39 protein-coding genes, 4 tRNA genes, 2 pseudogenes and 1 riboswitch (2 of these 46 only partly in view) are annotated in these 46,671 nt (G+C 60.5%); of the genes and pseudogenes, 18 read left to right on the plus strand and 27 right to left on the minus strand.

The genetic code is table 11. The features are described 5' to 3' along the window. The 10 genes from ACTG2T_RS09525 to ACTG2T_RS09570 all read right to left on the minus strand — a co-directional run. Positions 1 to 87, minus strand: partial view of a response regulator gene (locus ACTG2T_RS09525; protein WP_005357169.1) — the start only. It extends 597 nt beyond the left edge of the window; the window shows 87 of its 684 coding nt (coding positions 1-87); the start codon lies at positions 85 to 87; the stop codon falls past the left edge of the window. A gap of 58 nt (positions 88 to 145) precedes the next feature. Continuing rightward, positions 146 to 2,734, minus strand: coding sequence for a sensor histidine kinase KdpD (locus ACTG2T_RS09530; protein WP_330125593.1), 2,589 nt, complete (start codon positions 2,732 to 2,734; stop codon positions 146 to 148). Between the two features lie 126 nt (positions 2,735 to 2,860). Beyond that, positions 2,861 to 3,388 (minus strand): potassium-transporting ATPase subunit C, encoded by a 528-nt coding sequence (locus tag ACTG2T_RS09535; protein ID WP_330125592.1) that lies wholly within the window; start codon positions 3,386 to 3,388, stop codon positions 2,861 to 2,863. Positions 3,389 to 3,450: 62 nt separating this feature from the next. Beyond that, positions 3,451 to 5,508, minus strand: coding sequence for a potassium-transporting ATPase subunit KdpB (gene kdpB, locus ACTG2T_RS09540; protein ID WP_330125591.1), 2,058 nt, complete (start codon positions 5,506 to 5,508; stop codon positions 3,451 to 3,453). 67 nt (positions 5,509 to 5,575) lie between these two features. After that, a complete protein-coding gene (gene kdpA, locus ACTG2T_RS09545) occupies positions 5,576 to 7,270 on the minus strand; it encodes a potassium-transporting ATPase subunit KdpA (RefSeq protein ID WP_330125590.1) in 1,695 nt (564 codons plus the stop codon). A gap of 562 nt (positions 7,271 to 7,832) precedes the next feature. Further along, entirely contained in the window at positions 7,833 to 9,182 is a 1,350-nt protein-coding gene (gene gorA, locus ACTG2T_RS09550) for a glutathione-disulfide reductase (RefSeq protein WP_330125589.1), read from the minus strand. A gap of 76 nt (positions 9,183 to 9,258) precedes the next feature. After that, the gene (locus ACTG2T_RS09555) at positions 9,259 to 11,226 is read right to left on the minus strand and encodes an ATP-binding protein (RefSeq protein WP_159162640.1); all 1,968 of its coding nucleotides are present in this window, start codon (positions 11,224 to 11,226) and stop codon (positions 9,259 to 9,261) included. A gap of 118 nt (positions 11,227 to 11,344) precedes the next feature. After that, positions 11,345 to 14,425 carry a multidrug efflux RND transporter permease subunit gene (locus tag ACTG2T_RS09560; protein ID WP_330125588.1) on the minus strand — a complete coding sequence of 1,027 codons (3,081 nt, stop codon included), beginning with the start codon at positions 14,423 to 14,425 and terminating at the stop codon, positions 11,345 to 11,347. Between the two features lie 15 nt (positions 14,426 to 14,440). Beyond that, positions 14,441 to 15,574 (minus strand): efflux RND transporter periplasmic adaptor subunit, encoded by a 1,134-nt coding sequence (locus tag ACTG2T_RS09565; RefSeq protein ID WP_330125587.1) that lies wholly within the window; start codon positions 15,572 to 15,574, stop codon positions 14,441 to 14,443. Continuing rightward, positions 15,571 to 16,167, minus strand: coding sequence for a TetR/AcrR family transcriptional regulator (locus ACTG2T_RS09570; RefSeq protein WP_005339267.1), 597 nt, complete (start codon positions 16,165 to 16,167; stop codon positions 15,571 to 15,573). The genes ACTG2T_RS09565 and ACTG2T_RS09570 overlap by 4 nt, the downstream gene beginning before the upstream one ends. A 232-nt stretch (positions 16,168 to 16,399) precedes the next feature. Between ACTG2T_RS09570 and ACTG2T_RS09575 the strand changes: the two genes are divergently transcribed. The 5 genes from ACTG2T_RS09575 (at position 16,400) to ACTG2T_RS09595 (ending at position 17,556) form a co-directional block, all read left to right on the plus strand. Beyond that, positions 16,400 to 16,476 (plus strand) — tRNA-Arg (locus tag ACTG2T_RS09575). A gap of 51 nt (positions 16,477 to 16,527) precedes the next feature. After that, positions 16,528 to 16,603: transfer RNA gene (locus ACTG2T_RS09580), tRNA-His, on the plus strand. 20 nt (positions 16,604 to 16,623) lie between these two features. Continuing rightward, a tRNA-Leu gene (locus ACTG2T_RS09585) sits at positions 16,624 to 16,709 on the plus strand. Positions 16,710 to 16,785: 76 nt separating this feature from the next. Continuing rightward, positions 16,786 to 16,862: transfer RNA gene (locus ACTG2T_RS09590), tRNA-Pro, on the plus strand. 178 nt (positions 16,863 to 17,040) lie between these two features. Then, complete coding sequence (locus tag ACTG2T_RS09595; RefSeq protein ID WP_005339265.1) at positions 17,041 to 17,556, plus strand: ricin-type beta-trefoil lectin domain protein; 516 nt, start codon at positions 17,041 to 17,043, stop codon at positions 17,554 to 17,556. A gap of 34 nt (positions 17,557 to 17,590) precedes the next feature. Here ACTG2T_RS09595 and ACTG2T_RS09600 read toward each other — a convergent pair whose 3' ends face one another. The 8 genes from ACTG2T_RS09600 to ACTG2T_RS09635 form a co-directional block, all read right to left on the minus strand. Then, positions 17,591 to 18,406: a Cof-type HAD-IIB family hydrolase gene (locus tag ACTG2T_RS09600; RefSeq protein ID WP_005339262.1), complete on the minus strand. Its 816-nt coding sequence runs from the start codon at positions 18,404 to 18,406 to the stop codon at positions 17,591 to 17,593. 89 nt (positions 18,407 to 18,495) lie between these two features. After that, positions 18,496 to 19,536: an alpha/beta fold hydrolase gene (locus tag ACTG2T_RS09605; RefSeq protein ID WP_330125586.1), complete on the minus strand. Its 1,041-nt coding sequence runs from the start codon at positions 19,534 to 19,536 to the stop codon at positions 18,496 to 18,498. After that, positions 19,536 to 20,195 carry a CatB-related O-acetyltransferase gene (locus ACTG2T_RS09610; RefSeq protein ID WP_113740710.1) on the minus strand — a complete coding sequence of 220 codons (660 nt, stop codon included), beginning with the start codon at positions 20,193 to 20,195 and terminating at the stop codon, positions 19,536 to 19,538. The genes ACTG2T_RS09605 and ACTG2T_RS09610 overlap by 1 nt, the downstream gene beginning before the upstream one ends. Beyond that, on the minus strand, positions 20,195 to 20,926 hold the full coding sequence (gene trmH / locus ACTG2T_RS09615) for a tRNA (guanosine(18)-2'-O)-methyltransferase TrmH (RefSeq protein ID WP_042063570.1): 732 nt from the start codon (positions 20,924 to 20,926) through the stop codon (positions 20,195 to 20,197). Before trmH ends, ACTG2T_RS09610 begins: the two co-directional genes overlap by 1 nt. A 44-nt stretch (positions 20,927 to 20,970) precedes the next feature. Next, positions 20,971 to 23,088 (minus strand): bifunctional GTP diphosphokinase/guanosine-3',5'-bis pyrophosphate 3'-pyrophosphohydrolase, encoded by a 2,118-nt coding sequence (gene spoT / locus ACTG2T_RS09620; RefSeq protein WP_005339255.1) that lies wholly within the window; start codon positions 23,086 to 23,088, stop codon positions 20,971 to 20,973. Between the two features lie 131 nt (positions 23,089 to 23,219). Then, positions 23,220 to 23,495, minus strand: a complete 276-nt coding sequence (gene rpoZ, locus ACTG2T_RS09625) for a DNA-directed RNA polymerase subunit omega (protein WP_005307060.1) — start codon at positions 23,493 to 23,495, stop codon at positions 23,220 to 23,222. A gap of 79 nt (positions 23,496 to 23,574) precedes the next feature. Beyond that, positions 23,575 to 24,201, minus strand: coding sequence for a guanylate kinase (gene gmk, locus ACTG2T_RS09630; RefSeq protein ID WP_005357125.1), 627 nt, complete (start codon positions 24,199 to 24,201; stop codon positions 23,575 to 23,577). A gap of 303 nt (positions 24,202 to 24,504) precedes the next feature. Continuing rightward, entirely contained in the window at positions 24,505 to 25,557 is a 1,053-nt protein-coding gene (locus ACTG2T_RS09635) for a glycosyltransferase family 9 protein (RefSeq protein ID WP_330125585.1), read from the minus strand. 222 nt (positions 25,558 to 25,779) lie between these two features. Here ACTG2T_RS09635 and ACTG2T_RS09640 point away from each other — a divergent pair, with 222 nt between their 5' ends. Both ACTG2T_RS09640 and ACTG2T_RS09645 read left to right on the plus strand, forming a co-directional pair. Next, positions 25,780 to 26,493 carry a 3-deoxy-D-manno-octulosonic acid kinase gene (locus tag ACTG2T_RS09640; RefSeq protein ID WP_042082212.1) on the plus strand — a complete coding sequence of 238 codons (714 nt, stop codon included), beginning with the start codon at positions 25,780 to 25,782 and terminating at the stop codon, positions 26,491 to 26,493. 70 nt (positions 26,494 to 26,563) lie between these two features. Next, positions 26,564 to 27,427 (plus strand): GGDEF domain-containing protein, encoded by an 864-nt coding sequence (locus ACTG2T_RS09645; protein ID WP_040069586.1) that lies wholly within the window; start codon positions 26,564 to 26,566, stop codon positions 27,425 to 27,427. Positions 27,428 to 27,433: 6 nt separating this feature from the next. On the opposite strand, the gene ACTG2T_RS09650 is transcribed toward ACTG2T_RS09645, so the two are convergent. Next, positions 27,434 to 28,288, minus strand: a complete 855-nt coding sequence (locus ACTG2T_RS09650; RefSeq protein ID WP_330125584.1) for a carboxylate/amino acid/amine transporter — start codon at positions 28,286 to 28,288, stop codon at positions 27,434 to 27,436. A gap of 40 nt (positions 28,289 to 28,328) precedes the next feature. Here ACTG2T_RS09650 and ACTG2T_RS09655 point away from each other — a divergent pair, with 40 nt between their 5' ends. After that, positions 28,329 to 28,790, plus strand: a complete 462-nt coding sequence (locus tag ACTG2T_RS09655) for a DUF6314 family protein (protein ID WP_330125583.1) — start codon at positions 28,329 to 28,331, stop codon at positions 28,788 to 28,790. 124 nt (positions 28,791 to 28,914) lie between these two features. Here ACTG2T_RS09655 and ACTG2T_RS09660 read toward each other — a convergent pair whose 3' ends face one another. Both ACTG2T_RS09660 and ACTG2T_RS09665 read right to left on the minus strand, forming a co-directional pair. Then, positions 28,915 to 29,076 carry a hypothetical protein gene (locus ACTG2T_RS09660; RefSeq protein ID WP_005339236.1) on the minus strand — a complete coding sequence of 54 codons (162 nt, stop codon included), beginning with the start codon at positions 29,074 to 29,076 and terminating at the stop codon, positions 28,915 to 28,917. Then, positions 29,061 to 29,960 (minus strand): DMT family transporter, encoded by a 900-nt coding sequence (locus tag ACTG2T_RS09665; protein ID WP_005357113.1) that lies wholly within the window; start codon positions 29,958 to 29,960, stop codon positions 29,061 to 29,063. Before ACTG2T_RS09665 ends, ACTG2T_RS09660 begins: the two co-directional genes overlap by 16 nt. A 91-nt stretch (positions 29,961 to 30,051) precedes the next feature. Between ACTG2T_RS09665 and ACTG2T_RS09670 the strand changes: the two genes are divergently transcribed. Next, on the plus strand, positions 30,052 to 31,011 hold the full coding sequence (locus tag ACTG2T_RS09670; protein ID WP_042656845.1) for a LysR family transcriptional regulator: 960 nt from the start codon (positions 30,052 to 30,054) through the stop codon (positions 31,009 to 31,011). Here ACTG2T_RS09670 and trpS read toward each other — a convergent pair. Both trpS and ACTG2T_RS09680 read right to left on the minus strand, forming a co-directional pair. Next, the gene (gene trpS, locus ACTG2T_RS09675) at positions 30,990 to 32,003 is read right to left on the minus strand and encodes a tryptophan--tRNA ligase (protein WP_213388098.1); all 1,014 of its coding nucleotides are present in this window, start codon (positions 32,001 to 32,003) and stop codon (positions 30,990 to 30,992) included. The genes ACTG2T_RS09670 and trpS overlap by 22 nt on opposite strands. Positions 32,004 to 32,195: 192 nt before the next feature. Continuing rightward, a pseudogene (locus tag ACTG2T_RS09680) lies at positions 32,196 to 32,632 on the minus strand (universal stress protein). 402 nt (positions 32,633 to 33,034) lie between these two features. On the opposite strand from ACTG2T_RS09680, the gene fabV reads away from it, so the two are divergent. The 6 genes from fabV to ACTG2T_RS09710 all read left to right on the plus strand — a co-directional run bounded on the left by fabV (position 33,035) and on the right by ACTG2T_RS09710 (position 40,090). Continuing rightward, entirely contained in the window at positions 33,035 to 34,222 is a 1,188-nt protein-coding gene (gene fabV / locus ACTG2T_RS09685; protein ID WP_330125582.1) for an enoyl-ACP reductase FabV, read from the plus strand. Between the two features lie 92 nt (positions 34,223 to 34,314). After that, complete coding sequence (gene ftnA / locus ACTG2T_RS09690) at positions 34,315 to 34,839, plus strand: non-heme ferritin (RefSeq protein WP_005339225.1); 525 nt, start codon at positions 34,315 to 34,317, stop codon at positions 34,837 to 34,839. Positions 34,840 to 34,989: 150 nt separating this feature from the next. After that, on the plus strand, positions 34,990 to 36,174 hold the full coding sequence (locus ACTG2T_RS09695) for an NAD(P)/FAD-dependent oxidoreductase (RefSeq protein WP_330125609.1): 1,185 nt from the start codon (positions 34,990 to 34,992) through the stop codon (positions 36,172 to 36,174). A gap of 81 nt (positions 36,175 to 36,255) precedes the next feature. After that, positions 36,256 to 37,929: a sensor histidine kinase gene (locus ACTG2T_RS09700; protein WP_330125581.1), complete on the plus strand. Its 1,674-nt coding sequence runs from the start codon at positions 36,256 to 36,258 to the stop codon at positions 37,927 to 37,929. A gap of 129 nt (positions 37,930 to 38,058) precedes the next feature. After that, positions 38,059 to 38,790 (plus strand): LytR/AlgR family response regulator transcription factor, encoded by a 732-nt coding sequence (locus tag ACTG2T_RS09705; RefSeq protein ID WP_279624472.1) that lies wholly within the window; start codon positions 38,059 to 38,061, stop codon positions 38,788 to 38,790. A 109-nt stretch (positions 38,791 to 38,899) separates the two neighbouring features. Then, complete coding sequence (locus ACTG2T_RS09710; RefSeq protein WP_279624025.1) at positions 38,900 to 40,090, plus strand: L-lactate MFS transporter; 1,191 nt, start codon at positions 38,900 to 38,902, stop codon at positions 40,088 to 40,090. Between the two features lie 73 nt (positions 40,091 to 40,163). Here ACTG2T_RS09710 and ACTG2T_RS09715 read toward each other — a convergent pair whose 3' ends face one another. The 4 genes and pseudogenes from ACTG2T_RS09715 to ACTG2T_RS09730 form a co-directional block, all read right to left on the minus strand. Next, on the minus strand, positions 40,164 to 41,288 hold the full coding sequence (locus ACTG2T_RS09715; RefSeq protein ID WP_279624026.1) for a 5-(carboxyamino)imidazole ribonucleotide synthase: 1,125 nt from the start codon (positions 41,286 to 41,288) through the stop codon (positions 40,164 to 40,166). Then, positions 41,285 to 41,794, minus strand: a complete 510-nt coding sequence (purE, locus tag ACTG2T_RS09720) for a 5-(carboxyamino)imidazole ribonucleotide mutase (protein ID WP_139732797.1) — start codon at positions 41,792 to 41,794, stop codon at positions 41,285 to 41,287. Before purE ends, ACTG2T_RS09715 begins: the two co-directional genes overlap by 4 nt. A gap of 63 nt (positions 41,795 to 41,857) precedes the next feature. Next, positions 41,858 to 42,159, minus strand: a pseudogene (locus ACTG2T_RS09725) (P-II family nitrogen regulator). A gap of 4 nt (positions 42,160 to 42,163) precedes the next feature. After that, entirely contained in the window at positions 42,164 to 43,090 is a 927-nt protein-coding gene (locus ACTG2T_RS09730; protein ID WP_151286407.1) for a sodium-dependent bicarbonate transport family permease, read from the minus strand. 109 nt (positions 43,091 to 43,199) lie between these two features. Between ACTG2T_RS09730 and ACTG2T_RS09735 the strand changes: the two genes are divergently transcribed. The 3 genes from ACTG2T_RS09735 to murI all read left to right on the plus strand — a co-directional run. Next, positions 43,200 to 44,102: a LysR family transcriptional regulator gene (locus ACTG2T_RS09735; RefSeq protein ID WP_330125580.1), complete on the plus strand. Its 903-nt coding sequence runs from the start codon at positions 43,200 to 43,202 to the stop codon at positions 44,100 to 44,102. Between the two features lie 35 nt (positions 44,103 to 44,137). Beyond that, positions 44,138 to 44,315, plus strand: a riboswitch (cobalamin riboswitch). Positions 44,316 to 44,367: 52 nt separating this feature from the next. Beyond that, the gene (locus tag ACTG2T_RS09740; RefSeq protein WP_330125579.1) at positions 44,368 to 46,218 is read left to right on the plus strand and encodes a TonB-dependent receptor domain-containing protein; all 1,851 of its coding nucleotides are present in this window, start codon (positions 44,368 to 44,370) and stop codon (positions 46,216 to 46,218) included. 108 nt (positions 46,219 to 46,326) lie between these two features. Further along, positions 46,327 to 46,671, plus strand: the start of a protein-coding gene (gene murI / locus ACTG2T_RS09745; RefSeq protein WP_103252018.1) for a glutamate racemase. It continues 459 nt past the right edge of the window; the window shows 345 of its 804 coding nt (coding positions 1-345); the start codon lies at positions 46,327 to 46,329; its stop codon lies off the right edge, out of view.

The following is a 46,671-nucleotide window of genomic DNA, read 5'->3' on the forward strand; positions in this document are numbered from 1 at the left end:
ACTCACCTGATGCCCCTCGGCAATCAGGCTGATCCGCAGAAAGCGACGGATCGCCGCTTCATCATCTATGACTAGAATGTGCGCCATCGAACCTCCAGAGGCGAATGGTGGGAGGAGCTGAGTGACTCGAGCAGGCTTTCAGCCATCAAACCTCCGGTGAATTGAGTGCGAGCGGCAGGGAGATGCGCATGCAGGTGCCGTTGCCATTGGGGCCGGAGAAGGCCCAAATCTTGCCGCCGTGGGCCTCTATCATAGCGCGGGAAATGGCGAGGCCAAGCCCGGTGCCACGGCTGCCGCAATCGCCCACCGGCTGGGTGTAGAAGAGGTTGAAGATCTTCTCCCGATCCGACTCGGCGATACCGACCCCGATATCGATGATGTCGATGATGAGGTCGGGTTCGGCCACCATCACCTTGAACTCGATGGGGGTGCCTGCCGGCGAGTAGCGGGAGGCGTTGTCGAGGATGTTGACCAGCACCTGCTCGATCAGGGCGCCGTGGACATAGAGCTGGGGCACATGCTGATCGAAATGGACCAGCAGCTTGTGCTGGCGCCAGGAGGAGTCGAGCCGCTTGCGGGCGCTCTCCACCAGATCCGCCAGATCGACCCAGTCCCGTTTCAGCTGGAAGTCGGGGGAGCCGATGCGGGTCATATCCAGCAGATTCTGCACATAGCTGTGCAGGCGGCGCGCCTCCTCCTGCACCGAGTGGAGCAGTTCGTCACGGTCTTCGGCGGGGATCCGGTCACCATATTCCAGCAGGGTGCTGCCAGCCCCCATGATGGTGGCCAGCGGCGTTTTCAAATCGTGGGAGACCGAGGAGAGCAGGGCTGCGCGCATCCGGTCGGTCTCCGCCTGTAGCTGGCTGTCGGCCAGCCGCTCGTTGAGGTCGATCCGCGCCAGTGCGGCGCGAATATCGGTGAGCAGCGCCTGCAGCTGATGCTCGGCAGAGGAGGAGAGCGGATTGGCCAGCGTTATACCGATCACCAGGTCATCGCTGAGATGGTGATACTGGGCCTCGGCAGCATTGAGGGTGGCGGTGTGGGCTCCGGCGCTCTGCTTCTGGGCCAGACACCAGTCGATGGCCGCCTTGTCGGTCTGGCCGGGCCTGTGCTTCTCGTTGCCGAGCCTGTCGTTGAATTCCTTGTCGATCACCACGGTCGGCTGGCCGAGCGCCAGTGAAATGGCCTGGGCACCTTGTCTGAGCACCTCCTCCGGGCTGCTGGCGGTGGCCAGCCCCTGACTGAGGGAGAGCAATGCATTGCCCAGCTGCTGGGTCTCGCGCAGACCGATCAGCTGTTGCCGCTGGCGGGAGGCGAGCCGCCCCGCGGTCATGCCGACGATAAGCAGCACAAACAGGGTGAGCAGGTCGCTGTGGTTGGCGACGCTCAGGGAGAAGTAGGGGGCGGTGAAGAGCAGATTGTGGGCGATAAAGCCCAGCACCGCTGCCAGCGTGGCGGGCACCAGACTGGTGGTGAGGGCAGTCGCCAGTACCCCCAGCACGAAGATGAGCGGCAACGCTGCGGGGGGCAGCCAGTAGGAGAGCCCCCAGGAGGCGGCCGAGGTGATCCCCATGATGGTCACTGCCAGCAGGCTGTGGTGTATATCCTTCGGGGTCGGGACGCGCATTCCCACTTCGGGCTTCTGCTTCTCGGTATCGACCAGCGTGATTTCGAGCCCCTGCGCCTGTTTGAGCAGGTGTTGCACCAGTGAGCGGCGCCACGGCGCCTTGTGAGGTTTGCCGAGCAGCAGCTGGGAGACCTGCTGCTGTTCGGCGGTCTCCAGCAGGGTGTTGGCGACCGCCGGACTGGAGAGGGTCAGCACCTTGGCACCGAGGTGGGAGGCGAGCGCCAGCGCCTGCTCCACATCGGCCGAGCGGCGGCCATTGCTGTCGACATGCACCACCAGCCACGGGAGCTGACGGCGCTGGGCAAAGCGGTGGCCGTAGCGCACCAGCGCCGAGCCGTGCAGGTCACCGAGGCAAACCATCAGCTTGCCCCGCAGCGGCAAGGTGCTCTTGCCTGCTGCTTGCCACTGCAATTGCAGATCGCCCTCCACATGGCTGGCGGCGGTCTGCATCGCCAGTTCCCGCAATGCGGTGAGGTTGTTGAGGGAGAAGAAGGATTGCAGTGCCGCCTTGGCCTGATGGGGCACATAGACCTTGCCCTCCTTGAGGCGGCCAAGCAGCTCCTTGGGGGGCAGGTCGATCAGCACCAGACTGTCGGCTTCCAGCAGCACCTGATCGGGCAGAGTCTCTTTCACTCTGACCCCGGTCAGCTGCCACACCAGATCGTTGAGACTCTCCAGATGCTGCACGTTGAGGGTGGTGTAGACGTCGATCCCGGCGTTGAGCAGCTCCTCCACATCCTGCCAGCGCTTCTCGTGGCGGCTGCCGGGGGCGTTGCTGTGGGCCAGCTCGTCCACCACGGCGATGGCCGGTTTGCGGGCGAGCAGGCCGTCGAGATCCATCTCCTCCAGTCGCTGCTGGCGGTGCATGTGGATTTTGCGCGGCATGATGGCGAGCTTGTCGAGCAGAGCCAGGGTCTCCTGACGGCCGTGGGTCTCCACCACGCCGATCAGGATGTCGACCCCCTCCTTGGCCTGTTCCCGCACCGCCTGCAGCATGGCGTAGGTCTTGCCGACGCCGGGAGCGGCCCCGAGAAACACCTTCAGCTTGCCCTTGTGCTCCTGTTCCAGGCTCGCCAGCAGGGCGTCGGCCCTTACCTCATCACGCATCCCCATGCTCCTGTATCAGACTCGTCAGCAGGGCGTCAGCGCTTGCTACATCAGCCATTGTTATCCCTATCGAGCCAACCGCCCGTTTCGAAAATCGAGGTCATCACCAAACCGAAATGGGCGCCATCAGGCGCCCTTTTTATGATCCAGTTGCAGGTTCAGCTGGAGAATGTTGACCACCTGCGGGCCAAGGATACCAGCTTGTGTGGCCGACTTGACCTGCTCCGTCAGTTGGGCGGGATCCAGTCCACGTTCTTTGGCGACGCGGTCGACCTGAGCCAGCACCGCATCCAGCGGCAGGTGGGGATCGAGGCCGGAGGCGGAGCGGGTCAGCATGGCGGGGGTGCTGGTTGCAGGCTGTGCCTTGGCGGCCTGTTCGGCGAATTCTGCCCGCAGCGGCGAGCTCATCCCCAGATTGCTGGCGCTGCCGCCTATGGTGTTGAAATCGCTGGCGGAGGGACGGGGATGGAAGTAGTCAGCCCGCTCGAATTTCTGCCCCAGCAGGGCGCTACCGATCAGTTGCTGCTTGCTGTCGGTCAGCTGGCTGCCGTTGGCCTGCCAGGGGAACAGCAGTTGGGCCAGCCCGGTCACCGCCAGCGGATAACCCACTCCCAGCAGTAGGGTCAGGGTCAACAGGGTTCTGATTGCTATCATGATTCGCTTGCTCCAAAAGGATGGCTGGGGATGCGGGTCTGACCCGCATCCCGGTTATGTCGTTACACCAGACCCAGGCCGGTAATGACCAGATCAATCAGCTTGATGCCGATAAACGGCACCAGCAGGCCGCCGACACCGTAGATCAGCAGGTTGCGGCGCAGCAGGCTGGCGGCCGAGCCTTTCAGGTCGACACCACGCAGCGCCAGCGGCACCAGCGCTACGATGATCAGGGCGTTGAAGATGATGGCCGACAGGATGGCGCTCTGCGGGCTGCCCAGCTGCATCAGGTTCAGCGCCCCCAGTTGCGGGTAGGCGGCGATGAACAGGGCCGGCAGGATGGCGAAGTACTTGGCCACGTCATTGGCGATGGAGAAGGTGGTCAGGGCGCCACGGGTCACCAGCAGCTGTTTGCCGACCAGCACCACGTCCAGCAGCTTGGTGGGGTTGGAGTCGAGATCCACCAGATTGCCCGCCTCCTTGGCGGCCTGGGTACCCTCGTTCATGGCCAGCCCCACATCAGCCTGCGCCAGCGCGGGCGCATCGTTGGCGCCGTCACCGCACATGGCGACCAGACGACCATCGGCCTGCTCCTGCCGGATATAGGCCAGCTTCTTCTCCGGCGTCGCTTCGGCGATGAAGTCATCCACCCCGGCTTCGGCGGCGATGGCGGCGGCGGTTTTCGGGTTGTCGCCGGTGATCATCACGGTGCGGATCCCCATATGGCGCAGGATCTGGAAGCGAGCTTTGATACCGGGCTTGATGATGTCCTTGAGGTAGACCACCCCCAGCAGTTTCTCCTGAGTGCAGACCAGCAGCGGAGTCCCACCCTGACGGGCGATGCTGTCCACTGACTTGAGCACCAGCTCAGGCACCGCCTTGCGGTCGAGGCTGAGGTAGTTCAACACGGCATCCACCGCACCCTTACGATATTGATGACCGTTGCGATCCAGTCCGCTCAGCCGGGTCTCGGCGCTGAAGGGGATCACCTTGTCGCTCTCCAGCTGGCTCGGCTTGGCCATGCTCTTGCTGGCCAGAGTCAGGATGGATTTGCCCTCCGGGGTGTTGTCACCCAGCGAGGCCAGCATGGCCGCTTGTGCCAGCAGGGCAGGGTCGACGCCGGGGGCCGGGATCAGCTCATCCGCCATCCGGTTGCCGAAGGTGATGGTGCCGGTCTTGTCCAGCAGCAGGGTGCGCACGTCACCGGCCGCTTCCACGGCACGGCCAGACTTGGCGATGACGTTCAGCTTCACCAGTCGATCCATACCGGCAATACCGATGGCGGAGAGCAGGCCGCCGATGGTGGTCGGGATCAGAGTGATAAAGAGAGCGATCAGGTAGAGACGCGGGACCTGGGTGCCGTTGTAGTCGAGGAACCAGGGCAGGGTGGCGACCACCAGCAGGAAGATCAGGGTCAGGCCCACCAGCAGGGCGTCGAGCGCCATCTCGTTGGGGGTCTTCTGGCGCTTGGCCCCTTCCACCAGTGCGATCATCCGATCCAGCGTACTTTCGCCCGGATTGTTGCTGACGCGCACCCAGATCTCGTCGGAGACGACCGTCGTGTTGCCGGTCACGCCGCTGCGGTCGGTACCCGACTCGCGGATGACGGGGGCGGATTCGCCGGTGATGGCCGCCTCGTTGACCGAGGCGATGCCGGCGATCACTTCGCCGTCGGCCGGGATCATCTCGCCGCTGCGTACCAGCACCAGATCACCCTTCATCAGGCTGGTGGCGGGTACCCATTCGCCCTGACCATCTTTGGCATTCGCCACCCGGCGGGCCTTGAGCTGGCTCATGCCCGCCTTCAGGCTGTCGGCGCGGGCCTTGCCGCGCCCCTCGGCCAGGGTTTCCGCGAAGTTGGCAAACCAGAGGGTCAGCCAGAGCCAGGCGGTCAGCTGCCAGGCCAGCGAGGGGGCGACGCCGGAGAAAGGCTGCCCCAGCAGGGACTCCACGGTCGCCATGACTGCGGCCAGCCAGAGGGTGAACAGGATGGGGCTGCCAAACAGCGCCTTGGGATTGAAGCGATAGAGGGCCTCAACCATTGCCTGGATGATCTGTGATTTCTGTTTCTTGCCCTTCACCTGCATGGTGTCGGTGCTCATTGCAGTGGACTTGCTCATTGGAAAGCTCCCAGCATCAGATAGTTGGCCATTGGCATCCGGATGGTGATCGACAGGGTCAGGTTCATCAGAATGCACCTCCGATCAGACTCAGATGTTCAGCCACCGGGCCCAGTGCCAGCACCGGCAGGAAGGAGAGGCCACCTATCAGCAGGACGGTGATGATCAGCAGGATAACGAACAGCGGGCCGCTGATGGGGAAGTCCCCTTCGCTCGTCTCCTGACGGGGCGCGCGGGCCAGCTGACCGGCGATGGCCAGTACCGGAATGATGTAGCCGAAGCGACCGAGCAGCATGGCCAGACCGATGGCGATGCACTGCCAGTTGTCACCGGCGGCAAAACCGGCGAAGGCGGAGCCGTTGTTGCCGGCAGCCGAGGCGTAGGCATAGATGAGACGCGACAGACCGTGGGGGCCATCATGGCCGATGATGGTGCTGGCATCCGGCATCAGCAGGGTGACACCCCCGATCACCAAAACACCCACCGGCATTACCAGCATGCTGGCGACGACCCACTTCATTTCGGTGATGCCGAGGCGTTTGCCCAGATAGGTCGGGGTACGTCCTACCATCAGGCCGCACAGGAACACGGTCAGCAACACGAACAGCATCATGCCGTAGATACCGGAGCCGACCCCGCCGAAGATGACCTCACCCAGCAGCATGTTGATCATGCCCACCATGCCGCCGAGCGGAGTAAAGCTGTCGTGCATGGCGTTGACGGCACCGTTGGAGGCGGCAGTAGTCGCCACTTCCCAGATGCTGGAGAGCACAGGGCCGAAGCGGCTCTCCTTGCCTTCCCAGTTGCCAGTCATGTTGCTGGCGTCAGTGGTGAGCTGGGCGAGGGCGGGATCCGGTTTCAGCTCCTGGGAGAGGGAGACGAAGAGCCCCAGCACCAGCATGAGGGTCATGGCGCCGAGAATGGCGCGGCTGTGGGCCATGTCTTTAACATAGCGGCCCAGAGTAAAGACCATGGCGGCGGCGATGGTGAGCAGGGCGACCATCTCCAGCCAGTTGGAGAGGGCGGTCGGGTTCTCGAACGGGTGGGCGGAGTTGATGCCGAAGAAGCCACCGCCGTTGGAGCCAAGCTGCTTGATGGCGATCTGCGAGGCCGCCGGGCCGAGCGGCAGCAGCTGCTCCTGACCTTCCACACCGTGGAACGGCAGATAGGCGGAGAGGCTTTGCGGCACCCCTTGCCATACCAGCACCAGCGCCATGATCAGCGCGATGGGCAGCAGCACATAGAGGCAGAAACGCACCAGATCCTGCCAGAAATTGCCAAGGTTGATAGTCTGCTGGCGGGCGATACCGCGGAACAGGGCAATGGCGACGGCGGCGCCCGTCCCTGCGGAGACGAAGTTCTGGGTGGTCAGGCCCACCATCTGGCTGAAGTAGGAGAGGCTGGCCTCACCGGAATAGGCTTGCCAGTTGGTGTTGGTCATAAAGCTGACCGCGGTGTTGAAGGCGAGTTGCCAGCTCAGACCCGGCAGTTGTTGCGGGTTGAGGGGCAGCAACCCCTGCGCCATCAGGATCAGGAACAGCAGACCGAAACCGGCGCCGTTGAAGGCCAGCAGGCTGAGGGCGTAGGACTTCCAGTCCTGCTCCCGTCCATCGGTGCCACAGCAAGCCAGCGTGGCGCGCTCGACCGGTGCCAGCCAGTGGATTTTGCCTTCAAATACCCGGTAGATGTAGTTGCCCAGCAGCGGTGCCGGCAGTAGAACCAGCAGCACGAAGGCCACCGGATAGATTATTTCTTGCCACATGTTCTAGTTCCTCACTCGTGGTCACGGTGCGTCAGGGCACGCATTGGATTGCTCACGAGGCTCGGCAGTTTGCTGGCCACCGGGTAGATAATTTCTTGCTGCATATAGGTAGTCCCTCACTCGTGACTGCGCGTGAGTGCGCGCATCAGATAGGCCATCAAGGCGAGGACGAGCAGCAGATATAGCCAATTCATATCGACTCCATTGAGATAATTAGCTGCGAGAGCCGATGTAAGACCATATCGACTCTGTTGGTGTCATTGACGCTGAAAAGGGTATGTAAAACAGGCGTAAAGGCGCCATAAAGCGCCATGTGGCAGGCGTAAAATCGGCGTAAAGAACGACGGATCTGCGAGAGAAATGGCGAGGAGGGATCAAAAAACCCGGCCTGAGCCGGGTTTGGATGAAGGGATTACATGGCTGTAGAAGCAGGCTGCTCGTGACAGGCCAACTTCATCTGTCCTTAGCGCATAGTGACGAACTCTTCAGCACTGGTCGGATGAGGCGTAGGAACGCAGTTGTTGAAGTTGGCCTGATAATGACAGGCCAACTTCAAACGTACCTATCGCATTGTCACGAACTCTTCTGCACTGGTCGGATGGATAGCCACGCAGTTGTCGAAATCTGCCTTGGTGGCGCCCATCTTCATGGCGACGCCGAAGCCTTGCAGGATCTCGTCCATCGCAAAGCCGATGCCATGCAGACCGACCACCTTCTCTTCCGGGCCGACGCAGACCAGCTTCATCCGGGTGGGCTGGCGATGCTGGGTCAGTGCCGAGTACATGGCGGTGAACTGGCTGCGGTAGATCTTCACCTGGTCCTCGCCGTATTCGGCGATGGCTTCCGGTTCGGTCAGGCCGATGGTGCCGATGGGCGGGTGGCTGAACACCACGGTCGGCACCAGATCGTAGTTGAGGTGCTCGTTCGGCTTGTTGTTGAACAGCCGTTCGGAGAGGCGACGGCCCGCAGCGACGGCCACCGGGGTGAGCTGGATGCGACCCGTGTTGTCACCCACCGCATAGATGTTGGCGACGGAAGTGTTCTGGAACTTGTCGGTCGGGATAAAGCCCTTCTCGTCCAGCGCGATGCCTGCGGCGGCCAGATTCAGGTTGTCGGTAGCCGGTAGCCGGCCGATGGCCCAGATCAGGCAGTCGACGGTGAGGTGGCGACCATCTTCCAGTTGCAGGGTCAGGCTGTTGTCAGCGTTTTTGAGCACGGCTTTGGGAATGGCGTGGGTGTGCAGCTTGGGCCCTTCCTGCGTCATGATTTCGACCAATGTCTCGTGGATCATGGGGTCGAAGTTGCGCAGCGGCGCGTGCTTGCGCACCACCAGATGGGTCTCTGAGCCGAGCGCCTGCATCACCCCTGCGATCTCGACTGCGATGTAGCCCGCACCCACTACGGCAACCCGCTTGGGTTGGCTTTGCAGGTCAAAGAAACCGTCGGAGTCGATACCCAGCTCGGCACCCGGGATCGCCGGAATTTCCGGGCGGCCACCGGTAGCGATCAGGATATGATCGGCCGTGTAGTGCTCGCCATTAACCTCGATGGTGTTGCTGCTGACGAAGCGGGCGAAGCCCTTGATGACGGTGATCTGGTTCTTGCCCAGCACGTTCTGATAGGACTGGTGAATGCGGCCGATGTAGGCCTGGCGGGACTCGACCAGCTTGGCCCAGTTGAAGTGGTTGAGGGTGGTGTCAAAGCCGTAGTCGGCGCCATATTTCAGGGCATCGGCGATCTGGCCGGCATACCACATGGCCTTCTTCGGTACGCAGCCTACGTTGACGCAGGTTCCACCCAACTCTTTGGCTTCAATCAGGGCAACTTTCTTACCGTACATGGCAGCCCGGTTGGCAGACGCAATACCGCCGCTGCCGCCGCCGATGGCGATATAGTCAAAATGCTGTGCCATTGCGAGGTTCTCCGCTCATTAAGAATGCAATCACAGCATGATGGGGATAAAGCGGCTGGCTCACAAGAGCCAGCGCTCAGTTATGTTGGATCGGCAGGCGAATATGGAACTGGGCTCCCTGGCCCGGTTCGCTGGCACAACTGATACGGCCTTTCAGCAGTTGCACCACCAGGTTGTAGATGATGTGAGTGCCCAGACCGCTGCCGCCCTGACCCCGCTTGGAGGTGACGAAGGGATCGAAGATGCGCGGCAAGATTTCTGGCGGGATGCCGCGGCCGTTGTCCGAATAGTCGATAAACAGCTCTTCTCCCTGCTGTTCCACCTTGATGGTGATCTTCTTCGGTTTGTCCCAGCTGTCGAACCCGTGGTTGATGGAGTTGAGGATCAGGTTCGAGTAGATCTGGGTAAAACTGCCCGGGAAGGAGAAGATCGACAGCTTGGGATCGCACTGGATATCCACTTCGCACTGGCTCTTCTTCAGTTTGTGGCCAAGCGAGACCACTACCTGATGGAGGTTGTCGGCGAGGCTGAAGTTGTAGCGTGCTTCCGATGACTGGTCGACAGCCACCTGTTTGAAGCTGGCAATCAGCTCGGAGGCGCGCCGCAGGTTGCTCTGCAGCAGCTGCATCGACTCGTCGAGGTTGACGGTGAACTCGTTGAGATAGGAGCGCGACAGCTGCTTGGAGTCGATATGGGACTTGAAGTCGGCGACCCGCTCCTGCAGGTAGGAGGAGGCGGTCACGCTGATGCCGATCGGGGTATTGATCTCGTGTGCCACCCCGGCTACCAGCGAGCCGAGGGAGGCCATCTTCTCCGACTCCACCAGGGTTTGCTGGGCCTGTTTCAGGTCGTCGTAAGCCTTGCCGAGCTGGTTGTTGGCTTCGCTCAGGCTGCGGGTACGTTCCACCACCTTGCCTTCCAGCTGTTCGTTGAGCTGGATAATCTCCCGCTCGACCTTTTTCAGCTGGGTGATGTCGTAGCCAAACCCGATCTGGTACTTGAGGTTGGGACCATCGTAGAAGGGGACGAAGGTCCATTGCAGTACCAGCTCATGGGCCTGCTGGTCATGCATGATGACCTCTTTGTCGGCCAGTGAACCTTCTGCCGCCAGAATATCGTTCAGCTCTTCCCGTTGCGCCGGGCTGACAAAGAGATCCAGCCAGTTGTGTTGCAACAGCTCCTGCTGGTGGTAGCCGGTCAGCAGTATGGCTGCCGGGTTGATGCTGGCGATGGTCAAATCCGGCTCCATGCAGCAGATGACCATGTTGGCGGAGTTGATCAGAGTGGCAGAGAAGTCCCGCTCCTTTTGCAGTTGTTCGACCGCCTGATGGCGGGCAACCAGCTCGTCACGCAGTCGGGTACGCATCTGGTTGAGGGTGGAGACCAGGGTATCCAGTTCGTCGGGTTTCTTGCGCGGCTGCGGGCGGCCTTCCAGCTCCAGCTCCATGTCGAGCCGATCGAGGTTGAACTTCTGGGCGTAGTTGGCGATGCGGTTGATGTGCCTGACCACCAGATAGTAAATGATGATCAGGATGCAAAATGAGACTACCAGGGTCTTGATGGTCTGGCTGACCATGATCAGCACCGATTTTTCGATGAGGCGCTGGTAGATCTGCTCGAGAGAGGCGGCAACGAACAGCTTGCCGACAATCTCCCCCTGATAGGTGAGGTTGAATTCTCGGGAGATATCATAGCTTTCCCGCTCGACCCCCTGGGTCAGCAGCGGGACTTCGGAGTTGCCGAGCATCTCCTTGACCATCACGAACTGCATATTGGGCAGGTTCATGATCCCTTCAATTTGCACTTTGACCTGCTCTTCATCCAGGTTCCACAAGCTGGCGGCGATGGGTTGCAGGAACGAGGCCTCGATCTGGCCGATGCTGTCTTCGATGACGGCAACATCCTTGCGGTAATCCCAGGCGAGTTGCAGCGCCGTAATGATCATCGCCAATACGGTACTGCAGACCAGAATGTAGGAGAGCAGGCGATATGAGAGTCCGTTGCGGCCTACGGCCCTGGCGGTCTTGGAGAAGAGTCCTGACATGGCGTCCTTGCGGTCTGGATGTGATGTTTTTTAGTTTAACTGCTTCATGGACTTATGTCGTCTTTCCTGCGAAGCATAAAAAAGGCCCCGATACGGGGCCTTTGCATGTGATTGATGATTAATGTCCGCCGTTTGCTTTGGGCGGAATGGTTTCATCGAATACCGGCAAGGGTTTGTGCTCGGAAGCCAGATAGGTGTAGATCACCGGCAGCACGAACAGGGTGAACAGGGTACCGATGGCAAGACCGGCCACGATGACGATACCGATACTGAAACGCTGTGCCGCACCGGCGCCAGCGGCGTAGAGCAGCGGGATCAGACCGGCAATCATGGCGGCGGTGGTCATCAGGATCGGACGCAGACGCACCTTGGCGGCCTGCATCACGGCTTCCATCCGGTTCATGCCGCGCAGTAGCTGCTCTTCCTTCGCTACTTCACAGATCAGGATACCGTGCTTGGTAATCAGACCCACCAGGGTGATGAGGCCCACCTGGGAGTAGATGTTCATGGTCGCCAGTCCCCAAGCCAAGGCAATCAAGGCCCCGCTGATGGCGAGCGGTACAGAGACCATGATGACCAGCGGGTCACGCACCGACTCGAACTGGATTGCCAGCACCAAGAAGATGATGGCCAGTGCCAGCGCGAAGGTGGCATAGAGCGCATTGCCTTCGGTGACGAACTGACGAGCTTCACCCATGAAGTCGTAACGATAGCCTTGCGGCAGCTTCTCGTCGGCGGTGGTCTGGAACCAGTTGATCGCATCACCCATGGCCACGCCCGGAGCCGGAACAGCGCCTATGGTGGCGGAGTTCAGCTGGTTGAAGTGGGGCAGGGCACGGGGCTCGCCAACCACTTCAATGCTGATCAGACTGCCGAGCGGGATCGACTTGCCGTCTGCGGCCCGCACGTAATAGCCCTTGATGGACTCCGGATTGAGACGGTATTTGCGCTCGACCTGCGGGATCACCTCGTAGGAGCGGCCATCCAGGTCGATACGGTTGACGTAACCGTCCGCCATCATGGTGCCCATGGTGATACCTATATCCTGCATGGTGATGCCGTAGGCACCCGCCTTGTCCTTGTCGATGCGGATCTTCATGGTGGCGGAGTCGTAGTTCAGATCGAGATCCGAATAGACGAACTGACCGTTACTCTGCGCCGCTGCCAGAATTTCACCGGCCACCAGGAACAGGCTTTCGAAGCTGTTGGGGGTGGTGATGACGAACTGGATCGGCAGACCACTCGATGCGCCCGGCAGTTCCGGGAACTGGAAGGTGGTGATGGCCATACCCGGGATGTCTTTCACCAGATTGGCGACCCGATCCAGCACCTCTTTCTGGCTCGCTTCACGCTGACTCCAGGGCACCATGGAGGCGATACCGAACGCCTGGTTGGCGTTGAACACCCCTGAGAAGACCTGGGAGAAGGCGATCTCGGGCTGGTCGTCCAGGATCTTGTTCACATCCGCCATGGTGTTTTCGATGTAGTCCAGGTTGGCGTTGGACGGTGCGGTACCCAGCACGGCCATTACCCCCTTGTCCTCTGACGGTGCCAGTTCGCTCGGGATGAACTTGAACAGCAGCGGCAGGCTGGCGAAGACGATGACGGCGAACACCACGATGACGGGGCGCTTTTTCATCACGGCGTGCAGCATGCTGTCGTAGCGATCGGTCATCCGCTCCAGCAGGTGGTGGACTGTGCTCTCGAATTTGCCCGGCTTCTCGTTGGCCTTGAGCATCTTGGAACACATCATCGGTGACAGAGTCAGGGCGATGATGCCCGAGACGAACACGGCACCGGCTAGGGTCAGGGCAAACTCCTTGAACAGGGAGCCTGTGATGCCCCCCATCAGGGCGATAGGCGCGTATACCGCCGCCAGGGTGACCGTCATGGCGATAACCGGTACCGCGATCTCGCGGGTACCGATAATGGCAGCCCGGAACGGTTCTTCCCCCTCCTTGATATGACGGTCGACGTTCTCCAGCACTACGATGGCGTCATCCACCACCAGACCGATAGCCAGCACCATCGCCAGCAGGGTCATCAGGTTTATCGAGAAGCCGAACATATCCATCATCATCACTACGCCGATAAGACTGAGCGGAATGGTGATGATCGGGATGATGACAGCGCGGAACGAACCGAGGAACAGGGTGATGACCACCAGAACGATGGCGGCTGCCTCCAGGATGGTCTTGATAACCTCGTGGATGGACTCGTTGATCGCCACTGTTGAGTCATACATCACGTTGAGACGCATGGTGCTCGGCATATTGCGCTCAAGGCTTGGCAGCAACGCCAGCACATCGTGGGCGATGTTGATGGGGTTGGCTGTCGGCGCGGCGTTGACCGCCATGACCACGGCTTCGCGGCCGTTGGCGCTGGCGCGATAGATGTCGTGGCTCTTCTCGAGGGTCACCTTGGCAATGTCGGAAAGGCGGATCACCTTGCCGTCACGGGTAGCAACAACCAGTCGCTTCAGCTCGTCGACATCCTTGACTTGGGTCTCGGCGTTGCCGTTGAACAGGGTAAAGTAACCGGTCGCCTGACCTGTCGCGGACTGATAGTTGTTGCTGTTGAGCACCGTCATCACGTCGCTGGCAGTCAGGTTGAAGGCCGCCATCTTGGCCGGATCCAGCCATACCCGCAGGGCAAACTCGACACCGCCGTAGAGGTCAACCTTGGAGACCCCGCCCACGGTAAAGAGCTGCGGCTTGATAACCCGCTCCAGATAGTCGGTGATCTGGCTGGAGTTGAGCTCCGGGCTGGTAAAACCGAGGTAGAGCACCGCCGTGGTTGAACCGGTGGAGGAGGTGACCGACGGGTCTTCCGCCTCTTTCGGCAGCTGGGAGCGCACCGAGTTCACCTTCGCCAGGATGTCGGACAGCGCGGCGTTGGGGTCGGTGTTGAGCTTCATGTACGCAGTGATGGTGGAGCTGCCCAGCTGGCTGGAGGAGGTCATGAAGTCGATGTTGTCGGCTTGCGCGACCGCCTGTTCCAGCGGCTGGGTGATGAACCCCTGGATCAGATCAGAACTGGCGCCATAGTAGCCAGTGCTGACGGTGATCACCGTGTTGGTCACCTCGGGGTATTCCCGTACCTGCATCTTGAAGATGGCCTGAAAGCCCAGCAAGGCGATCAGGAAGCTGAGCGAGATCGCCAGCACAGGCCGTTTTATAAATATGTCAGTAAATCGCATCGCAGATCTCCGCGCTTACAGCATCGGGGTTTGTGCCGGAACGGCCAGGGCATCGTTCTCGACCACATGCACCTTGGTGTCGTTGCTCAGGCGAACCTGACCCGACAGTACGATCTGGTCACCGGCCTGGATGCCAGAGAGCACATGCACATCGTTGCCACGGCGCTCACCAGCCTTGACCACAACCTGTTTGGCTCGCAGCACTTTTACCTTGTTACCCTCTTTGTCGGTCTCTTCGCCCTCTTTGAGCACGTAGACGTTCTGACCGTAAAGGGTGAAGGAGATAGCGCTCTGCGGGATCACGATCTGATCTTTCACCGTCGGCAGAATGATGCTGGCGCGGGCGAACATACCGGAACGCAGCTGACCGTCGTTGTTCGGAATGTCTGCCTGTACCTGGATCAGGCCGCTCTGGAAGTTGACCGCAGGCTCGATGGCGGTGATATGGCCGTCAAACTGGGTTTGCGGATAGGCATCCACATTGATCTTGATGGTCTGGCCCAGCTTGATTTTGGAGATATCGGTCTGGGGCACGGTGAAGCGCAGGCGCATCACGCTGGTATCTTCCAGGCGCACGATATCTGTGCCCGGCTGCAGATACTGACCGAGGAACACATTGCGCAGGCCGACCACGCCGCTAAAGGGCGCACGGACTTCACGACGGGCAATGGTCGCCTTCAGACTCTCGATATCTGCTTCCAGTGAGCGATAGGCCGCTTCCGCCTCATCCAGCTGCTCTTTGGAGATGGAGCTGGTCTTGTAGAGGTTCTGGAAACGATCGAACTTGGCTTTTGACGCCGGCAGCTTGGCCTGGGAGGCGCGCAGATTAGCCCGCTCTACGGTGGAGTCCAGGCTCAGCAGCAGCTGGTCTGCCTTGACCGGTTTGCCTGACTCGAAGGTGATGGCGTCAATGGTACCTGCCAGTTCGGTGGAGAGGGTCACCCCCTGATTCGGCTCGATGAAGCCGATCGCTTCGATGGTCGGTACCCAATCCTGCGCCTTGGTCACCATGGCGGTGACGGGGAACTCGGGTTCCGGCCGGTTGGCCATGTATTGGGCAATCATCTTCTGTTTGAACAAATTGAAGCCGATGACGCTGCCAAACAAGGCGATCGCTATCAGCAACATAATGGCCATCCACTTTTTCATGAACAGGCTCCTGAGGTGGAAAGATTGGGGGATAAAATGGCATTCCAGCTGGCCCGGATCGCGGTTTCCAACTGCGATTCGGTCAGCGTGATGTTGTGAACCCTGCACTGCAGGGCCAGATGCATGACACTGTCCAGACTCAACACCTGGAGTGCCCGTATCGGTAAATCAATAAACAATCCTTGTTCAACGCCCTGTTCAAAAAATCGGTCCAGAGGCTCCCAGGCTGCCAGAATGACAGGATTGGTCTCCAATTCTGCCCCTAGCGGAGAGCTCTCGTACTGCAATTTGCACCGGATAGCGTTGGGTTCGTTAACAAAAATGGCATGAATATTGAGCCATAATTGGCGAAATTGTTGAAATGAAACTTTATCGATTGCTACATCGGCCATGACCATGGGCACACACTGCAAGATAGTGTGCTGGTGCAGTTGCCGGATCAGATCATCCTTGTCGCCGAAGTAGCGATAGATGGTGCCGGTGGCAACATTGGCCTTCTTGGCGACTTCTGCAATCGACAGACCATGAAAACCCCGTTCACCCAGCACCTCATGGGCCGCGTTGAAGATGCTCTCTTTTTTATCCAGAATCATCAGTGTGACTTTCGATTGAATGAACGTTCATTCATTCTAGATGGGCATCAAATCAAGTCAAGGCAGCAAGGCGATTTGCGACTGCGATCTGCCCCTTTTCGGCTGTCAGCTGGGGAATAGTGGAAGAAAAGTGCGCAATGTGCTTGAAAAAACAACGAACAGTGTTTCGGTGACAGAAAAGTGTAGACAAACCAGCAACCATCATTAATAATGCGCCCCGTTCGACAGCGTAGCGCCCGTAGCTCAGCTGGATAGAGCGCTGCCCTCCGGAGGCAGAGGTCACAGGTTCGAATCCTGTCGGGCGCACCATCAAAAGTGCGTCGGTTAAACGGGCGTTGTTGTGGAACGAAAACAGCTGTGGTGGCTGTAGCTCAGTTGGTAGAGTCCCGGATTGTGATTCCGGTTGTCGTGGGTTCGAGCCCCATCAGCCACCCCATTTTACAGCTTGTCAGGTACGCGAAGGTGGCGGAATTGGTAGACGCGCTAGCTTCAGGTGTTAGTGCCCCCCGGGTGTGAGGGTTCGAGTCCCTCTCTTCGCACCATACTTGCTGTATGACGAGGATGACCATAAGGTCGTCTTTGTTTTTTTGAAGTAAACTATTTTGAAAGAAATAGCCTCGGTGATTAGCGCAGTCCGGTAGCGCATCTGGTTTGGGACCAGAGGGTCAAAGGTTCGAATCCTTTATCACCGACCACATTTAGAAAAACCTCGCTTCGGCGGGGTTTTTTGCTTTCTGGCCTCCGCTGGGCCAGTACTCTCTCCCTGTTACGTCTGTTTACACTCTATTTGGGCAGCGCGCCCCTCCTTTCGGTTATGCTTCAGCCTCGAGTCACTGACAACCGGATGTCATCGGCCCATTTCAGGCATTTTTCATGAATAACAAAATTTCCTTTGCTTGCTCTCCTGCCCTGCTGGCAGCCTTGCTGCTGGGGGGCTGTACCATCAAGCCGCCATCCACCGATGTGATGATGGGCTCCATTGCTTCACAACCGCAGGAGGAGCGCTCTCTTTCCCCCTTGCTGACCAGCGGTGATTTTTGCGTTGCGGTGTCCCAACAGAAGGTGTTGGCACAACCTTGCAGCGGAAAAGACGATCAACTGTTCGAGTGGGATCTGGGTGAGTTGCGCCTGCAGGATCTCTGCCTGCAAGCCAAAAACGACAGCGAAGTGATGCTGGCACCCTGTGACGGTCAGGCGCAGTGGGAGTGGCAGAAAGACAGGCTGTTCAACAGCAAGGTCTCCCGTTGCCTCGATGTGGCCGGGCGACGCCATACCCCCGGCACGCCGCTGCGACTGGCTGAATGCTACGGCGGAGCGAACCAGAGCTTCAGCTGGCAGCGGCCCAATCCCTGGCTGGAAACCCTGAAAAAACAAAGCCTCACATGGTGAGGCTTTGCTGAATCGGATGTCGGGATGAAGAGGATCAGGCGGCGCTGACGCTCTCCAGTTCGAACAGCTTCTCCAGATAGACAGCGACGCCATCTTCGTCGGAGGTGAGGGTCTGCTCATACTCCGGCAGCGCCATTTTCAGGCGGTCATGGGCGTTGCCCATCACGATGCCGCGTCCCACCATGGTCAGCATCTCGAAGTCGTTCATGCCATCGCCGAAGGCGATCGCCTCGGACATATCGAACCCGTTCTGCTCCAGCACGGCACGCACCGCATTGCCCTTATGCACCCCGGCGTGCATCACTTCGAGACAGTCCGGCAGGGAGAAGGTGACATTGAGCTGATCGCCATAGCGCTGGTTGAGGTGCGCCTCAATCTTCAGCAGCTTCTCGTGGTCACCGATGTAGAACACCTTGTTGATCTGCTCTTTCGGTTCCTGCTTCAGGTCATCGACCAGACGGTAGGTGAACCCTGACTCGTCGTGGAACTGCAGCAACCAGGGCAGCTCCTCTTCCACCACCCAGTCATCACCCTGATAGACATTGAGGTGGATAGAGGGGTCGCGCTCCAGCGCAATCAGTTCGGCGGCGATCTCGGTCGGCAGCGGCTGGTTGAAAATCAGCTGATCCTGTTTGTCATGGACCACGGCGCCATTGGAGGTAATGAGGTAGATGTCCATCCCCAGCGCATCGCGGAAGCTGCGAACGTCAACATGATGACGGCCGGTGGCGACCACGAATTTCACACCTTGTTCTACCAGACGGTGCAGGGTATCCCGGGTACGGGGAGAGATCTGGTGCTGCTTGTTGAGCAGAGTGCCATCGAGATCGGATACAACTACCTTGAACATCATTACCTCGGCATCGATTGAAAACAGGGGCAGTTTACCTTAGCCCGCACTGTCACCCCATTTATTTAGGGTTACAAAAAATAGCCAGCTCAGAAGCGGGCGAAAAAGTCGACCATCGCGGTCAGGGCGGGCTGGCGCTTGTCATCGGATTCGATAAACAGCTCGTGCCAGGCACCCTCGATGCGCAGTGGTTTGCCCCCTTCGCACTTGGCTATGGTGCAGAAGCGATCCTGCGCGGCATTGTCCACCACGCTGTCGTTGCCAGCCTGCAGTACCAGCAGCGGGGTTTTGATGGCGCCCGCATCGGCGATGGCGGCATCGGCACCGGTGATCCCCTGATAAATCCAGTGGGCGGTCGCGCCACCCAGCTTGATCTGCGGGTGCTGTTTGTAGATTTGGCGGAACGCTTGATAGCGGGGCTGGCTGTGAGTCAGTTCGTTATCGGCAAAGCCGTGATCCTGATAGGCACCCTGACCGGGGCCGTAGGGAGGCTCGCCAAGCCAGCCGCCGACCGTGCCTATGGTGCTCGCCAATCCCTTGGCCAGCCACTTGGGCAGACCGCCGAGATTGATGCCCAGCATGGGGGAGGAGAGCACGGCCGCCTTGATATCATCTGGCCAGCGCTCCAGATAGCGGGCCGAGATGGCACCGCCCATGGAGTGGGCCAGCAGGAACAGCTTGGCAGGCTGGTCCGCCATGATTATCTGGTCGTGAAACTGCTTCAGATCGATCACATAATCGTCGAACTGGTCGATATATCCCTTCTGCGGGTCATTCAGCATCCGGCCAGACATCCCCTGACCGCGATGGTCGATGAGATAGAGGCTGTAGCCCTGACGCCAGAGATCCCACGCCAGCTCCTGATACTTGAGGTAGCTCTCGACCCGGCCATTAACGATCAGGATGGCGCGATCGACCTTGGCTTGCCGCAGCGCAGCATAGCGGATGGTCACCCCATCCTTGCCCTTGAACTCTCCTTCCACCGCATGCTGGCGCCAGAAGTCGGGCAGGGTTTGCTGGTAGAGGCTGGGTACATCGGCTTCGCTGGTGAGCTGATAGGTATTGGTCACGGCAAGGGCTCCGGCAGAAAACAGGGTCAGGGCCAACAGGGAAAGAGAGAGGGGTTTCATCAGGCACACTCCTGTTGCCAATGGTGATAAAGGGCGGCGATATCCCCCGAGCAGAGTAGCGCCATGCTGGCTTGCAAGCGTGGCAAGGGCCAGTCCCACCACTGCATCTCTTGCAGCATGAGGATCTGCTCATCGCTGAAACGACGGCGGATCGGTTGGGCCGGGTTGCCGCCGACTATGGTGTAAGGGGCCACATCTTTGGTCACCACGGCGCGGGTGGCGATGACGGCGCCATCACCTATGGTGATGCCGGGCATGATCATCGCTTCCGAGCCGATCCAGACGTCATTGCCAATCCGGGTGTCCCCCTTGCGCTGAAAGCCGCTGCGGGCCCCTTCGCCAAAGGTGTCGGGGTTGAACGGGAAGGTGGAGACCCAATCCAGCCGGTGGCCCTGATTGCCCGCCAGCATGAAGGTGGCGCCCGAGCCGATGGAGCAGAATTTGCCGATGATCAGCCGATCCACCTCGCCCCAGAGGCCGCTCTCCCAGGTGTCGCGGGTCGAGCCATCGCCGAGCAGGTAACGGACGCAGTGATCCTCGAACGGCTTACCGTGGTAGTAGCCGGAGTAGTAGCTGTAGTCGCCGGCCTCTATATTCGGGTTGGTCAGGTGATCCTTGATGATTTGCGATTCCAGCCAGCTGCCAAAAGGGTTCTCCATCACTCCTCCTGCGGATCGTCCTGTTCGCTCTGCTGTGCCCACCCTTTGCGGGTCAGCTGCATCCGTTGCCACCACTCTTCGTCCGCCAGAATTTCACCGGCCGGGCCGAGCTGGGGGTAGGGCATCTCTTTCTCTTTGCAGAGCTGGGCATAGATAGGATAACCCCCCTCGAACAGGATGCTGTTCTGCTCTTCCAGCGTGAGCGGGCAGCCGCGTTGATAGCAACCGGCCAGTTCGCGCTGGCGCTGCGCCTCGTAGAGGATGGCGGCTGCAGCCACCGAGACGTTGAGGGACTGCACCATGCCCACCATGGGGATGACGATATGGTGGTCGGCCAGCGCCAGCGCCTCTTCACCGATGCCGTGCTTCTCCTGACCCACCAGAATGGCGGTCGGTTTGGTGTAGTCGATGGCGCGAAAATCGACGGAGCTGTCAGAGAGATGGGTTGCCAGGATCTGCATGCCGGAGGCTTTAAGCTCGGCGACCGCGCTTCCGATATCCGGGTGCAGTTTTACATCTACCCAGTTCTGGCTGCCGCGGGCGGTGCCCTTGCGCTTGTGGATCCAGGTTTTGGGCCAGACGGCGTGTACCCGGTGGATGCCGATGGCATCGGCGGTACGCACGATGGCGGCCAGATTGTGAGGTTTGTGTACCTCTTCCATACAGACGGTCAAATCGAGCTGACGCTGGGCCAGCATGTCGGTGATGCGCTTGAAGCGTTCGGGGGTCATGGCTTGTCTCAATAAAAGCAGCAGGCGGCTTGCGCCGCCTGTGTTCAGTTCTTCTGTCGGCTCACCTTGAGCACGTTGGGCATCACGCGGATCTTGCGCATGATGTTGGCCAAGTGGATGCGGCTCTTGGTGGTGATGAGCAGGCTGACCTGATAGACCCGGCCATCCTTCTCTTCGGTGCTGATGGCGTGAATATTGGCGCCGGTGGCGGCAATCACGTTGGCCAGCTCGGCCAGCGCACCCTGATGGTTGACGATCTCGATGCTGATGCCGGTGCGGAACTCCTGTTCCTGCTCCTTGTCCACTTCCCACTGCACCGGCAGATACTTGTCCGGCTCCTTGCTGTAGCCCTTGATGTTGCGGCAGGCTTCCTGGTGGATCACCAGACCCTTGCCCGGGCTGATGTGGGCGATAATGGCATCCCCCGGGATCGGACGGCAGCAGTTGGCGAAGGTGACCAGCATGCCGTCGGCACCCTTGATCGGCATCTTCTTGCTGCTGGTTTTGGGCTGCTCTTCCGGCGGCAGTTCATCCCCCAGCATGCGGCGCGCCACCATGACACTCATGGCGTTGCCGAGGCCAACATCGGCCAGCAGCCCTTGCAGGTTCTCGTGCTTGGTGTCGGCCAGCACCTGTTTGATGCGCGGCTCGGGAATGTCTTCGATATTCTTGGCGCCCAGCGCATGGTTGAGCAGGCGGCGACCCAGCACCACCGACTCTTCGGTGCGCAGGTTCTTGAGGAACTGGCGGATCTTGGAGCGTGCCTTGGTGGTCACCACGAAGTTGAGCCAGGCCGCGTTGGGGCGAGCCCCCGGCGCCGTGATGATCTCCACCGTCTGGCCCGAGTGCAGCGGGCTGCTGAGCGGGTAGGGGTGGCGGTCGACCCGCGAACCGACGCAGGCATGGCCGATATCGGTGTGCACCGTGTAGGCGAAGTCCACCGGCGTGGCGCCAGCGGGCAGCTCCATGATGCGTCCTTCCGGCGTGAACACGTAGATCTCGTCGGGGAAGAGGTCGGTCTTGACCCCTTCGATAAATTCAAACGAGCTGCCGGCGCTCTGTTGCAATTCCAGCAGGCTCTGCATCCAGCGCTGGGCGCGGATCTGGGCAGTGGTGCCCGAGCTGTCGCCATCCTGCTTGTAGGCCCAGTGGGCGGCAACCCCTTTGTCGGCCATCTGGTCCATGAACTCGGTGCGGATCTGCACCTCGACCGGTACCCCGTGCGGCCCCACCAGAGAGGTGTGCAGCGACTGGTAGCCGTTGGTCTTGGGGATGGCGATGTAATCCTTGAAGCGGCCGGGGCGCGGCTTGTAGAGGCTGTGCATCTGCCCCAGCACCCGGTAACAGGTATCTATGTCCTTCACCTTGACCCGAAAGGCGTAGATATCCATTACCTCATGAAATTGCAGCTCTTTTTTCTCCATCTTGTTGTAGATGGAGAACAGGTTCTTCTCGCGGCCACTGACCTGATGCTCGATCCCCGCTTCTTTCAGGCGACCGCTGATTTCGCTCTGGATGGAGTCGATGATCTCGCGACGATTGCCACGGGCGCGGCGCACCGATTCGCGCAACACGCGGGATCGCATGGGATAGAGCGCCTCGAAGCCCAGCTCTTCCAGCTCGTTCTTCATGGTGTGAATACCGAGGCGGTTGGCGATGGGAGCGAAGATTTCGAGGGTTTCCCGGGCGATGCGGCGGCGTTTGTCCGGTCGCAGGGAACCCAGGGTACGCATATTGTGGGTGCGGTCGGCCAGCTTGATTAGAATGACCCGGATATCCTGGGTCATTGCCATCACCATCTTGCGGAAGTTCTCGGCCTGCGCCTCTTTGCGATCGCGAAATTTCAGCTTGTCGAGCTTGGAGACCCCGGCCACCAGTTCTGCAACCGCATTGCCAAACTGTTCGGCCAGATCGGCCTTGGTGACAGAGGTGTCTTCGATGACGTCGTGCAGCACGGCGGCCATCAGGGTTTCATGATCGAGGCGCATATCGCCCAGAATTCGGGCTACGGCGACGGGGTGAGTGATATAGGGCTCGCCACTGGAACGCATCTGGCCCTGGTGGGCATCACGGGCCACCACATAGGCTTGCTTGAGCTTCTCAACCTGCTCTGGCGGCAGGTAGGAACTGGCTATTTCTTTAAGGTTTTCAAATAAATACAAGACAGTCCCCGCAGCGGTAAAACGGCAATTCGTGGAATTGAGGGTATAGCCCTGAGTTTGCGAGGTTTTCGAGCGGTTGTAAATGGGGATGAACAGTCGGCACCCGGGCGGGTGCCAACCGGAGGAATAACTTAACCGCGGCCTTCGGCGATGGCAGCAACGGCAGCCAGCTCGGCGGCTTCCTGCTCTTGCTGTTCGTAGCGGTCCTGGGTGTCCATCACTTGATTGTTCACCAGACCCAGCTCGATCTCACGCAGGGCGATCACAGTCGGCTTGTCGTTCTCTTCGTCGACCAGGGGATCTTTGCCTTGTACCGCGATTTGACGAGCGCGGCGCGCGGCGACCAGCACCAGGTCAAAACGGTTACCTACCTGTTTTACAGCATCTTCTACAGTAACGCGTGCCATGCAGGACTCCAGTGTTTGGGCTTTCTGTATTTAGAAAAGCAGTGTTTAAAAATGACGCAAAAGTTTACTTGTTTTTGGCTTACTCTGCCAGTAGCTGTTGCAGCAAGTTTTTTTGAGCCTGTTGCTGGTGACGCATCTCCAGCCGTTGGCACTCAATAATGGACCTGAGCTGGAACAGCGCCTGCTCGAAGTCTTCATTGATAATGACATAGTCATACTCGTCGTAGTGCACCATTTCGGCAATGGCTTTCGCCATCCGGCCGGCAATCACTTCGGCGCTGTCCTGACCGCGCCCAATCAGGCGGCGTTCCAGCTCTTCGCGGCTGGGGGGCAGGATGAAAATGGATTTGGTCGGCATCTGCTCGCGGATCTGGCGGGCACCTTGCCAGTCGATGTCGAGGAATACGTCGATCCCCTTGGCCAGACAGGCTTCGATGGCGGCGCGTGAGGTGCCGTAGTAGTTGCCGAACACTTCGGCCCACTCCAGAAAATCACCGCGTTCGATCAGTGCCTTGAACTCTTCCACCTGAACGAAGTGGTAGTGTACGCCGTGCTCTTCGCCAGGACGGGTGGCGCGAGTGGTGTGGGAAACCGACAGCTGCATCTTGCCCGCAGCGTTATGTTGGGTCAGCAAGGCATTGAGCAGACTGGATTTACCAGCGCCGCTCGGAGAAGAGATGATATAGAGAGTGCCTTGTTGCGCCATATTATTACCTTTAATCGAAACCGCTGTTTTGGTTGTAGCAGAGACCGCCGTCTTGTGCCCGAAAGGGAGACAGCCAAACGCAAAACGCGGAAAATTCTTGAGTCAGGAGGATGTAAAGGCGGCGAATTTTACCAGAATGCGGCGAATAAAAAAACGGCCGGAATCATATTCCAGCCGATCAAAGTATTCGTAGCTTGCTGCGGGAGCGTAACCCACATCAGCCTGCATTGTGCCTTTGGCTGAGGGCAGAGGCTATCAGGTTATCCCTGCCTGATGGCTCGGAATTCCCGAGGTGCTCTGTCACTACGGCAGTTGACGATCTGCACAGAGCCGATCGAACGCGGCGGTCACCTGCTCGCTGGTGATTTTTCGCATGGCCTCCGGATCCTTGAGGCGGGTGCGCCAGCTCAATTCGGCCAGCGGCTTGCCGGTCTCCTGCTCGACCAGCTCCTGATAGACGCTGACCACGTAGTCGCGGCACAGATATGGGCCGGTGCGGGCCGGATTGTGGTGGGCATAGAGACCGATCACCGGCGTGCCCACTATGGTGGCCATATGGGTGGGGCCGGTATCGGGGGCCAGTACCAGACTCGCCTCGCCAATCAGCGCCAGCAGCTGCTTGAGGTTGGTCTGCCCCACCAGATCGACCGGCTTGCTCTGGCTGAGTTGCCGGATCTCGGCGGCCAGATCCCGCTCCAGCTTGGCCGGCCCGCCACAGAGATAAACCTGAAAGCCCTTGTTGGCGGCGTGATCTGCCAGCGCGGCATAGCCTGCGGCCGTCCAGTTCTTGAAGGCCTTGCTGGCGGCGGCGCAGATCAGCAGGGTCGGTTTGCCGCCAATCTTCTCTTTTGCCCACGCCTGATGTTCGGAGCTGATGGGCAGTTGCCAGTCCGGGGTCAGATCCTTGATGCCGAGCTCTTTGGCGAAAGCGAGGAAACCGTCCAGCACGTGGGGGGAGGCAGGCGAAGGCACTTTGTGGTTGGTGAACAGCCACTGGCCGTCGTTGGCCCGTTCCCGATCAAACCCGAGTTTGACCTTGGCGCTGATGCCGAGGGTGGCGATGCTGGCTCGCATCGCTGCCTGCAGGTGGAGCAGGGCATCGAATTTGCGCCCCTTGAGGGTCTGCCAGAGATCGCGATAGCCGCGCCACCCCTTGCTCTTGTCGAAGGGGATCACCTCGACGCCGGGCAGATCGGCAAACAGGGTTGCCTCGATTTTGCCGGTGATCCAGGTGATACGGGTCTGTGGCCACTCCCGCTGGATGACGCGCACCAGCGCCAGTGCGTGGCAGCAATCCCCGATGGCGGAGAGCCGCAGGATGCAGATGGAGGAAGGGGGCGTTTGAAATAGCGGCATGTTGTGGCGCACGGCTGGCAAAAAGGGTGGATGGCATTATGCAAACTCCCCTCTGGATTGTAAAATTGCGCACAATCGTCAGCCGGGATAGGCCGGGCCCAGCGCCATGACCTGTCTCTGTACGTCGTTGATTAAAGGCCACTATTGCGGGCATGCCAGAGCGGCAGCCTCATCGCCAATTGAAAAATTGCGATCCATGACCCACCGAGCGGGATCTCCACGATGCGAGTACAGACCGAACACAACCAGATCTGCTGGTATGCCGAAGGGGCCTTTCGCGACCCCTCTCCCCAGTTATTCGATCCTGCCTGGTGGCAGAACAACCGTCAGGTGGTGGGAACCTCCATCGGGCGGGGGGTGACCTGGTTCGTCAAGGATGAGTCCCGCCATCTGGTGCTGCGCCACTACTATCGCGGCGGCATGGTGGGCAAGGTGGTGCGGGATCGCTTCTGGTTCGAAGGGGTCGAGTCGAGCCGTGCCATGGCCGAATACACCCTGCTGGCCAAGCTGTGCGAGCTGGGGCTACCAGTGCCGCGTCCGTTTGCTGCCCGCATGGTCAAACAGGGCCCATTCTATCGTGCTGATATCCTGATTGAGCGAATTCGCGGTGCCAAGGATATGGTGGCACTGCTCAAGCAGGGGCCGGTGGCGACCGAGGTATGGCACAAGATAGGCCAGACGGTGCGCCAGCTGCACGATGCCGGGGTCTATCACGCTGATCTCAATAGCCACAACCTGCTGCTCGATAAAGAGGGCAAAGTGTGGGTGATCGATTTTGACAAGGGTGCGATCCGCTCCCCCGGCGAATGGCAGAAGGCCAATCTGGAACGCTTGCTCCGTTCATTCAATAAAGAGTCTCAACTGCATACCAGTTTCCACTTCGTACCGGAGAACTGGCAGACCTTGATGAACGGGTATCAGGGAAAAGCGCTCTGACCCTGTTGCTCGGCGTGAACGCCAATGTTACTTATTGAGCAGGTATTCAGATCCTGTTTCGAGGCGCCCCATGGAAATGCTCAAGACACCTTTGGTCGATGTGACTGCCCGGCTTGATCCGGGTCTGCTGTCTGATGCCATGGCGCTGCTGGAGGCGGGGATCTGGAGCTGGTCAGCCCAACATGGACTGCAGCGTGATCCCTCCTGCCTGCGCCTGTTGGGATTGGGAGAGTGCTGGCCGGATGATCTCGGCTGGCTGGATCGGGTTCATCCCGACGATGTTGCCCGGCTGGAGGATGCCCTGCTCGCCTGCCAGAGCGGCCGCAGCAGCGGTCTGCGCCTCGAATACCGCATTCTGCATCATCACGGTCACTACATCCGGCTGGAAGAGCGGATGCGTCGCGATGAGCGGGGTTATCTGCTGGGGGTTGTCCGTCACCTCGATCCCGCTGCCGTGCTGGTGGAGGAGCGACATGGCACCGATCCGCTGACCGGTCTGGAGAGCCGTGGCCGTTTCGAGCAACTGCTTGAAGAGCGGCTGGCGACCGAGAGCGGCACTTTCAGTCTGCTGCAGTTTTCGGTCGATCACATGGCCAAAATCCAGCAGTTGTTTGGTGAAGCGGCTTGCGACGCCATGCTGGCCAAGCTGGCGCGTATCGTACGCCACGAACTACGGCGGGAAGATCCCTTCGCCCGCTGGGATGAGGACGGTTTTATCCTGATGCTCTCCCAGACCGAGCGGATGAGTGCGCTGGAGATCGCCGAGCGGCTGCGCCTCGAGATTGCCGATGCCAGCCTGCTGTCACAGCGGCCGGTCACCGTCAGCATCGGGCTGGTGCAGAGTCAGGCTGGCGAGCAGCTCGATCATCTGCTGGCCCGGCTGGCCAGCTGTCACAGTCAGGCCAGACGGGAGCACAACACCGTCGTTGGCTGAGTGTGGTCAGGGTTGGCCGCGCTGGTCACGCTGGCAGACCCAGAGCGAGGCCAGCATCAGCAGGCCGCCGATGGTCAGTCGGGTCAGGTCGGTATCCTTGCCCCAGAGCAGCAGATTGACCAGCAAGCCGGCCGGAATGAGCGCATTGTTCATGATGGCCAGCACCCCGCTGGTGACCAGCGTCGCCCCCTTGTTCCAGAGGAAGTAGCCGAGGCCGGAGGCTCCCACCCCCAGCCAGAGCAGAATGCCCCACTGCAACCCTGACGTTGGGTATTGCGGCTTGCCCAGCAGCCACCAGGCGGGCAGTGCGATCACCAGCGCTCCCAGATAGAAGCAGCCGAACACCGCCAGTTGCGGCGGTTGCTCCGCCTCCCTTGCCAGCAGTACCTTGTAGCCCACCTGACCCAGGGCGAAACAGAGGTTGGCCCCCTGCACCACCATAAATCCCAGCACATAGCTTTCGGTCAGGCCGTCGAAGCGGATGACGGCAGCCCCGAGCACCGCCAGCAGGGCGCCCCACAGATAGGTGGGCTTGAAGCGCCCCTCCAGCAGGTCGTGGAGCAGGGTGACGTAGATGGGGGTGAAGATGGTAAAGACCAGCACTTCCGGCACCGTCAGCAGCAGGAAGGAGTGGTAGTAGAAGAGATACATGATGCCGAGCTGGATGGCGCCCAGCGCCATCAGCTTGGCCGCCAGATCGGGGCGCAGCCAGCGGCGGCGCAGGAAGGGCAGAAACACCAGACTGGCGAGGGCGATGCGGGTCAGCACCGAGAAGTAGGCATCGACCTGACCAGCGAGGTAGACCCCGATCAGGCTGAAGGAGAATGACCAGAGCAGGGTGACCCCTATCAAGTAGTTCATGTGTTTGATTTATCGTCAGTTGTCAATTTCAAGGGGGGCTATGATGGCCGAGATGGAAGCGGCAATCCAGCGTTTATGGGCGCGATTGCCACAGGTCGGAGCATTTTCCTTTACCGCCAGCAATGGCGAGGGGTCGGCGACCGACTGGAATGGTCGGGGCGAGGGGCGTGTGCAGGTGGCCGATCATCAGGGGGGCTGGCTGTTTAACGAGCAGGGTCGCTACACCACGCCTCATGGCAGGGAACTCGCCATGCACAACAGCTTCTGGTGGCAGCGTAGCGAGCGGGGGATCCGTCTCTCCCATTTGCGTTATGAGGCGCCGGTCGAACTGTTCGAGCTGCTGCCGCAGGGGGATGGCCGCTGGCTGACCGCCGAACCCCATCTGTGCGGGGCGGATCACTACAGCGCCGAGCTGATCGAGATCGACGGTGGTTTTCTGCTGAGCTGGCAGATCTCCGGGCCGCGCAAGAACGAGCGACTCAGCTATCGCTATCTGATCTGACGCCGGCTGGCAGGCATAAAAAAACCGGCGCAGAGCGCCGGTAGCGGGGGACAAATCGGAGGTTTTTTAAAACAGTCCCAAAAACAGGAGAGATAGACTCTCGTCACACATTCAGAGATGGACTTCAGGCATTCAGGGCATAGCTCAGCATGGCTTGCAGCTTGCTATCGAAGAACCAGGGCAGCAGTACCATCAGCAGGCCCAGGATCCCGGCCAGTCGCTGGCGATATTGCCAGCCGGCAATCAGCACCAGACCACCGCACAGTGTGGTCAGGATGCCTGACATAGGGAGACCTCGCGCTGCATGCGACGCTGTTGCGCCCACTGGTTCATGGCGACCGAGCCGAGGATCAGTGCCAGAGCAACACCTGTGGTGGGGTGGATCTGCTCGCCGAGGAACAGGGCGCCCAGCATCACGCCGAACAGCGGCACCAGATAGTTGCTGAAGGAGGCGAACGTCGGGCCAGCCTTCTGGATCAGCGCCATGTAGAGGAAGTAGACCAGACCGGTACAGAGGGTACCCAGTACAGTGATCGCGCTCAGGGCCTGGGTGCTCGGCAGGGTCAGGCTGCCGAGATCAACCATGAAGGGGGCGACCAGCAGCAACTGGATTGCCGAGGAGATCAGGATATTGCGGGCGACCACGACCGGATGGTCCTTGGCGAAGCGCTTGATCATCAGCAGGCCGATGGCGAAGCAGCTGGCACCCAGCAGGATGGCCATGGCACCGAGCAGACCGGCGTTCATGCCCTGGGAGAGTTTCGGCCAGAACAGGGTGAGCACACCGGCAAAGCCGATGATCACGGAAAGCAGACCGGTTTTGGTGATTCTTTCACCAGAAATAAACAGCGGTGCAGCCAGAATAGTCACAAACGGGATACAACCCATGACCACGGCGGCGATGGCGCTATCCACATACTGTTGGCCCCAGGCGACCATGATGAAGGGGATGGTGGCATCCAGCAGGGCGATCAGCATATAGGTGCGCCACGGAGTGTGCTCACTCTTGAGCCGCATGAACAGGCAGAGCAGACCCAGGGTCAGGCTGCCGCACAGGGCACGACCGGCAGCCACCAGAATGGGGGGCAACTCGGCAACGGCCTGGTGCATGAAAATGAATTGGGAACCCCACAGCAGGCCAATGGCCAGCAATAACAGATAGCTACGCATTTGAATCTCCGATGTATTAAGCCAGCGCATTCTAGGCAATCTGTTACTATGGTAAAAATGAATTGTTGGCATTTAACTATGGCTAATATCGATGGATAGCTCGCTCGCCCGTCTTGACCTCAACCTGCTCGCCGTATTCGACATGCTGATGCAGGAGCGCAATGTCACCCGTGCCGCCGAACGGCTGCATCTCTCCCAGTCCACCGTCAGTCACGCCTTGGGGCGGCTGCGGGTGGCGCTGGATGACCCGCTGTTCGTGATGAGTCGGCGCGAGATGATGCCGACCGAGCGGGCCAAGGCGCTGGCCGGGCCGGTGCGCCAGGCGCTGGCGATGCTGGAGCAGGGATTGCGGCAGGCCAAGGGGTTTGATCCAGCTACTGCGCGGCGGATTTTCCGCATCGCCACCCCGGGCTCGGTGGAGCACGGGCTGGTGCCGGTGCTGGTGGACAGGCTCCATCGGCAGGCCCCTCACTGTCGGCTTGAGGTGTGCGAGCTGGCCGACAGCAACTACGAGCGGGAGCTGGAGAAGGGGGAGCTGGATCTGGTGATCGGTTTCGCCGGGGCGAATCACCTCTCACCCCGCTTGTGGCGGGAGGAGTGGTTCAACAACCCGCTGGTCTGCCTGTCGCCGCTCGGCAGCGAATTGCCCGATGTGCTGACGCCGGTCGAGCTGGTGAGCCGTCCCCACATCCATACCTCCAGCTGGGGTCACAGTCAGGCGATGGTGGAGCTCTGGCTGGCCCGTTTCGGGGTGGAGCGGGAGCTGGGCGTGCGGTTGCCGAGCTTTATGGCGGTGCCGCCGCTGATGGCGACCGGCCGCTATCTGGTGGTGGTGCCCGAGATGATCGGGCGCCACTTCTGCCGCTACTACCCGCTGCGGATGCACCAGCTCGACCCAGCCATCCCCATCGTCTACCTGATGGCGGGGCACCCGCTCACCGCCCACGACGAGGCGATCGGCTGGTTCAAGAGCCTGTTGCACCAGTTGGTGTTCGACCTCTACGGCGATGATGCACTCGGGACTCCCGCTCAGCGGATGCTGGCGAAGTAGTCGAGCCCCATGGCGCTTTTCACCTCCGCCAATACCTCATCGGTGATGATGCGAGCTTGCTCGGTGCCTTGATAGAGCAGCTCCAGCAGCATCTTCTTGTCGGCAATGGCCGCGGCCCGGCGCTCTCGCATCGGGGCGAGCAGGGTTTGCAGGCAGTCATTCAGCACCTGTTTGCAGCGCATGTCCCCCAGTCCGCCTCGTCGGTAGTGGGCCTTCATCTCGGCGACCAGCGCCTTGTCGGGGTGGAAAGCATCGAGATAGGCGAACACCGTATTTCCCTCCACCTGACCGGGATCGCTCACCTTGAGGTGGTTGGGGTCGGTATACATGGCGAACACCGCCTGTTTGACCTCTTCCGCCGACATGCCGAGCTCTATGGTGTTGCCGAGAGACTTGGACATCTTGGCCTTGCCATCGATGCCGGGCAGGCGGCCGGTGTCGCTCAGGATCGGCTGGCATTCGGTCAGCACCTCTTTGCCTACCAGAGAGTTGAAGCGGCGGACGATTTCGTTGGTCTGCTCCAGCATCGGCAGCTGATCTTCCCCGACCGGCACATGGCTGGCGCGAAAGGCGGTGATGTCGGCGGCCTGACTCACCGGATAGACCAGAAAACCGGCCGGCAGCGTGCGTTCGAACCCTTTTTGCTGGATCTCCGCCTTGACGGTGGGATTGCGCTCCAGCCGGGCGACGCTGACCAGATTGAGGTAGTAGCAGGTGAGTTCGGCGAGGGCGGGCAGGGCGCTCTGCAGGCAGAAGGTGGTCTTGGCCGGGTCGAGGCCGACCGCCAGATAGTCGGCCATCACCTCCAGTACGTTGTCGGTCACCTTGGTCGGGTTGTGGCCGTTGTCGGTCAGCGCCTGCAGATCGGCGATCATCACGAATTGACGGTAGTGGTGCTGGGCTTCGACGCGCTGGCGCAGGGAGCCGACATAGTGGCCGATGTGCAGTTTGCCGGTGGGACGATCGCCAGTCAGGATTACGGGGTTGTGCATGTCACTCTCTCCAGTTGGGTGAGCCGGGAGGCGACAAAGGGATAAAAACAGTTGACCGCCTCTCGGCGGTCACGGTGTTTTCTTTGGGAAATTTACAATAGAAACGCGGTGCCGCCTGTTTAGGAGCAGCACCACCAGTAGTTGTGATTGAATGCGGTCATGTTCATAGCAAATCAAACTACGCCGGTTTCATTACTTCTGCAAGGGGACGACCAGCAGATCGCAGGGCACCGTATTCATCAGCTGACGGGCGCTGGAGGTGAGCAGACTCCAGAAACTCTGGCGATGGCCGCACACCAGCAGGTCGATCTCATACTCCTTGACCGCCTGATTGACCCGCTCGCTCAGATCGCCGCAGATCACCAGCTTCTTCTCGATGGGATAGTCCACCGAGGCCAGAAATGCCTCCAGCTTCTCTTTCGCTTCGGCGATCACCTGATCCTGCACGTTGTCGATGTCGATATCGATCATTTCGGTGTAGAGATCCTTGAGGTCCACATCGACATGGATAACCGACAGCTTGGCGCCGTTGGAGCGGGCTTGTCCACCGCCTTGTCGATCACCTTGCGGTTATCTTCAGAGAGGTCGATCGCGGCCAGAATATGCTTGTAATAGGTTGTTCCACTCATGGGGGTTCTCCTTACCGATCCTTCAGCCCACTATACCAATCTCTGCTGAAACTAAAATGGTGCCTTAGGCACAGTTTTGGGATTTAAATGAGTTTAATGACGTGTGACACAGGGTCAGCCACTCAGTTATTAACCACTATTTGCCTATAAATTAAACAAGAGTTTGACGCCGGTCACACCCCTCGGCTTGCCGATCAGGGGGGGAGAGGCATAGGATGGGCCCGTGCTTCGCAATGAACACAAAACAACAAAAAGCATCTGAATACCGCTTTGGGGAGCCACGTGCTCCCTTTTGTTTTTCTGCCTCAATTCCCGCGGCTTTTCTGACTGATAGCGATCCGGCATCAAGTTAATCTCTTTCGATTTGGTTATGCTGTAGCCAGTTTCTTTGGAGGCCTTCCCATGATCATTCATCCCCAGATTCAAGGTTGTGTTGCCCGCAACTGTCACCCCATCGGCTGTCGCGCCGCCGTGCAGCAGCAGATTGAACGCATCAAGGCCGCTGGTCCGTTCAACGGCCCCAAGCGGGTGCTGGTGCTGGGGGCCTCCTCCGGTTTCGGGCTGGCGTCGCGCATTGCGCTCGCCTTTGGTGCCGGTGCCGACACCATCGGTATCTCGTTTGAGCGCGGCCCTTCCGACAAAGGATTGGGCAGCGCCGGCTGGTACAACAACATCTGGTTTCGCAAGGAGGCGGAGCAGGAGGGGCGTATCGCCATCAACCTGATTGGCGATGCCTTCTCCGACGGGATGCGCCAGCAGGCCATCGATACCATCCGCCAGCAGCTTGGGCAGGTGGATCTGGTGATCTATTCGCTGGCGAGTGGTATCCGGGTGCTGCCCGACGGCACGCAGGTGCGTTCGGTGCTCAAGACCACCGGCCAGCCATTCAGCGGTTGGGGGCTGGATCTGGAGCGCGATGCTCTGGTGCAGCAGTCGCTGGCGCCTGCCACGCCGGAGGAGATCCGCGATACCGTCACCGTGATGGGGGGCGAGGATTGGCAGCTCTGGATGCAGGCGTTGCAGCAGGCGGATTGTCTGGCCCCCGGTGCCCAAACCGTCGCTTACTCCTATATCGGCCCCGAGTCCACCTATCCCCTCTATCGGGATGGCACCATCGGTTATGCCAAGGAGCATCTGCACGCCACCGCCGAGACCATCAACCTGCAGCTGGCCGAGATTGGCGGCCACGCCTGGGTATCGGTCTGCAAGGCGCTGGTGACCAAGGCGAGCGCCTATATTCCGGTGCTGCCGGTTTATCTCGGCTTGTTGATGGGGGTGATGAAGGAGCGCGGTGTGCACGAAGGCTGCATCGAGCAGATGCAGCGACTGTTCGCCGCCAAGATGTACGGGCCCAATGGGGTGGTGGCCGATGGTAACCGGCTGATCCGGATGGATGACCACGAGCTCGACCCGGCCATTCAGGCCGCCGTTTCGGCGCTCTGGCCCAAGGTGACGCCGGACAATTTCCACGGGCTGGGGGACTTTTCCGGGCTGCGGCAGGACTTCATGCAGCTCAACGGCTTCGAGCTGCCGGGTGTCGATTATGCTGCGCCGGTGGATGTCGCCTCCCTTGGGGAGCTGACCCCCTGAGCTGAAAGAAACGGGATCTCCCTCTCGTTGGCGGGTTGATTCGCGGCGGGAGTGTGGCGACAATCGATACCAAATCACTGAGGAGAAACAAGATGCTGGCCCAAGCCATGATCGAGAAGTTGAACGAGCAGATTAACCTGGAGTTCTACTCCTCCAATCTCTATCTGCAGATGAGCGCCTGGTGCGAAGACAAGGGCTTTGAAGGGGCGGCGACCTTCCTGCGTCAGCACGCGGTCGAGGAGCGCCAGCATATGGAGCGTCTGTTCACCTACGTGAGCGAGACCGGCGCCATGCCCAAGTTGGGCGCCATCGATGCCCCTCCCCACGAGTTCAAGTCGCTGGGCGATGTGTTCCGTACCACCCTGGAGCACGAGTACCACATAACCAAGTGCATCAATGGTCTGGCCCACGTAGCCTTCACCACCCAGGACTACTCCACCTTCAACTTCCTGCAGTGGTATGTGGCCGAGCAGCATGAAGAGGAGAAGTTGTTCAAGAGCATCGTCGACCGTCTGGGTCTGGTGGGTGAAGATGGCAAAGGCCTCTACTTCATCGACAAGGAGCTGGCCGAACTGGCCAAGGGCGCCCCAGCCAGCATCATGGACAGCAACGCCTGATAGTCGTGGACACTTAGTGTTCAGCCAGTACAATAACGGCCCTTTTAAGGGCCGTTGTTTATTCTGGTGGGCAGCCACTATGGTTCTGTTCCGCCAGAGGCAATCACGGTTCAGGCCAGGTGCCGTTTCTATTTTGATAAGTGAGTGATGATGAAGCAGGTCGATGTGGTGGTGATCGGGGCCGGTGCGGCCGGATTGATGTGTGCGGCGCAGGCGGGCTACCGTGGCCGCTCCGTGCTGGTGCTCGACAATGCCAAGAAGCCGGGCCGCAAGATCCTCATCAGTGGCGGTGGTCGCTGCAACTTCACCAACCATCAGGCGGGCGCTCACGCCTACCTGTCGGAGAATCCCCACTTCAGCAAGTCGGCGCTGGCCCGCTACACCCAGCAGGACTTTATCGATCTGGTGGACCGCCACGGGGTCAACTATCACGAGCGCACCCTGGGGCAGCTGTTCTGCCTCGAGAGTGCCAAGGATATCGTCGATGTGCTGCTCACTGAGTGCGACTGGGCCGGGGTGACCCTGCAGTTCCAGACCGAGATCCTCACCGTCAGCAAGCAGGGCGAAGGGTTTGTGTTGACCACCAGCAAGGGTGAGATCGGCTGTCACTCGCTGGTGGTGGCGACCGGCGGTCTCTCCATGCCCAAGCTGGGTGCTACCCCCTATGGCTTCCAGCTGGCGGAGCAGTTCGGTCTCAAGGTGCTGCCGACCCGCGCCGGTCTGGTGCCCTTTACCCTCCATCAGGCCGAGAAAGAGGCGTTTGCCGATCTGGCGGGCATCAGCCTGCCGGTAGCGGTGACCGCCGAGGATGGCACTCGCTTCAAGGAGGCGATGCTGTTCACCCATCGCGGCCTCTCCGGCCCCGTCATCCTGCAGATCTCCTCCTACTGGCATGCCGGCGAGAAGATCCACATCAACCTGCTGCCGGAGCTGGATATTCCGGCCGCCCTGCGTGAGTGGGCGCAGGCACACCCCGCGCAGGAGCTGAAAACCGTGCTGGGGCGCGAGCTGCCCAAGCGCTTCGTCGACAAGCTGGTGGAGCTGGGTCAGCTGGTCAGCAAGCCGATGCGTCAGTACAACGAGCGGGAACTGGAAGCGGTGGCCAACTTGATTGGTGACTGGCAGATCCTGCCCAACGGCACCGAGGGGTATCGCACCGCCGAAGTGACCCTGGGCGGCGTCGATACCAACGATCTCTCCTCCAAGACCATGGAAGCGCGTAAGGTGCCGGGCCTCTACTTCATCGGCGAAGTGGTGGACGTGACCGGCTGGCTCGGTGGCTACAACTTCCAGTGGGCCTGGTCCTCCGGCTGGGTGGCCGGTCAGTACTGTTGATGTCACAGGGGCTGGTTTATCCGGCCCCGATTTATTGGTCGGGGTTATGGTGATCGGTCGGGTTGCCGCAAGGGGGCGCAGATGCTTGAGAATCAGATGATGTTGTTGGCGGTGTTCGAACGGGCGGCGCTGATGTTGATGACCCTCTTCTTCCTGACCCGCACCCGGCCGTTCCAGCGGCTGTTCCAGAAGCGGGATCACACCCCGGCGGAGCTGGTGCTGGTAGCCTCCATCTTCGGCCTGTTTGCGGTGTTCAGCACCTACACCGGCATTCCGGTGGAGGGGGCGCTGATCAACGTGCGGATCATCGCAATCATCTCCGGCGGCATCCTGTTCGGCCCCTGGGTTGGCATTCCTGCCGGGGTCATCTCCGGTCTGCACCGCTACCTCATCGACATGGATGGTCACACCTCCATTCCTTGCCTTATCGCCAGTATTATCGCCGGTCTGCTGGCGACCTGGCTGCACCTGCGCTGTCGCAAGTCGCGGCTCTGGCTCTACGGCATTCTGGCTGGGATGCTGTGCGAAGGGCTCACCATGCTGCTGATCTGGCTGCTGACTGAGCCCCACGAAGTCGGGGTGGAGATCGTTAACCATATCGCCTATCCGATGATCGCCGGGGCGCTCTGCATCGGCCTCATCATCAAGCTGGTGCAGGATCTGGATGACGAGAAGGAGCTGATTGCTGCCAAGCAGGCCAAGCTGGCGCTCGATATCGCCAACAAGACGCTGCCCTTCTTCCAGAACATCGATCGCCACTCCCTCAGTCAGGTGTGTGATGTGATCCGGCGCGACATCAGCGCCGATGCGGTGGCCATCACAGATACCCATGACGTGCTGGCTTATGTCGGTGTGGGCAAGGACTATTACGAGCTGGACGAGCACCACGCCATCAGCGGCATGACCCAGCAGGCGGTGCTGCTCGACCAGATCATCATCAACAACGATCTGCGCCAGTACCATCTGGCCGACTTCCACTCGGTCATCATTATTCCGCTGCGGGAGAACTGCGCTGTCAGCGGCACCCTCAAGATCTACTACCGCCGCACCCACAGCATCACCAGTTCCCTGCGGGAGATGGCGGTGGGCCTCTCCCAGCTCATCTCCACCCAGATGGAGGTGTCGCGCATCGAGCAACTCAAGGAGATGACTCGCAAGGCGGAGTTCACCGCGCTGCAGAGCAAGATCAACCCGCACTTCCTGTTCAATGCCCTCAACGCCATCTCATCCTTGATCCGCATCCGCCCCCAGCAGGCGCGCCAGCTGATCGCCAATCTGGCGGATTACCTGCGCTACAACCTCAACAAGGGGGATGAACTGATCGACATTCAGGAGGAGCTGCAGCAGGTGCGCGACTACGTGGCCATCGAGCAGGCCCGCTTTGGCGACAAGCTGGAGGTGGTGTTCGAGGTGGACGACGTGCACATTCAGGTGCCGAGCCTGCTGTTGCAGCCGCTGGTGGAAAACGCCATCCTGCACGGCATCCAGCCCCGCAGCGCGCCGGGCCGGGTCACCATCGAGGTAAAACAGCTGGCGGGCGGCATCCGGGTGTCGGTGCGGGATACCGGTTACGGCATCAGTCAGGCGGTGATCGACGGGGTGGCCGCCGGTCGGGTGGAGAGCCGCAGCATCGGTCTGATGAACGTGCATCAGCGGGTCAAGCTGCTCTATGGTGACGGCCTGCACCTCAAGCGGCTGGAGCCGGGTACCGAAGTGAGTTTCTATCTGCCGGATCAGGAGTCGATGCCATGCTGAGTGCCATCATGGTTGAGGATAAGTGTGTGCCGCGAGAGGTGTTGTCATGCTGAAAGCGATCATTGTGGAAGACGAATGTTTGATTCGTGAGGAGCTTGCTTCTCCTGTGCTCCTTCAGGGGGCAATGTCATGTTGAAAGCGATCATAGTGGAAGACGAGTATCTGGCTCGCGAGGAGTTGATCTATCTGGTGAATCAGCACAGCACCATAGAGATAGTGGCGAGCTTCGAGGATGGGCTGGAGGCGTTCAAATACCTGCAGGATCACGAGGTGGATGTGGTGTTTCTGGATATCCAGATCCCCTCCATCGACGGCCTGCTGCTGGCCAAGAACCTGCACAAGTCGAGCCATCCGCCCCACATCGTCTTCGTCACCGCCTACAAGGAGTTTGCGGTGGAGGCGTTCGAGCTGGAGGCATTCGATTACATCCTCAAACCCTACAACGAGCCGCGCCTCATCAGCCTGCTGCAAAAGCTGGAGCAGGCGGGCAAGGCGCAGGCGGGGCAGGGGAGCGAGCCGGGGGCTGCGCACAATCGCACCGTCAATCTGGTGAAGGGGGAGCGTATCATCGTCACCCCCTGCGAGCAGATCTACTACGCGGAAGCTGACGAGAAGCTCACCTATGTCTACACCCGCGATGATCGCTACGTGATGACCATGACCATCAGCGAGTTTGTCAGCCGCCTGCCTGCCGAGGGCTTCTTCCGCTGCCACCGCTCCTACTGCGTCAACATCAACAAGATCCGCGAAATAGTCCCCTGGTTTAACAGCACCTACCTCATCCGGCTTCATGATCTGCCGTTCGAGGTGCCGGTCAGTCGCAGCAACATCAAGGCGTTCCGTCAGCTGATGCGGCTCTGATTGTCATTCATTCCCGCCGATCTGCATTTCATGCCTTAATCGATCGGCGCGAGCTGCGTCTTGCCTATAGTGGCCTCAATTTCCTTAAGGCCATCGACCGAGACGCATCATGACCAAAGAGATGAACCGCACCCGGTACCTGACACTGATCGGTACCATCATCACCCAGTTCGCACTGGGTTCTGTCTACACCTGGAGCCTGTTCAACGCCCAGCTCTCCGACAAGCTGGACGAGCCGGTGAGTCAGGTCGCTTTCGCCTTCGGCCTGCTCAGCCTCTCGCTAGCGGTCGCCTCCTCCATGGCGGGCAAGCTGCAGGAGCGATTCGGGGTGCGCAATGTGACCCTGGGCGCCGGTGTGCTGCTCGGCATCGGCTTCTTCCTCACCGCCCACGCCAGCAATCTGGCGATGCTCTACCTCTGCGCGGGCATTCTGGTCGGTTTTGCCGACGGTACCGGCTACCTGATGACTCTCTCCAACTGCGTGAAGTGGTTCCCGGAGCGCAAGGGGCTGATCTCCGCCTGCTCCATCGGGGCCTATGGTCTCGGCAGTCTCGGTTTCAAATACATCAACCTGCTGCTGCTCTCGAGCTCCGGCCTTGAGACCACTTTCCAGCTGTGGGGGCTGATCGCCATGTCCATGGTGCTGGTGGGCGGCATGCTGATGAAGGATGCGCCCAAGCAGGCCGCTTCCGTGCAGCAGAGCGAGAGCCGTGACTTCACTTTGGCCGAGGCGATGCGCAAGCCACAGTACTGGATGCTGGCGCTGATGTTCCTCACCGCCTGCATGAACGGCCTCTACGTCATCGGCGTGGCCAAGGATATCGGCGAGAAGATGGTGGGTCTGCCTGCTGTCGTCGCTGCCAATGCCGTCGCCATCATCGCCATGGCCAACCTGGGTGGCCGTCTGGTGTTGGGTATCCTCTCCGACAAGATGTCCCGCATCCGGGTCATCACCATCGCCCAGCTGATTACCCTGGCGGGCATGGCGCTGCTGCTGTTCGTGCCGCTCAATGCCAACCTGTTCTTCGTGGCGGTCGCCTGTGTGGCATTCAGCTTCGGTGGCACCATCACCGTCTACCCCTCGCTGGTGAGCGACTTCTTCGGTCTCAACAACCTGACCAAGAACTACGGCGTCATCTATCTGGGCTTTGGTCTGGGCAGCATCATCGGCTCCATCGTGGCCTCCCTGTTTGGCGGCTTTATGGCGACCTTCCACCTGATCCTGGTGTTGCTGGTGGTGGCGCTGGTGCTCTCCCTCACCATCCGCCTGCCGGCACCGGTAGCGGTCGAGCGGGCCTGATAAGTCTCCCTGCCACAGCAAGCAAAAACAGAGACCCGGGCCCTGCCCGGGTCTTTGCATTTCCGATGGTCGATCAGCGCGGCGCTAGCCCCAGCAGCTGGCGGGCCTTGCGGCAGCTTTCCTCCACCGTTGACCAGTCGTCACCGGTTACCGTGATATGGCCCATCTTGCGGCCGGGGCGGGGTTCGCCCTTGCCATAGAGGTGCAGATGCAGGCCGGGCAGCGCCAGCAGGGCAGCCCAGTCGGGTGTGCCGTTCTGCCAGAGATCACCCAGCAGGTTGATTAACAGGGCGGGGCGCACGGCGATCTGCTCCGGCAGCGGCATATCGCACAGGGCCCGCACCTGCAACTCGAACTGGCTGCATGCGGCGTTGTCGAGGCTGGGATGGCCCGAGTTGTGGGGGCGTGGCGCCAGCTCGTTGACCAATAGCCTCCCTTCCACGAGGAAGAACTCCACCGTCAGCACCCCGACGTAATCGAGGGTCGCGATCAGCCGCTCGGCTATTGCTTTGGCTTCGCTCTCCAGCGCCGGCACATTGGCCGGGGAGCGAGTCTGATCGAGGATGCCGCCGTTGTGCCAGTTCTGCACCAGTGGCAGGGCGCTGATGGCACCGCTCGGGCTGCGCGCCAGGGTCAGGGCAAACTCCCCCTCCAGTGCTAGCCGTTGCTCCAGCACGCAGGGGACGCCACTGGCTGCCAGCGCCGTCGCCAGCTCATCCAGGTCGCTCACTTGCCACTGCCCCTTGCCGTCGTACCCTTCGCGGGCCGTTTTGAGAATGGCGGGCAAGAGTTCGCTGGCCTGTGCGGGGATGGGCTCTTCCGGCAGTAGCGACAGATAGGGGGCGATCGGGATGTTTGCTCCGCGCAGAAAGGCTTTCTCTTCACGGCGATCCTGACAGATGCGCACCGCGCTGGCGGCCGGGCGTACCGGCTTTTTTTGTTCGAGCAGCGCGAGGGTGGCGGCGGGCACGTTCTCGAACTCGCAGGTAATGGCTTCGCAGCGGCTGGCCAACTCGACCAGTGCCCCAGTGTCGTCATAGGGGGCGACAATATGGTGATCGGCGGCGGCACCGGCGATGCTGGCCGGGTCGGGATCCAGCACCACCACCTTGTAGCCGAGGCGGTGGGCGGCCATCACAAAGTAGCGGCCAAGCTGACCGCCGCCGAGCATGCCGAGGGTGGCGGGGGGCAGGATCATGTCGGCTCCTCCAGCGTGAGGGCAAGCACCCGATCTCGCTCGCGGGTGCGGAAGTCGTCGAGCTGCTGCCGGTAGCGGGGGGCGTCGTCATCCCGGGCGACCGAGAGCAGAGAGACCGCAAACAGGGCAGCGTTGGCGGCCCCCGCCTCGCCGATGGCGAAGGTGGCGACGGGTACCCCCTTGGGCATCTGCACGATGGAGAGTAGGGAGTCCATCCCCTTGAGGTGACGGGAGGGGATGGGCACCCCCAGCACCGGCAATGTGGTCTTGGCGGCGACCATGCCCGGCAGATGGGCAGCACCACCGGCCCCGGCGATGATGGCGCGCAGACCGCGCTCGCGGGCTGTGGCGGCATACTCGAACAGCAGATCCGGGGTGCGATGGGCCGAGACCACCTGCGCCTCGTAGGGCACGCCGTGCTCCTTGAGGATGCGGGCGGCGGCCTGCAGCACGGGCCAGTCGGAGTCGGAGCCCATTACCAGGCCGATCAGCGGAGGGGTGTTCATTTTCTCTGAATCCTTGCTGTTAAACGTTTGCTTTTGGTGAACAAAAAGAGCCGGCAAGCCGGCTCAGAATTTCTCGGGTCGCACGATTTCGACCGGTTGCAGAAAGGCGATCATGGCGTAGTCGGGGTAGTAGCGACTCTGCAGGTGGGCCAGCAACCGCTCCGCCTGCTCCCGGCTGCAGATCGCCTCCAGCCGGATGTTGCCGCTCTCGCTCCAGCTGGCGTTGCGCTCGCCATGATCCCCCCGGCGCGGGCATCTGTGATGGTGTAGCCGCGCAGCCCCTCGCGGGTGAGGGTGCGCAGCAGGGTCGGCTCCAGATTGGCTTCGGTGATGATGGTCAGCAGGGTGCGGGTCTCGGTCTGCATGTGGCTACTCCGTGAAGTGGCGGGCCCAGCTGTGGTAGAGCGGGATCCCCAGCATGATGTTGAACGGGAAGGTGACCCCCAGCACGGCGCTGAGGGACAGCCCCGGGTTGGCCTGAGGCACGGCGATGCGCATGGTGGCCGGCACGGCAATATAGGAGGCGCTCGCCGCCAGGGTGGCCAGCAGGGTCAGGCCGCCGAGAGAGAGGCCCATCAGCTGGCCAGCTGCCAATCCCAGTCCCGCCGAGGCGAGCGGCATCAACAGGGCGAAGCTGAGCAGGAACAGGCCATGGCGGCGCAGATCCTGACACTGGCGGGCGACGATGAGGCCCATCTCCAGCAGGAACAGCGCCAGCGCCCCCTTGAACAGGTCGACAAACAGCGGTTTGAGCGGGGCAATCCCATCCGGCCCGGCCAGATAGCCGATGGCCATGCCGCCCAGCAGCAGGGTTACCCCTTTGCCGAGGAAGGTCTCGTGGGCCAGCATGCGCCAGCGGGTCTCTCGACTGATGCCGCGGGCCAGCACTATGCCCACCAGAATGGCCGGGATCTCCATCACCGCAAGGAAGATGGAGAGCTGCGATTCAAAGCTGATGCCCCGTTCGGTGAGCCAGTTCACTCCGACCGCAAAGGTGGCGACGCTGACCGAACCATAGTGGGCGGCGGTGGCGGCTGCATCGACCCGGTTCATCTTGAGGCGCAGCACAGCAAAGCCGAGCAGGGTCTGCACCACGCCGAGCAGGATCACCAGCGCAAGTTGCGGCAGCAGAGGTTGCAGGGATTGCTGGGCCAGACCGACGCCGCCCTTGAGGCCGATGGCCAGTAGCAGAAAGAGAGAGAGGGTGTCGTAGAGGGCGGGCGGCAGCTTGAGCTCGGATCGCACCAGACCGGCCAGCAGACCAAACAGAAAGAAGAGTACAACAACGTCCAGCATGATGGTTCGCAGGGCAGTTCAGATAATGGTTGCATGCTAGAGCCCACAATGTTTCGATAAAATCAGATTCTCGCTGATGGTTGTTCGGTAAAAACTGATAGGGAACGGCATGCTCAACTACAAACAGCTCTACTACTTCTGGCATGTGGCACGCAGCGGCAGCGTGACGCAGGCCGCCGAACAGCTGCACCTCACGCCGCAGACCATCAGCGGTCAGGTGGCCGAGCTGGAGCAGTCCCTCGGGGTGGCGCTGTTCAACCGGGTGGGGCGGCGTCTGGTGCTGACCGCTGCCGGGCGGCAGGCGCAGGAGCAGGCAGGGGCGATTTTCTCGCTCGGCGCCGAGCTGGAGCACACCCTGCGCCACGCCAGTCAGGAGCTGACCATGCAGGTGGGGATCGCCGATTCGGTACCCCGCACCCTGGCGTTCGATCTGCTGGCCCCCGCCATGGCGCTGGCGACCCCGCTGCGGCTGGTGTGTCACGAGGAGCGGGCCGAGCAGCTGTTCAGCGAGCTGGCCCGCCACAAGCTGGATATGGTGCTGATCGATCGCCCGCTCCCTCCCGACAGCGGCGTGCGCGGCTACAACCACGAGCTGGGGCGCAGCCCGCTGGCGCTGTTTGCCAGCCCCGAGCTGGCGGCGCGGGCGCGGGACGGTTTTCCCGCCTCGCTGGAGGGGTTGCCGCTGCTCATCCCCGGAGAGAAGTCTGCCACCCACGATCGGCTGCTGGAGTGGTATCGCCAGCAGGGCATTCATCCCCATCTGGTGGGGCAGTTTGATGACTCCACCCTGATGAAGTCGTTCGGCAAGGCGGGGATGGGGATCTTCCCGGCGCCGCTGGCGATGGCTGACGAGATTGGCCGCCTCTACGGAGTGGAGCGGATTGCGACCCTCACCGACGTTACCCTCTCTTATTATCTGGTCTCGGCAGGGCGCCATCTCTCCCATCCAGGAGTACAGGCGGTGATGGAGGGGGCACAGCAGCGGCTGGCAGCGTTGGCTGGCAATAAATAGAAATCTGGATGGCTATACATCCAGCTTGGCTCTGCCTATAATCCTCCCGCTTTGGCGCATCATGCTTAATAGGGAATCCGGTGAAAATCCGGAGCTGGCGCGCAGCGGTAAGGGGGAACGAAGCGACATCAGGGCACTGCCGTCAGGCGGGAAGCCGTCGCCGTAGGCTATCAGCCCCCGAGCCCGAAGACCTGCCAGAGTTCGTATTTCGGGCCGAGAGAAACCGGCCACGAAGTAGATACTTACGCGAACTTAAGGATCTCTCATGTCGAAGAAATTTCTGGCGGCTGCCCTGTTGCCGACGGCGGCGTTTGCCCAGCAGTTGACCATTCCCGTCAATCCCACCATGGTGGTGACCGCTACCCGCGTCGCCCAACCTGTCTCCAGCGTGCTTGCCCCGGTCAATGTGGTGACCCGGGACGAGATCGATCGCCTGCAAGCCCAGACCGTGACCGATGTGGTCAAGACCCTGCCCGGTGTGGAAGTGGTCAGCAATGGTGGCCGAGGCCAGCTCAGCTCGCTGCGGGTGCGTGGTGGCACCTCCTCCCAGACGCTGGTGCTGGTGGATGGGGTACGCAGTGCCTCCCTGACCGCCGGGATGACCGAACTGAATAACCTGCCGCTCAATCAGGTGGAGCGCATTGAATACATTCGTGGCCCGCGCGCCACCATCTACGGCTCCGACGCCATCGGTGGGGTGATCAACATCATTACCCGTCCCGACAAGGGGACAAATCAGCACAAGTTCAATATCGGTGCTGGTTCCCATCAACAGCGTCAGGCCGCTTTCAGTAGTGCCAGCCAGGTAGGTGAGGCGGGTCAGCTCAAGGTGGCTGGCGGTTTTGATGATGAAGAGGGTTACAACGTACACCCCTTGCCCGGCATCAACGATGGTGACCGTCACGGGCATCGGGGCTACAACGCCATGCTGGACTACCAGCAGGCCCTCGGCAGCAATTGGGATCTGTTCGGTACAACCCGCTGGTTCCGCAATGTGGCCCAGTATGCGGGGTCTGACGCAAACTATGCGCCGCATCGAGCCGAAACGTGGACTGAAAACCAGAGCTATCAGCTGGGGTCGCGCTATCACGATGATCGCTATCTGAGTGAGTTGCGTGGCGCCTTCTCCAGACAGGATGCGTACGACTATCTCGACAATAGCGGCCGCGATCAGGCCAATAATCGGACCTACACCCGCCAGTACAGCCTGAACTGGGTCAACAGCCTCAAGCTGAACGAGCTGTGGACGCTCGGCGGCGGTGCTGACTGGCAGCGCGACATGCTGGACGATCGCTCGCGATCTTCTGGCTCCCCCTATCCGGCAGGGGCCAAGGAGCGGGACAATACCGGGGTCTATGCCCTGGCCCAGTTCGACAACCAGACATGGCAGGGTGAGCTGAGCGGCCGCAGTGATGACAACGAGCAGTTTGGTCGTCACAACACCTGGCAAACCGGCGCAGGCTGGCGTTTTGTCGAGGATTACCGCCTGAGTGCCCGCTACGGCACCGGTTTCCGCGCCCCCTCCTTTAATGACCTCTACTATCCGGGCTCTGGCAATCCCAACCTGAAGCCGGAAGAGTCGAAGAGCAGCGAGCTGATGCTGGATGGTCAAACTGCGGGTGTCGAGTGGCGGGCCACCGGTTATCGCAATGACTTCGAACAGATGATCCAGTGGGCACCCAACAGTCAGGGGATGTGGACACCACAAAACGTTGGCAAGGCTCGCATTGAAGGGGTCGAGCTGGAAGGGGAATTCGACACTGGCTGGTTGAGTCATAGAGTCTCTGCCGAGTACAAGGAGCCCAAAGACAAGATGACCGATAAACAGTTGCAGCTGATCTCCCGCAAAGGGGCCAAGTGGATTACGCAGGCACAGTGGCAACAGTTTGACGGCTCGCTGAGCTGGATCTATCAGGGGGAGCGCTATGGCGATGTGGCCAACACTACCAAACTCGGTGGCTACAGCGTGTGGAATCTGGCTGTCGGCTACAAGGTCACCCCGGCGCTCAAGGTATCTGGCAAGATCAACAACCTGCTGGATAAGGAGTATCAGACTGCGGTGGGTTACCCTGCCGATGAGCGCGCTTACTACGTGACAATGGATTACTCACTCTAAGCCGGACCCGGCCACGCGGAAAAATCAGGGGCCCTGCCATTGGCAGGGCCTTTTCTATTGGCGGCAGGCGGGAGTATGATCGCCGCCTTGCACCAAAGGGGAGCTCAAGTGGCCAATATTCTCGTGTTTGATTCCGGTATGGGTGGCCTGACCATCTACCGCGAAATCCGCCGCGTTCTGCCGGCACACAACTATTTCTACTGCTTCGATAACGCCAACTTCCCCTATGGTGAATTGAGCGAGCCCGCCCTGATTGCTGCCTGCACCCGCTTGGTGACCACCATGGTGGCCCGTCATCATATAGATCTGGTGGTGATTGCCTGCAACACGGCCAGCACCATAGCACTGCCAGCCCTGCGTGAGGCATTGGATATTCCCGTGGTGGGGGTGGTGCCAGCCATCAAGCCCGCAGCTGCTCAGACTCGCAACGGTTGTATCGGTCTGCTGGCCACT

The organism is Aeromonas sp. 75A (assembly GCF_051919425.1).
GTDB classification, from domain to species: domain Bacteria; phylum Pseudomonadota; class Gammaproteobacteria; order Enterobacterales; family Aeromonadaceae; genus Aeromonas; species Aeromonas veronii.

Excerpts from the sequence above, each read along its gene's own strand:
- ACTG2T_RS09530 (WP_330125593.1), bottom strand. The coding sequence starts at position 2,734 with ATGCGTGATGAGGTAAGGGCCGACGCCCTGCTGGCGAGCCTGGAACAG.
- ACTG2T_RS09535 (WP_330125592.1), bottom strand. The coding sequence starts at position 3,388 with ATGATAGCAATCAGAACCCTGTTGACCCTGACCCTACTGCTGGGAGTG.
- kdpB (WP_330125591.1), bottom strand. The coding sequence starts at position 5,508 with ATGAGCAAGTCCACTGCAATGAGCACCGACACCATGCAGGTGAAGGGC.
- kdpA (WP_330125590.1), bottom strand. The coding sequence starts at position 7,270 with ATGTGGCAAGAAATAATCTATCCGGTGGCCTTCGTGCTGCTGGTTCTA.
- gorA (WP_330125589.1), bottom strand. The coding sequence starts at position 9,182 with ATGGCACAGCATTTTGACTATATCGCCATCGGCGGCGGCAGCGGCGGT.
- ACTG2T_RS09555 (WP_159162640.1), bottom strand. The coding sequence starts at position 11,226 with ATGTCAGGACTCTTCTCCAAGACCGCCAGGGCCGTAGGCCGCAACGGA.
- ACTG2T_RS09560 (WP_330125588.1), bottom strand. The coding sequence starts at position 14,425 with ATGCGATTTACTGACATATTTATAAAACGGCCTGTGCTGGCGATCTCG.
- ACTG2T_RS09565 (WP_330125587.1), bottom strand. The coding sequence starts at position 15,574 with ATGAAAAAGTGGATGGCCATTATGTTGCTGATAGCGATCGCCTTGTTT.
- ACTG2T_RS09570 (WP_005339267.1), bottom strand. The coding sequence starts at position 16,167 with ATGATTCTGGATAAAAAAGAGAGCATCTTCAACGCGGCCCATGAGGTG.
- ACTG2T_RS09595 (WP_005339265.1), top strand. The coding sequence starts at position 17,041 with ATGAATAACAAAATTTCCTTTGCTTGCTCTCCTGCCCTGCTGGCAGCC.
- ACTG2T_RS09600 (WP_005339262.1), bottom strand. The coding sequence starts at position 18,406 with ATGTTCAAGGTAGTTGTATCCGATCTCGATGGCACTCTGCTCAACAAG.
- ACTG2T_RS09605 (WP_330125586.1), bottom strand. The coding sequence starts at position 19,536 with ATGAAACCCCTCTCTCTTTCCCTGTTGGCCCTGACCCTGTTTTCTGCC.
- ACTG2T_RS09610 (WP_113740710.1), bottom strand. The coding sequence starts at position 20,195 with ATGGAGAACCCTTTTGGCAGCTGGCTGGAATCGCAAATCATCAAGGAT.
- trmH (WP_042063570.1), bottom strand. The coding sequence starts at position 20,926 with ATGACCCCCGAACGCTTCAAGCGCATCACCGACATGCTGGCCCAGCGT.
- rpoZ (WP_005307060.1), bottom strand. The coding sequence starts at position 23,495 with ATGGCACGCGTTACTGTAGAAGATGCTGTAAAACAGGTAGGTAACCGT.
- gmk (WP_005357125.1), bottom strand. The coding sequence starts at position 24,201 with ATGGCGCAACAAGGCACTCTCTATATCATCTCTTCTCCGAGCGGCGCT.
- ACTG2T_RS09635 (WP_330125585.1), bottom strand. The coding sequence starts at position 25,557 with ATGCCGCTATTTCAAACGCCCCCTTCCTCCATCTGCATCCTGCGGCTC.
- ACTG2T_RS09640 (WP_042082212.1), top strand. The coding sequence starts at position 25,780 with ATGCGAGTACAGACCGAACACAACCAGATCTGCTGGTATGCCGAAGGG.
- ACTG2T_RS09645 (WP_040069586.1), top strand. The coding sequence starts at position 26,564 with ATGGAAATGCTCAAGACACCTTTGGTCGATGTGACTGCCCGGCTTGAT.
- ACTG2T_RS09650 (WP_330125584.1), bottom strand. The coding sequence starts at position 28,288 with ATGAACTACTTGATAGGGGTCACCCTGCTCTGGTCATTCTCCTTCAGC.
- ACTG2T_RS09655 (WP_330125583.1), top strand. The coding sequence starts at position 28,329 with ATGATGGCCGAGATGGAAGCGGCAATCCAGCGTTTATGGGCGCGATTG.
- ACTG2T_RS09660 (WP_005339236.1), bottom strand. The coding sequence starts at position 29,076 with ATGTCAGGCATCCTGACCACACTGTGCGGTGGTCTGGTGCTGATTGCC.
- ACTG2T_RS09665 (WP_005357113.1), bottom strand. The coding sequence starts at position 29,960 with ATGCGTAGCTATCTGTTATTGCTGGCCATTGGCCTGCTGTGGGGTTCC.
- ACTG2T_RS09670 (WP_042656845.1), top strand. The coding sequence starts at position 30,052 with ATGGATAGCTCGCTCGCCCGTCTTGACCTCAACCTGCTCGCCGTATTC.
- trpS (WP_213388098.1), bottom strand. The coding sequence starts at position 32,003 with ATGCACAACCCCGTAATCCTGACTGGCGATCGTCCCACCGGCAAACTG.
- fabV (WP_330125582.1), top strand. The coding sequence starts at position 33,035 with ATGATCATTCATCCCCAGATTCAAGGTTGTGTTGCCCGCAACTGTCAC.
- ftnA (WP_005339225.1), top strand. The coding sequence starts at position 34,315 with ATGCTGGCCCAAGCCATGATCGAGAAGTTGAACGAGCAGATTAACCTG.
- ACTG2T_RS09695 (WP_330125609.1), top strand. The coding sequence starts at position 34,990 with ATGAAGCAGGTCGATGTGGTGGTGATCGGGGCCGGTGCGGCCGGATTG.
- ACTG2T_RS09700 (WP_330125581.1), top strand. The coding sequence starts at position 36,256 with ATGCTTGAGAATCAGATGATGTTGTTGGCGGTGTTCGAACGGGCGGCG.
- ACTG2T_RS09705 (WP_279624472.1), top strand. The coding sequence starts at position 38,059 with ATGTTGAAAGCGATCATAGTGGAAGACGAGTATCTGGCTCGCGAGGAG.
- ACTG2T_RS09710 (WP_279624025.1), top strand. The coding sequence starts at position 38,900 with ATGACCAAAGAGATGAACCGCACCCGGTACCTGACACTGATCGGTACC.
- ACTG2T_RS09715 (WP_279624026.1), bottom strand. The coding sequence starts at position 41,288 with ATGATCCTGCCCCCCGCCACCCTCGGCATGCTCGGCGGCGGTCAGCTT.
- purE (WP_139732797.1), bottom strand. The coding sequence starts at position 41,794 with ATGAACACCCCTCCGCTGATCGGCCTGGTAATGGGCTCCGACTCCGAC.
- ACTG2T_RS09730 (WP_151286407.1), bottom strand. The coding sequence starts at position 43,090 with ATGCTGGACGTTGTTGTACTCTTCTTTCTGTTTGGTCTGCTGGCCGGT.
- ACTG2T_RS09735 (WP_330125580.1), top strand. The coding sequence starts at position 43,200 with ATGCTCAACTACAAACAGCTCTACTACTTCTGGCATGTGGCACGCAGC.
- ACTG2T_RS09740 (WP_330125579.1), top strand. The coding sequence starts at position 44,368 with ATGTCGAAGAAATTTCTGGCGGCTGCCCTGTTGCCGACGGCGGCGTTT.